At 70.7% G+C, this 55950-nt stretch carries 54 protein-coding genes and 1 pseudogene (2 of these 55 only partly in view); 30 read left to right on the forward strand and 25 right to left on the reverse strand.

All coding sequences use genetic code 11. The features are described 5' to 3' along the window. Window positions 1–751, reverse strand: the 5' portion of a protein-coding gene (locus tag QRX60_RS43190) for a glycoside hydrolase family 6 protein (RefSeq protein WP_285997254.1). The gene continues 191 nt to the left of window position 1, outside the view; only the first 751 of its 942 coding nucleotides appear in the window; its start codon is at window positions 749–751; the stop codon falls past the left edge of the window. 26 nt (window positions 752–777) lie between these two features. Continuing rightward, window positions 778–2952, reverse strand: coding sequence for a glycoside hydrolase family 9 protein (locus QRX60_RS43195; RefSeq protein ID WP_285997255.1), 2175 nt, complete (start codon window positions 2950–2952; stop codon window positions 778–780). Window positions 2953–3287: 335 nt separating this feature from the next. Between QRX60_RS43195 and QRX60_RS43200 the strand changes: the two genes are divergently transcribed. The 5 genes from QRX60_RS43200 to QRX60_RS43220 all read left to right on the forward strand — a co-directional run bounded on the left by QRX60_RS43200 (window position 3288) and on the right by QRX60_RS43220 (window position 8812). Further along, the gene (locus QRX60_RS43200) at window positions 3288–4577 is read left to right on the forward strand and encodes an extracellular solute-binding protein (protein WP_285997256.1); all 1290 of its coding nucleotides are present in this window, start codon (window positions 3288–3290) and stop codon (window positions 4575–4577) included. 84 nt (window positions 4578–4661) lie between these two features. After that, window positions 4662–5621, forward strand: coding sequence for a carbohydrate ABC transporter permease (locus QRX60_RS43205; RefSeq protein WP_285997257.1), 960 nt, complete (start codon window positions 4662–4664; stop codon window positions 5619–5621). After that, on the forward strand, window positions 5621–6442 hold the full coding sequence (locus QRX60_RS43210; protein WP_285997258.1) for a carbohydrate ABC transporter permease: 822 nt from the start codon (window positions 5621–5623) through the stop codon (window positions 6440–6442). The genes QRX60_RS43205 and QRX60_RS43210 overlap by 1 nt, the downstream gene beginning before the upstream one ends. Then, window positions 6439–7761: a GH1 family beta-glucosidase gene (locus QRX60_RS43215; RefSeq protein ID WP_285997259.1), complete on the forward strand. Its 1323-nt coding sequence runs from the start codon at window positions 6439–6441 to the stop codon at window positions 7759–7761. The genes QRX60_RS43210 and QRX60_RS43215 overlap by 4 nt, the downstream gene beginning before the upstream one ends. Window positions 7762–7810: 49 nt before the next feature. Beyond that, on the forward strand, window positions 7811–8812 hold the full coding sequence (locus QRX60_RS43220; protein WP_285997260.1) for a LacI family DNA-binding transcriptional regulator: 1002 nt from the start codon (window positions 7811–7813) through the stop codon (window positions 8810–8812). Between the two features lie 5 nt (window positions 8813–8817). On the opposite strand, the gene QRX60_RS43225 is transcribed toward QRX60_RS43220, so the two are convergent. From QRX60_RS43225 to QRX60_RS43255, 7 genes are all read right to left on the reverse strand, one after another. Then, the gene (locus QRX60_RS43225) at window positions 8818–10602 is read right to left on the reverse strand and encodes a DUF2264 domain-containing protein (RefSeq protein WP_285997261.1); all 1785 of its coding nucleotides are present in this window, start codon (window positions 10600–10602) and stop codon (window positions 8818–8820) included. Further along, complete coding sequence (locus QRX60_RS43230; protein WP_285997262.1) at window positions 10599–11573, reverse strand: hydroxyacid dehydrogenase; 975 nt, start codon at window positions 11571–11573, stop codon at window positions 10599–10601. The genes QRX60_RS43225 and QRX60_RS43230 overlap by 4 nt, the downstream gene beginning before the upstream one ends. Then, complete coding sequence (locus tag QRX60_RS43235) at window positions 11570–12403, reverse strand: carbohydrate ABC transporter permease (RefSeq protein ID WP_285997263.1); 834 nt, start codon at window positions 12401–12403, stop codon at window positions 11570–11572. Before QRX60_RS43235 ends, QRX60_RS43230 begins: the two co-directional genes overlap by 4 nt. Beyond that, window positions 12400–13227, reverse strand: coding sequence for a carbohydrate ABC transporter permease (locus QRX60_RS43240; RefSeq protein ID WP_285997264.1), 828 nt, complete (start codon window positions 13225–13227; stop codon window positions 12400–12402). Before QRX60_RS43240 ends, QRX60_RS43235 begins: the two co-directional genes overlap by 4 nt. 307 nt (window positions 13228–13534) lie before the next feature. Then, window positions 13535–14836 (reverse strand): ABC transporter substrate-binding protein, encoded by a 1302-nt coding sequence (locus tag QRX60_RS43245; protein WP_285997265.1) that lies wholly within the window; start codon window positions 14834–14836, stop codon window positions 13535–13537. A gap of 61 nt (window positions 14837–14897) precedes the next feature. Next, window positions 14898–15992: a substrate-binding domain-containing protein gene (locus QRX60_RS43250; protein WP_285997266.1), complete on the reverse strand. Its 1095-nt coding sequence runs from the start codon at window positions 15990–15992 to the stop codon at window positions 14898–14900. An 89-nt stretch (window positions 15993–16081) separates the two neighbouring features. Continuing rightward, window positions 16082–17857 carry a caspase family protein gene (locus QRX60_RS43255; protein WP_285997267.1) on the reverse strand — a complete coding sequence of 592 codons (1776 nt, stop codon included), beginning with the start codon at window positions 17855–17857 and terminating at the stop codon, window positions 16082–16084. A 45-nt stretch (window positions 17858–17902) separates the two neighbouring features. On the opposite strand from QRX60_RS43255, the gene QRX60_RS43260 reads away from it, so the two are divergent. Then, window positions 17903–18259, forward strand: a complete 357-nt coding sequence (locus tag QRX60_RS43260) for a hypothetical protein (RefSeq protein WP_285997268.1) — start codon at window positions 17903–17905, stop codon at window positions 18257–18259. 51 nt (window positions 18260–18310) lie between these two features. Here QRX60_RS43260 and QRX60_RS43265 read toward each other — a convergent pair whose 3' ends face one another. Next, complete coding sequence (locus tag QRX60_RS43265; RefSeq protein ID WP_285997269.1) at window positions 18311–18865, reverse strand: TetR/AcrR family transcriptional regulator; 555 nt, start codon at window positions 18863–18865, stop codon at window positions 18311–18313. A gap of 62 nt (window positions 18866–18927) precedes the next feature. Between QRX60_RS43265 and QRX60_RS43270 the strand changes: the two genes are divergently transcribed. After that, on the forward strand, window positions 18928–19899 hold the full coding sequence (locus tag QRX60_RS43270) for an SDR family NAD(P)-dependent oxidoreductase (protein ID WP_285997270.1): 972 nt from the start codon (window positions 18928–18930) through the stop codon (window positions 19897–19899). Window positions 19900–19914: 15 nt separating this feature from the next. On the opposite strand, the gene QRX60_RS43275 is transcribed toward QRX60_RS43270, so the two are convergent. From QRX60_RS43275 to QRX60_RS43285, 3 genes are read right to left on the reverse strand one after another with little or no spacing between them, the layout of a single operon-like run. Next, window positions 19915–20184: a hypothetical protein gene (locus QRX60_RS43275; RefSeq protein ID WP_285997271.1), complete on the reverse strand. Its 270-nt coding sequence runs from the start codon at window positions 20182–20184 to the stop codon at window positions 19915–19917. Beyond that, entirely contained in the window at window positions 20181–20744 is a 564-nt protein-coding gene (locus tag QRX60_RS43280; RefSeq protein ID WP_285997272.1) for a Clp protease N-terminal domain-containing protein, read from the reverse strand. The genes QRX60_RS43275 and QRX60_RS43280 overlap by 4 nt, the downstream gene beginning before the upstream one ends. Further along, the gene (locus QRX60_RS43285) at window positions 20741–20965 is read right to left on the reverse strand and encodes a helix-turn-helix domain-containing protein (protein ID WP_285997273.1); all 225 of its coding nucleotides are present in this window, start codon (window positions 20963–20965) and stop codon (window positions 20741–20743) included. The genes QRX60_RS43280 and QRX60_RS43285 overlap by 4 nt, the downstream gene beginning before the upstream one ends. Window positions 20966–21203: 238 nt before the next feature. On the opposite strand from QRX60_RS43285, the gene QRX60_RS43290 reads away from it, so the two are divergent. From QRX60_RS43290 to QRX60_RS43340, 11 genes are all read left to right on the forward strand, one after another. Then, complete coding sequence (locus tag QRX60_RS43290; protein ID WP_285997274.1) at window positions 21204–22391, forward strand: cytochrome P450; 1188 nt, start codon at window positions 21204–21206, stop codon at window positions 22389–22391. 314 nt (window positions 22392–22705) lie between these two features. After that, on the forward strand, window positions 22706–23173 hold the full coding sequence (locus QRX60_RS43295) for a hypothetical protein (protein ID WP_285997275.1): 468 nt from the start codon (window positions 22706–22708) through the stop codon (window positions 23171–23173). Window positions 23174–23296: 123 nt separating this feature from the next. After that, entirely contained in the window at window positions 23297–23557 is a 261-nt protein-coding gene (locus tag QRX60_RS43300) for a hypothetical protein (RefSeq protein WP_285997276.1), read from the forward strand. Between the two features lie 54 nt (window positions 23558–23611). Beyond that, a complete protein-coding gene (locus QRX60_RS43305; protein WP_285997277.1) occupies window positions 23612–24076 on the forward strand; it encodes a MarR family winged helix-turn-helix transcriptional regulator in 465 nt (154 codons plus the stop codon). 141 nt (window positions 24077–24217) lie between these two features. Continuing rightward, window positions 24218–24883, forward strand: coding sequence for a nitroreductase (locus QRX60_RS43310; RefSeq protein ID WP_285997278.1), 666 nt, complete (start codon window positions 24218–24220; stop codon window positions 24881–24883). Between the two features lie 38 nt (window positions 24884–24921). After that, the gene (locus QRX60_RS43315) at window positions 24922–25572 is read left to right on the forward strand and encodes an FMN-dependent NADH-azoreductase (RefSeq protein ID WP_285997279.1); all 651 of its coding nucleotides are present in this window, start codon (window positions 24922–24924) and stop codon (window positions 25570–25572) included. A gap of 266 nt (window positions 25573–25838) precedes the next feature. Beyond that, window positions 25839–25976, forward strand: coding sequence for a hypothetical protein (locus tag QRX60_RS43320; RefSeq protein WP_285997280.1), 138 nt, complete (start codon window positions 25839–25841; stop codon window positions 25974–25976). A 73-nt stretch (window positions 25977–26049) separates the two neighbouring features. After that, complete coding sequence (locus QRX60_RS43325; protein ID WP_285997281.1) at window positions 26050–26583, forward strand: MauE/DoxX family redox-associated membrane protein; 534 nt, start codon at window positions 26050–26052, stop codon at window positions 26581–26583. 23 nt (window positions 26584–26606) lie between these two features. After that, window positions 26607–27095, forward strand: a complete 489-nt coding sequence (locus QRX60_RS43330; protein ID WP_285997282.1) for a TlpA family protein disulfide reductase — start codon at window positions 26607–26609, stop codon at window positions 27093–27095. Next, window positions 27095–28885 (forward strand): ABC transporter ATP-binding protein, encoded by a 1791-nt coding sequence (locus QRX60_RS43335; RefSeq protein ID WP_285997283.1) that lies wholly within the window; start codon window positions 27095–27097, stop codon window positions 28883–28885. Before QRX60_RS43330 ends, QRX60_RS43335 begins: the two co-directional genes overlap by 1 nt. Further along, complete coding sequence (locus QRX60_RS43340) at window positions 28885–29292, forward strand: S26 family signal peptidase (RefSeq protein ID WP_285997284.1); 408 nt, start codon at window positions 28885–28887, stop codon at window positions 29290–29292. The genes QRX60_RS43335 and QRX60_RS43340 overlap by 1 nt, the downstream gene beginning before the upstream one ends. Here QRX60_RS43340 and QRX60_RS43345 read toward each other — a convergent pair. From QRX60_RS43345 to QRX60_RS43355, 3 genes are all read right to left on the reverse strand, one after another. After that, window positions 29265–32186, reverse strand: a complete 2922-nt coding sequence (locus QRX60_RS43345) for an AfsR/SARP family transcriptional regulator (RefSeq protein ID WP_285997285.1) — start codon at window positions 32184–32186, stop codon at window positions 29265–29267. The genes QRX60_RS43340 and QRX60_RS43345 overlap by 28 nt on opposite strands. A 296-nt stretch (window positions 32187–32482) precedes the next feature. Beyond that, on the reverse strand, window positions 32483–33172 hold the full coding sequence (locus tag QRX60_RS43350; RefSeq protein WP_285997286.1) for a M15 family metallopeptidase: 690 nt from the start codon (window positions 33170–33172) through the stop codon (window positions 32483–32485). 805 nt (window positions 33173–33977) lie between these two features. After that, window positions 33978–34610: a GntR family transcriptional regulator gene (locus QRX60_RS43355; RefSeq protein ID WP_286003819.1), complete on the reverse strand. Its 633-nt coding sequence runs from the start codon at window positions 34608–34610 to the stop codon at window positions 33978–33980. Between the two features lie 86 nt (window positions 34611–34696). Between QRX60_RS43355 and QRX60_RS43360 the strand changes: the two genes are divergently transcribed. Next, window positions 34697–35230 carry a YbhB/YbcL family Raf kinase inhibitor-like protein gene (locus QRX60_RS43360; protein ID WP_285997287.1) on the forward strand — a complete coding sequence of 178 codons (534 nt, stop codon included), beginning with the start codon at window positions 34697–34699 and terminating at the stop codon, window positions 35228–35230. A gap of 398 nt (window positions 35231–35628) precedes the next feature. Here the strand turns inward: QRX60_RS43360 and QRX60_RS43365 are convergent, their stop codons facing one another. Continuing rightward, window positions 35629–36627, reverse strand: a complete 999-nt coding sequence (locus QRX60_RS43365) for an ABC transporter substrate-binding protein (protein WP_285997288.1) — start codon at window positions 36625–36627, stop codon at window positions 35629–35631. Between the two features lie 968 nt (window positions 36628–37595). Here QRX60_RS43365 and QRX60_RS43370 point away from each other — a divergent pair. Next, window positions 37596–38342, forward strand: coding sequence for a GAF and ANTAR domain-containing protein (locus tag QRX60_RS43370; protein WP_285997289.1), 747 nt, complete (start codon window positions 37596–37598; stop codon window positions 38340–38342). Window positions 38343–38623: 281 nt separating this feature from the next. Here QRX60_RS43370 and QRX60_RS43375 read toward each other — a convergent pair whose 3' ends face one another. Then, entirely contained in the window at window positions 38624–39601 is a 978-nt protein-coding gene (locus QRX60_RS43375) for a trypsin-like serine peptidase (RefSeq protein WP_285997290.1), read from the reverse strand. A gap of 590 nt (window positions 39602–40191) precedes the next feature. Between QRX60_RS43375 and QRX60_RS43380 the strand changes: the two genes are divergently transcribed. Then, window positions 40192–41067 (forward strand): fumarylacetoacetate hydrolase family protein, encoded by an 876-nt coding sequence (locus QRX60_RS43380; RefSeq protein WP_285997291.1) that lies wholly within the window; start codon window positions 40192–40194, stop codon window positions 41065–41067. 337 nt (window positions 41068–41404) lie between these two features. Continuing rightward, window positions 41405–44539 carry a LamG-like jellyroll fold domain-containing protein gene (locus QRX60_RS43385; protein ID WP_285997292.1) on the forward strand — a complete coding sequence of 1045 codons (3135 nt, stop codon included), beginning with the start codon at window positions 41405–41407 and terminating at the stop codon, window positions 44537–44539. Window positions 44540–44638: 99 nt separating this feature from the next. On the opposite strand, the gene QRX60_RS43390 is transcribed toward QRX60_RS43385, so the two are convergent. Further along, the gene (locus QRX60_RS43390) at window positions 44639–45601 is read right to left on the reverse strand and encodes an SMP-30/gluconolactonase/LRE family protein (protein ID WP_285997293.1); all 963 of its coding nucleotides are present in this window, start codon (window positions 45599–45601) and stop codon (window positions 44639–44641) included. 96 nt (window positions 45602–45697) lie between these two features. Then, entirely contained in the window at window positions 45698–46582 is an 885-nt protein-coding gene (locus tag QRX60_RS43395; protein ID WP_285997294.1) for a helix-turn-helix domain-containing protein, read from the reverse strand. Between the two features lie 100 nt (window positions 46583–46682). Between QRX60_RS43395 and QRX60_RS43400 the strand changes: the two genes are divergently transcribed. Continuing rightward, the gene (locus QRX60_RS43400; protein WP_285997295.1) at window positions 46683–47255 is read left to right on the forward strand and encodes an SRPBCC family protein; all 573 of its coding nucleotides are present in this window, start codon (window positions 46683–46685) and stop codon (window positions 47253–47255) included. A 529-nt stretch (window positions 47256–47784) separates the two neighbouring features. Beyond that, window positions 47785–48264, forward strand: a complete 480-nt coding sequence (locus QRX60_RS43405) for a hypothetical protein (protein ID WP_286003886.1) — start codon at window positions 47785–47787, stop codon at window positions 48262–48264. A gap of 126 nt (window positions 48265–48390) precedes the next feature. Here QRX60_RS43405 and QRX60_RS43410 read toward each other — a convergent pair. Both QRX60_RS43410 and QRX60_RS43415 read right to left on the reverse strand, forming a co-directional pair. Beyond that, window positions 48391–48684, reverse strand: a pseudogene (locus QRX60_RS43410) (MFS transporter); the annotation flags it as partial. A 46-nt stretch (window positions 48685–48730) separates the two neighbouring features. After that, on the reverse strand, window positions 48731–48928 hold the full coding sequence (locus QRX60_RS43415; protein ID WP_285997296.1) for a hypothetical protein: 198 nt from the start codon (window positions 48926–48928) through the stop codon (window positions 48731–48733). Between the two features lie 651 nt (window positions 48929–49579). On the opposite strand from QRX60_RS43415, the gene QRX60_RS43420 reads away from it, so the two are divergent. Both QRX60_RS43420 and QRX60_RS43425 read left to right on the forward strand, forming a co-directional pair. Then, the gene (locus QRX60_RS43420; RefSeq protein ID WP_285997297.1) at window positions 49580–49969 is read left to right on the forward strand and encodes a hypothetical protein; all 390 of its coding nucleotides are present in this window, start codon (window positions 49580–49582) and stop codon (window positions 49967–49969) included. A 152-nt stretch (window positions 49970–50121) separates the two neighbouring features. Then, window positions 50122–50877, forward strand: coding sequence for a hypothetical protein (locus tag QRX60_RS43425; RefSeq protein ID WP_285997298.1), 756 nt, complete (start codon window positions 50122–50124; stop codon window positions 50875–50877). 202 nt (window positions 50878–51079) lie between these two features. Here QRX60_RS43425 and QRX60_RS43430 read toward each other — a convergent pair whose 3' ends face one another. Next, window positions 51080–51697: a TetR/AcrR family transcriptional regulator gene (locus QRX60_RS43430; RefSeq protein WP_285997299.1), complete on the reverse strand. Its 618-nt coding sequence runs from the start codon at window positions 51695–51697 to the stop codon at window positions 51080–51082. Between the two features lie 128 nt (window positions 51698–51825). On the opposite strand from QRX60_RS43430, the gene QRX60_RS43435 reads away from it, so the two are divergent. Continuing rightward, window positions 51826–52299 (forward strand): hypothetical protein, encoded by a 474-nt coding sequence (locus QRX60_RS43435; protein WP_285997300.1) that lies wholly within the window; start codon window positions 51826–51828, stop codon window positions 52297–52299. A 364-nt stretch (window positions 52300–52663) separates the two neighbouring features. Beyond that, window positions 52664–52933, forward strand: a complete 270-nt coding sequence (locus QRX60_RS43440; RefSeq protein WP_285997301.1) for a hypothetical protein — start codon at window positions 52664–52666, stop codon at window positions 52931–52933. Between the two features lie 3 nt (window positions 52934–52936). On the opposite strand, the gene QRX60_RS43445 is transcribed toward QRX60_RS43440, so the two are convergent. Then, window positions 52937–54247 carry a DUF4474 domain-containing protein gene (locus QRX60_RS43445; protein ID WP_285997302.1) on the reverse strand — a complete coding sequence of 437 codons (1311 nt, stop codon included), beginning with the start codon at window positions 54245–54247 and terminating at the stop codon, window positions 52937–52939. After that, window positions 54244–54552, reverse strand: a complete 309-nt coding sequence (locus QRX60_RS43450) for a hypothetical protein (RefSeq protein WP_285997303.1) — start codon at window positions 54550–54552, stop codon at window positions 54244–54246. Before QRX60_RS43450 ends, QRX60_RS43445 begins: the two co-directional genes overlap by 4 nt. Window positions 54553–54999: 447 nt before the next feature. On the opposite strand from QRX60_RS43450, the gene QRX60_RS43455 reads away from it, so the two are divergent. Both QRX60_RS43455 and QRX60_RS43460 read left to right on the forward strand, forming a co-directional pair. Further along, the gene (locus QRX60_RS43455; protein WP_285997304.1) at window positions 55000–55503 is read left to right on the forward strand and encodes a hypothetical protein; all 504 of its coding nucleotides are present in this window, start codon (window positions 55000–55002) and stop codon (window positions 55501–55503) included. A gap of 339 nt (window positions 55504–55842) precedes the next feature. Next, a protein-coding gene (locus QRX60_RS43460; RefSeq protein ID WP_285997305.1) for a hypothetical protein crosses the window boundary here: on the forward strand, window positions 55843–55950 show its 5' portion. It continues 321 nt past the right edge of the window; only the first 108 of its 429 coding nucleotides appear in the window; it begins with the start codon at window positions 55843–55845; the stop codon falls past the right edge of the window.

The following is a 55950-nucleotide window of genomic DNA, read 5'->3' on the forward strand; positions in this document are numbered from 1 at the left end:
CGTTGGCGTTGCGGCTGGTGTCGATGACGTACTTCGCCCCGCCGCCGAGCCCCGAGTTCACGGAGTCGGCGTAGCTGATCGACTGGCCGGTGGTGTAGAAGTTCGACACGTTCACCGAGAAGCCGCGGGCGTCGGCCACCCCGGCGGCCTTCAGGCGGCTCGCCATGGTCGACGCCGCCACCCAGCCGGCGTTGCCGCCGTCGAGGTAGGCGTAGGTGTTCGGCGCCTTCTGCTGGAACATCTGGACCGCGTACGTGAGCATCGTGTTCCGATCGGCGATCTGCGAACTGCTCATGCAGTCGAAGTCGCCGAGCGCGTCCGGCTCGATGACCACGACGGCCGGGTGCGTCCCGACGCCGGCCGCGAAGCTCGAGATCCACGTCTTGTACGCGCCGAGGCTCCCGGCTCCCCCACCGGACTCGCCGCCGCAGGCGTCGCGGCCGGGGAGGTTGTACGCCACGAGCACGGGGAGCATGTCGTGGCTGTCGGCGGCGCTGACGTAGCTCGCCACCGAGGTGCCGATGTTCGCGTCGTTGCCGAACCACTTCGCGATCGGCTTCGACGCGATGGACGCGGTGATCTTCGAAGCTCGCGAGTCACTCGAGTGCGACGCCACCCAGGACGCGGGCGCCGAACTCGGGTTGACGTAGAACCCACTGGTCAGGTCGATCGGACTGGCCGCGCTCGCGGGCACCGCGGTGCCGGCGAGCAAGAGTGCCGACACCGCGAGGATGCGGGCTGTCCACGGCATTGTGGACCTCCTTCTTTCCGAGGGGACTACTTACCGGCGGCGAACGCCGCGATCCAGGCGAGCGACGAGTTCCAGTTGACCGCCGTCTCGTTCGTCGAATACGAGAAGATGTCGTCGATGTAGCACTTCGCGGGCGCGCAGCCCGGCAGGTTCTGCTGGGCCACCGGGTCCTGCAGCGCGCTGTTCGGACCGCCGGCCAGCGAGCCCGGCGGCGGGGTGGGCAGCTTCGGGTCGAGCTGGTGGGCCCAGATCCGGCCGTGCTCGTTGGTGCTGGCCCGCTCGCCGTAGCCGGTGACGAACGACTGGTTGAGCCCGTTGCGGCCGAGCAGGTAGTCCATCGACTCGAGGACGGCGTCCCGGTACCCCGGCCGGTGCGTCAGGTCGTACGCCGTCGCGATCACCAGGGCGTTGTTGGTCGTGGAGCTGCTCGAACCCCACGGGTAGGCCGCGGCCTTGAACGGGTTCGGGTAGCCCTGCGAGTCGATGTTGCGGACGTACTGATCGGCGACGCCCAGCACCCGCTGCCGGGCGCCCAGGACGCGGTCGAGGGGGAAGCGCCACGGGAGCCGGGCGATCGTGAGGTCGGTCAACGCGCCGGTGTCGCGCCACGAGAACCCGTCGGCCGTGATCCGGCCGGTCATGGACTTCAGGTAGGTCCGGTCGCCCGTCGTCGCATACAGCTCGGTCGCCGCCCAGGAGAACTCGTCGGCGACGTCGGTGTCGGCGTACGCGCCGCCGCCGACGCTGTCCTCGGCCGGCGCGTAGACCGCGGGGTGCGCCAGGGCGGCCTGCCACGCCGTCTTGGCCGCGGCCAGGCACTTCGCCGCGAACGCGCGGTCGTAGGGCTGCCAGACGCGGGCGCACTGGGCGGCCGCGGCGGCCAGGTTGAGCGTCGCCGCGGTGGACGGCGCGTGCAGGTAACGCGGTTGGGCGTCGGCCTGGGGCTGGGTCGGCAGCGCGGTCCAGGCGAGGTCGTGGATCTTGTGGTGGGCCATGCCGGTCAGCGGCTGCCCGGCCGGGACCTGCATCTTGAGCAGGAACTCGACCTCCCAGCGCGACTCGTCGAGCACGTCCGGGACGCGGTTGCCCGCTTCGGGCACCTTGAGCAGGCCGTCCTTCAGGTTCGCCCAGTCCCCGGTGGACAGCGAGCGCTCGTAGCTGTCCATGAGCTGCCACGCGGCCAGGGCGCCGTTGACGACGTATTTGCCCTGGTCGCCGGCGTCGTACCAGCCACCGCTGACGTCGAGCGAGTAGTCGCAGGTGCCGGGCAGGCAGGGCACGGACGTGTCGCCCTTGTTGGGGGCGACGCCGAGGTGCCCGGCGGGGCGGGCGTAGGCGTCCCCGACGTAGGCGGCGTCGATCGGGGTGCCGCTGCGGACGAGGTAGAAGTACTCCAGCGAATCCCTGCGGAGGCCGTCGTACGGGTCGCGGGAGATGCCGAACGGCTCGCTGACCGCGGTTCCGACGGCGAGGGTGTAGCCGGTCCCTTCCTTGCGGTAGTCGCCGAAGTCGGCGATGTGCACGTGGTCGCCCGAGGCGGCGTCGTCACCCCGCACCTGGGTCCGGCCCTTCTTCACGACTTTGCCCGCGCTGTCCCGAAGCTCCCACGGCACCGGCGTCGTCGAATCATCCACAATGGACGCCTCCTTCGGCCCGGTCGTCGCGTACCCGACCTGGTTCACCCGCACGGGTGAGCCGTAGTCCTTGCCGCCGCCCGGCGGGATGGCGCCGCCGGTGAGCGAGACGTCGTCGACGCAGAACGTGTACGCCTTGGCGGCGCCGCCGAACTGGAAGTTCACCTGGCCGCGCAGGGTGGACAGGCTCGAGGTGCCGGTGAAGGTGAACGTCTTCGGGGTGCTCGTGACCGCGGCACTCTTCGAGAACATCGTGGTGCTCGGGGCGACGGCGAGGCCGAGGCCGGCGCGGATCGTGACGTCGGCGGTGGCCGTCGCGGTGAACCGCAGCGTATACGGCCGGCCGGCCTCCAGGGGGATGTCGTTTTCGCCGAGCATCGAGTCCCACGGGTTGACCGTGCCCGCCGGGACGTCGGCGCACAGGCGGCCGGCGTCCACCCGGGACGGGGTGTTCCCGCTGCTCCACCAGGGAGCCTTGGTGGTGTCGAAGGTGCCGTTGAGCACGCGTTCGTACGGCGCGTCGGCCTGTGCGGCCGGGGCCAGCGACACGACGAGCAGTACGGGCAAACAGGCTGCGAGCAGCCTGGGTCTTACGGACATACCGGCGCTCCAGGGATCGAAGTCGGGGATCGAGGAGGCCGGCACGCCACAGCGTCAATGCGGGATGGTGCGCCGGGGACGGCCGGTGTGTCAACCGTCCCGGGCTCTGGACAGCTGCCTCTTCACAACCGCGCCAACTCCGGGTTACAGTCCTGTAAGCGCTTCCAATTCTGGTGCAAGCCAGCCAGCGCCTCACCGGCACAGCCGCAGCGTCGCAGCAGGTGAAGGTGTTTTCACAAAGTCGTGATGACGGCCGTACGGACTGTTAGCGGTTCCGGATTCGGCCCGTAAGTGGAGGTTTCATGCCTGCCAGACTCAGGCGAACACTGCTGGCCACCGCCATGGCCGCCACCCTCGTCGCCGCCGCGGCCTGCGGCGGGGCGGACGACGATCAGCAGAGCGCGTCCGGCCCGGTCACCCTCGTGGTGAAGACGTTCAGCCAGTTCGGGTACGACGCCCTGTACAAGCAGTACGAGGCGAGCCACCCGGGTGTCACCATCAAGGAGGACAACATCGGGAAGCTGGGCGACTACTCGCCCAAGCTCCAGCAGTGGATGACCGCGGGCTCCGGCGCCGGCGACGTCGTGGCGCTCGAAGAGGGCATCATCAGCCAGTACGTCGCGAAGCCGGACAAGTTCGTCAACCTCCTCGACAAGGGCGCGGACGCGCTCAAGCCGGACTACCTGGACTGGAAGTGGAACCAGGCACTGACCGCCGACGGCAAGACGCTGATCGGGCTCGGCACCGACATCGGCGCCCAGGGCATGTGCTACCGCAAGGACCTGTTCGCCCAAGCCGGACTGCCCACCGACCGCGAGCAGGTCGGTGCCCTGTGGCCGACCTGGGACGCCTACCTGGCCACAGGAAAGCGCTTTCTCATCGCGAACACCGGGGCGAAGTTCTACGACTCCTCCAGTGGCATGTACCAGAACATCCTGATGCAGCAGGGTGACCACACGTACTACGACAAGGCGAACACCTTCGTCGCCGACAGCAACCCGGCCGTGCGCAGCGCCTACGACCAGACCGTCGGGATGATCCAGGCCGGCCTGTCGGCCGACCTCGACCAGTACAGCCCGCAGTGGAACGCCGGGTTCAAGAAGGGCACGTTCGCCACCATCGCGTGCCCGTCGTGGATGCTCGCGACCATCCAGAAGCAGGCCGGCCCGGAGAACGCCGGCAAGTGGGACGTCGCCAAGGTGCCGGGCAACGGCGCGGTGCGCGGCGGCTCGTTCCTGGCGGTGCCCAAGCAGAGCAAGCACCAGGACCAGGCCGTCGAGCTGGTGAAGTTCCTGACCAGCGCGAAGGGCCAGATCGGCGCGTTCCAGGCGAAGGGCAACTTCCCGTCGTCGCCACAGGCCATCGACGACCCGGTCGTCCAGGGGCTGACCAACGCCTACTTCGGCAACGCGCCGGTCGGGAAGATCTTCGGCGCCAGCGCTAAGGCCGTGAAGCCGGTGTACCTCGGCCCGGCGAACGTCGCCATCGGCGACCGGTTCACCAACGCGCTGCTCGCCGTCGAACAGGGCAAGCTCCCGCCCGCCGAGGCGTGGTCGAAGGCCATCGACGAAGCCAAGCGCCTGGTCAAGTAGCCCGCCACCCCGTCGTGAGTGGTTAGGAGGGTTCTAACCCTCCTAACCACTCACGACGGGGTGGCCTCCACAAAGGACTCTCAGTTGGTCACCCAGCAACGGCCCCGCGCCGCCGTGAAGCCTCCGGCGCCGCCACGCCCCCGGGAACGCGGCAGCCTGCTGTCCCGGTGGGACCTCAAGGCCTCGCCGTACCTGTACATCTCCCCCTTCTTCCTCCTCTTCGCGGTCTTCGGGCTGTTCCCCTTGCTGTACACCGCCTGGGTCTCGCTGCACAACTGGGACCTCGGCGGCGACGGCGGGTTCATCGGCCTCGACAACTACGCCACCCTCTTCGGCGACCCGGACTTCTGGAACGCCGTGGTCAACACCCTCGGCATGCTGGTGCTGGCCACCGTGCCGCAGCTGCTGCTCGCGATGGTGGTGGCCGCGCTGCTGAACCAGCAGCTGCGGGCCCGGCTCCTGCTGCGGATGGGCGTGCTGCTGCCGATCGTGACGTCGGTGGCCGCGGTCGGCATCGTGTTCAGCCAGATCTTCGACCGCGACGCGGGCATGGTCAACGGCCTGCTCCACCTGGTCGGCGTCTCCCCCATCGACTGGCGCGCCGACAAGTGGTCGTCCTGGATCGCGATCTCGACCATGGTCGACTGGCGCTGGACCGGCTACAACTCGCTGATCTACCTGGCCGCCATGCAGTCCATCCCGCGGGAGCTCTACGAAGCGGCCACCGTGGACGGCGCGTCCAAGATCCGGCAGTTCCGCAGCATCACGGTGCCGATGATCCGCCCGGCGATAGTGTTCACAGTGATCATGTCGACCATCGCCGGCATGCAGCTGTTCACCGAGCCGCTGATCTTCGGGCAAGGCACCTACGCCATCTCCGGCGGCTCCCTGCGCCAGTTCCAGACCGTGTCGATGTACATGTTCGAGAAGGCCTTCCGCGACGCCGACCTCGGCTACGGCTCGGCCATCGCGTGGATGATCTTCCTGCTCATCACCATCCTCGCGGTGATCAACTTCCTCGTCACCCGGAGGTCGGCCAAGTGATGCGGAAGACGTCTCCCCTGGTCTACGTCACGCTCCTCGCCGGGATCGCGCTGTCGGCGTTCCCGCTCTACTGGCTGTTCGTGGTCGCCACCCGGACCAACGACATCGTCGGCGACTGGCCGCCGCCACTGCTTCCCGGGGGCAACCTGTTCGGCAACATCGGGCGGCTGTTCTCCGCCGAAGACGCGAACTTCCTGCTGGGCATGGTGAACTCGGCGATCGCGTCGGTGGTCGTCACCGTCTCCGTCGTCTTCTTCAGCACGCTGGCCGGGTTCGCCTTCGCCAAGCTGCGCTTCCGCGGCCGCAACGGGCTGCTGGTGGTCATCCTCGGCACGATGATGATCCCGGTGCAGATGGGCATCATCCCGCTCTACATGATCATGGTGCAGCTGGGCTGGCAGAACCGGCTGCAGGCGGTCATCGTGCCGTTCCTCGTGTCGGCGTTCGGCGTGTTCATGATGCGCCAGTACGCCGAGCGCTCGGTGCCGGACGAGCTGATCGAGGCCGCGCGCATCGACGGCTGCTCCACGTTCCGGATCTACCTCACGGTCGTGCTGCCCGCGCTGCGGCCGGGCGCGTCGGTGCTCGCGCTGTTCACGTTCATGAGCACCTGGAACGAGTTCCTCTGGCCGATCGCGGTGCTGGAGAACGACAACCCGACCGTGCAGTTCTCCCTGAACCAGCTGTCCACGAGCTACTACACCGACTACACGCTGATGTTCGCGGGCGCGCTCGTCGCCTGCGTCCCGCTGCTGCTGGTCTTCCTGGCCTTCGGCAAGCAGATCATCGGCGGCATCATGGAAGGAGCGGTCAAGGCGTGAGCACCTTCGAACCCGGGTTCCTCTGGGGCGCGGCGACGTCGAGCTACCAGATCGAGGGCGCGACGGCCGAGGACGGACGCGGGCCGTCCATCTGGGACACCTTCGCCGCGACGCCGGGCAAGGTCGACCACGGCGACACCGGCGACGTCGCCGCCGACCACTACCACCGCTACCGCGACGACGTCACGCTGATGAAGGACCTCGGGCTCGGCGCCTACCGGTTCTCGATCGCCTGGCCGCGGATCCAGCCCACCGGGTCCGGCGCCGTCGAACAGCGCGGGCTCGACTTCTACCGGCGGCTCGTCGACACGCTGCTGGAGCACGGCATCCAGCCGTGGCCGACGCTCTACCACTGGGACCTGCCCCAGCCCCTGGAAGACGCCGGAGGCTGGCCGGACCGCGACACCGCGCAGCGCTTCGCCGACTACGCGGCCATCGTGCACGACGCACTCGCTGACCGCGTCACGCACTGGACGACGCTGAACGAGCCGTGGTGCTCGGCGTTCCTGGGGTACGCCACCGGGCGGCACGCGCCGGGCCGGCAGGAGCCCGGCAACGCCGTGCGCGCCGCCCACCACCTGCTGCTGGGGCACGGCCTCGCCGCGGAAGCCATGCCGGACAGCACGGTCGGCCTCACGCTGAACCTGACGCACGTCTCCCCCGCGACCCGCGCCGAACCCGATCTCGACGCGGCCCGCCGGATCGACGGCATGCAGAACCGGCTGTTCCTCGACCCGGTGCTGCTCGGCGAGTACCCCGCCGACGTCCAGGCCGACCTGGCCGGGGTGACGGCGTTCGATCACGTGCTCCCGGGGGACCTGAAGACCATCTCGGCACCCCTGGACTTCCTCGGGATCAACTACTACTCCCCCATGCTCGTCGCCGGCGGCGGCACGCCCCGGCCGTCGGCCTACGTCGGGTCGGACCGGGTCACCCAGATCGACGGCGGCCGCCCCCGAACGTCGATCGGCTGGGAGATCGATGCGCGCGGCCTGCTGTCCCTGCTGATCCGGCTGAACCGGGACTATCCGGCCATCCCGCTGTACGTCACGGAAAACGGCGCGGCCTTCGACGAACCCGTGCACGACACGGCGAGGATCGCCTACCTGGAAGGTCATCTGCGCGCCTGCGCCACCGCCGTCGCGCGGGGCGTGCCGCTCAAGGGGTACTTCGCGTGGTCCCTGCTCGACAACTTCGAATGGTCCTACGGGTACGCGCAGCGCTTCGGGCTGGTGCACGTCGACTACGAGACGCAGCAGCGCACCCTCAAGGACAGTGCCCGCTGGTACGCCGGCGTCATCACCCGGCAGGGGCTGTGAGCGCTTACAGACTTGTTAAGCTGGCCGTCGACCAGGGGAGGTCACCACGATGAGCAACCGGCCGTCGACGCTCGAGGAAGTGGCCCGCCTGGCCGGGGTGTCCACCGGCACCGTGTCCCGGGTGATCAACAACGCCCCGCACGTCAGCAAGAAGTCGCGCGAAGCCGTGCAGCGGGCCATCGAAGAGCTCGGGTACGTGCCGAACACCGCGGCCCGGTCGCTCGCCACGGCGCGGCGCGGCGCGGTGGTGCTGGCCATCTCCAGCGACGACCCGGCGTTGTTCGCCAACCAGTTCTTCGCCGAGGTGATCGCCGGGGTCAACGCCGTCATCGAGGAAACCGACCTCCAGCTGATGCTGGTGCTCGCGGCGTCCGAACGCGGCCGCTCGCGGCTGACGCGGATCCTGCAGTCGCGCGCCGCCGACGGCGTCCTGCTGCTGGCCCTGCGGGAGAACGACCCGCTGTCGAAGATCGCCGACGAGGGCCAGGTGCCGGTCGTCCACGGCGGACGCTCGCTCGACCGCACTCCCCAGCACTACGTCGACGCCGACAACCGCGGCGGCGCCCGGCAGGCCGTGGAGTACCTGGTCTCGCTCGGGCGGCAGCGGATCGCGACGATCACCGGGCAGACCGACCAGCACGCCGGCGTCAACCGGTACCTCGGCTACCGGGAAGCCCTCGCGCTGGCCGGGCTGCCCGACCACCGCGTCGTGCACGGCGACTTCAGCGAGGCCAGCGGCGTCGAAGGGATGGCGCGGCTGCTCGACGAGCACCCGGATCTCGACGCCGTGTTCGTCGCTTCGGACGCGATGGCGGCCGGGGCGCTGAAGGTCCTGCGCTCGCGGGGGCTCTCGGTACCCGAGGACGTCGCGGTGGTCGGGTTCAACGACATCGTCACCGCGCAGCACACACACCCCGCGCTGACCACCGTCCGCCAGCCGATCGAGGCGCTCGGCCGGGAGATGACGCGGATGCTGGTGCGGCTGATCGACGGCGAGCAGCCGACGTCGCTGATCCTGCCGACCGAGCTGGTGGTCCGCGAGTCCGCCTGAGCGCGTCATCCGGCGGTCACTTCCAGGGGGTCGAAGGCGATCCGGACGGTGAAGCCGTCCGGCCAGCGGATCTCCGTGCCGTCGGCGGTGACGTCCGCTCCCCCGGCGCCGAGCACCGCGTGGGCGGCGAAGACCGTCGTGCCCTCGGCGGGACCGGTGAGCCGGGCCAAGGTCACCCAGGGGGTGTACGCGGTGCCGTGTGGCGCGCGAACCTCGTCCTGCCCGGCCCAGCCGGTGAGGGGTTCCAGCACCGAGTCCGCGGCCCAGCCGGTCTGCTCCGCGGTCGCTCCCGGCGGGCCGCCGACCACCCGGTGCACGCGCACCTCGTCTCGCCCGCGCGCCACGGTGACGCTCTCGACCCGCAAGCCGGGGACCGCCGCCGTTCCGAAGATCGGGCGGTGCCAGGACGCGGCCCAGCCCCAGCCGTCACCGCTGCCGGCGCCGAGGGGGTGGATCCGGCGACGGACGCTGCGCACTCCCTCGACGACGACGGCGAAGTGGTTGTCGGCGGGGTTGTCCTTGGCCGTGGGGCCGGTGTGGGTGGAGTAGGCGAAGCGGCCGTAGTGCGGATCGTCGCCGGCAGCCGACTCGGCTTCGTGGGGCCTCAGGTGGTCGCTGCCGTGGTTGTGCAGCCGGACGACGCCGTCCGCCTTCTGCAGCAGGAATCCCGGCGCCGGCTCCGCGCGGATGGTGTCCGCGTCCTCCGATTCCTCCGTGGACGTCCACAGTGGATGATCCTCCGGGGCGAGCAGGCAGACGAACGCCTTCGACGCCCAGTACGGCGAGCCCGGGCCGGAGTAGAACTGCGTGGTCGGCGCGTGCGGGCCGTGCCAGCCTAGGCTCAGGAGGCCGTGGTCGTCGACGGCGCCGCGGTCGAGGAAGTACTTGAGAGCGCCGCTGAGCAGCCGCCGGGACAGGCCCGGGCGCAGCGGGGTGCCGCCGGTGACCGCACCGAGGCCGACCGCCGACACGGCGGCGAAGCGGTAGGTCAGCGAACGTCCGAAGTGGAGGGGCGCGCCGTCGGCACCGAACCACAGTTTCAGGCTCGCCAGGTGCTCGCGCAGCCGGTCGCCATGGTGCGTCGGCTTCCCGGCGAGGTGGGCGTCCAGGACCGGGTAGAGGTGCATGGCCCAGCCGTTGTAGTAGTCGAACGCACGACCGTCGCCGTCGGCGTACCAGCCGTCGCCGCGGTACCAGCCCTCGAGGAGTTCGAGCGCGCGGTCGCGGGCCCGCGCGGTCGCGGCGTCACCGCGGCCGACGTCGACGAGGAACCCGGCGACGGTGAACGGGAACAGGTACCAGTTGTTCGGCGCCGGGACGTGCCTCAGCGCGCCGCGCAGCCACTCTTCGACGCGGTCTTGGACTGGCGTTTCAAGCTGGTCCCAGAGCCAGGGCCGCGTCAGCCGGAGTCCGAGCGCGACGGACGCGGACTCGACCATCGGCTGCCCGGCCACGTCGTGGCCGAGGATCACCGGCCACGACTCGGGGTCGTCGCGGCCCGGGGTGCGGGTGCCCGCGTCGAGGCCTTCGGCGTAGCGCTCCAGCCAGTTGCGGGGGTCTCCGCCCCCGGCCACGCGGAAGGCGGCGGCGAGGAACGTGCGGGCGAAGCCTTCGAGCCCGTCCGAGCGGACGCCGTTGGCCGACGCCGGTCCGGGCAGGTCGAGCCGCGCTTTCCCGGGGCTCGCCCAGCGCCACGCGGCGTCGAGGAGCCCGTCCGCGGCGGCGACCCAGTGCTCGCGCGTGTAGCCGGTGTGCGGGCTCAGCTCGTGGTCGTCGGGGGGCAGCTTCACGCGATCAGTCCCATCCGGTCGCGGTGCAGCGGGTGGGCGAAGCCGTCGCCGGCCACCCAGCGCGCGACCTCGGCGACGGCCAGCGCCGCCAGCCGGCCCATTTCGTTGCCCTGCGAACCCGCCAGGTGCGGGGTGATGAGCACGTTCTCGTCCGTCCACAGCGGGTGTCCCGGCGGCAGGACCTCGGGTTCGGTGACGTCGAGGATCGCCCGGATCCGCCCGGATCCGGTGGCCTCGGCGAGAGCGTCCTGGTCGAGGACGGCGCCGCGGGCGGTGTTGATCAGCACGGCGTCCGGGCGCATCGACCCGATCAGCTCCCGGCTGACCAGGCCGCGCGTCTCGGGCAGCAGCGGCGTGTGGACGCTGACGACGTCACTGCGTTCGAACAGCTCGGCCAGTCCCACCGGCTCGGCTCCCTCCACGTCGGTCACATACGGATCATGCACCAGTATCCGCAGGTCGTGAGGTTGCAGCAGCTCGATCACCCGGCGGCCGATCATCGACGCGGACAGGATGCCGACCGTCCTCCGGTAGTTGCCGACGTCCCGGGGCACGGCGAGCCAGTCGTCGCGGACGCGGTCCACGCGGTAGCCGCGAGCGCGTTCGAGCACGCGTTTGCCCGACAGCAGGATCATGGCGAGGGTGTACTCGGCGACGGGCACGGCGTTGGCCTCGGCCGCGGAAGTCACCTCGATGCCCCGGTCCCAGCACGCCTCGGTGACGTGCGCGCGGACCGACCCGGCGGTGTGCACGACCGCGCGCAGGTTCGGGGCGGCGGCGAGCGCGACGGCGTCCAGTGGCGGGCAGCCCCAGCCGGTGACCAGCAGCTCGACGTCCCGAAGCGGGGCACCGGCGAAGTCGTCGATCACGCCTTCGGCCAGGTCGACGAGCCCGCGTAGCTTGGCCAGTGTCCCGTCGTCGAGGACGGCGTCGGCCGCGTCCCGGCTCATCGCGAGGGCGGCGCGGATCACTTGACCGCTCCCGCGGTGAGCCCGGAGCGCCAGAAGCGTTGCAGCAGAACGAAAGCGAGCAGCAGCGGGAGGACGGCCAGGAGTGAGCCCATGATGACGACCGGGTAGTACTCGGGCGACACGGTGGCCGAGCTGTTCCAGGCGTAGAGGCCGAGGCTGACGGGGTAGAGCTTCTGGTCGGACAGCATCACCATGGGCAGGAAGAAGTTGTTCCAGATCGCGGTGAGCTGGAACAGGAACACGGTGACCACGCCGGGCCCGAGCATCCTCAGCGCGACCCGGAAGTACGTCGCCAGCTCGCCGGCGCCGTCGATGCGGGCGGCTTCCAGGACTTCGTCCGGGACGTACCCCTGGCTGAACACGCGGCCGAGGTAGACGCCGAACGGGTTGAACAGCACCGGCACGAACACCGCCCACGGCGTGTCGACGAGCCCGGTGCCCGACGCCATCAGGTACAGCGGCAGCGCGAGCACGGTCTGCGGCACCATGACCGCGGCGAGCACCAGGCCGAAGAGCTTTTCCTTGTGCTTGAATCGGTACTTGTCGAAGGCGTACCCGCACGCGATGCTGATCAGCGAGCTGAGCGCGCCGCCGGCGACGGCGTAGAAGAGGCTGTTGGCGTACCAGCGGCCGTAGCTCCCCTTGTCCATCGCGAAGAGGTCTCTGAGGTTCTCCAGCGGCGAGAACCCTTTAAGCGACAAGAGATCGCTGCCGAAGAGCGCGTCGCCGCTCTTGGCCGCGGCGAGGACGAGCCACAGCACGGGCAGGAGCGTGTAGAGCACGGAGATCCCGACGACGGTGTTGACGGCCGTGCGGCTGAGCAGCTTCACGAGGTCACCTCCCGGGTGCGGTTGGTCCAGCGCGTCACGCCGTAGGACAGCGCGATCGTGCAGGCGAGGAGGATGACGGACGCGGCCGCGGCGAGGCCGTAGTTGTTGCGGGTGAAGGCGGCGTCGTAGATGTACATGCTGGGCGAGAAGCGCGCGGTGATCACCGGCGTGGACTGCGAGAGCAGCATCGGCTCGGTGAACAGCTGCAGCGACCAGATGAGCGTGAACAGCACGACCATCACTACGCTCGACCGGATCAGCGGGGTCTTGATGCGCAGGGCCGTGCGGACCGGGCCGGCGCCGTCGACGACCGCGGCTTCGAGCACTTCGCGCGGCACGGCTTGCAGGGCGGCGCAGAAGATGACGACGTTGTAACCGAGGTTGCTCCACAGGGCGATGTTCACGATCGCCGGGAGGGCGATGATCCCGCCGTCGCCGAACAGCGCGACCGGGCTGAGGCCGGGGGTGTAGAGGTAGAGCCAGATGATCGCGGCGATGATCCCGGGCACGGCGTGCGGCAGGAAGAGCCCGAGCCGTGCCAGCGACTTCAGCCGCGCGGCGGCGGAGTCGAGCAGCAGGGCGAGCCCGAGCGACGCGACGACCAGGAGCGGCAGGTAGATCAGGCAGTAGAGGGCGATGACGCCGAGTCCGTTGAGGAAGGTGGGATCGCCGAAGACGGCGAGGTAGCTGCGCAGGCCGACGAAAACGGTGTGCTCGGGCCCGAAGCCGAGCCCGGGCTCGTCGGCACCGAAGAAGCTCAGCCAGACGGCGGTCCCGACGGGCACGAGGAAGACGGCGACGAGAAGGACGAAGAAGGGCGCCATGAGGACGACGGCAGCGGAACGTTCCCGATCGCTGCGGCGAGGAGTCGCGGCCTTCGCGGGAGGGGGTGCGGGCCGGGTCAGCGTGGCGGTCATCGACGACCTCCGGTCAGCCGGGCCGGGTCGCCGACCGTCGTGGCCGGGAGGAACACGGGCGACGCCAGCGGCGACCGCCGGCCGGCCGGGCTCGGCCGGCGCCACCGATCACCCCGGCTGAAGTCCGTGAATGGCTCATTGAGGGACATAGAGTCCCGCGATGGGACATTCACGGACTTCGTCGAGGCGGCCGAGAGGCGGGTCGGGGTGACGGTCATCGGACGGTCCCTCGGCTTTCGTGCTCGGTCGTCGCCAGGCCGAGGGCGACCAGGTCCGGCATGGTCGCCTTCTGGGCGTCGCGGACCGCGTCCAGCAGCGTGCCGTTGCCCGCACCCGCTCGCGCGAAGCCGTCCTGCAGGACCCGCTGCGTCGCGCTCATCCGGGGGCCCCACGTCCAGCCGTCGCGGATGAGGTGGGCCTGCTCGTCGAACAGCCGGTAGATGTCCTGGCCGCCGTAGTACGCGCGGTCGAACGCCTTGCCGCCCACCTCGACCAGCGCGGGCGCCGCCGGGTACTGGCTGCTCGTGCCGCTCGAGAGCCGGGCGCGCAACGCGTCCGGGTGGGAGACCTGCCACTCGATGAACTCCATCGCCGCCTCCGGATTCGCACTGTCCTTGGTGATCGCGAACGTCGAGCCGCCGTGCGTGCCGACCGCCGGGTGGGCCGGATCCCACTGCGGCAGCGGCGCGATCGCCCACTTGCCCTTCTGGCCGGGTCGCGCCTTCATCTGCGCGCCCGCGTCCCACGCGCCGCTCAGCCGCGCGACGACCAGGTCCTGGCCGATCTGCGCGTCGCTCTGGCGGCTCAGCGACGCGTTGGCGAAGACCAGGCCGTCCTCGATCAAGCCCTGCCAGTACCCGGAAACGCGCTGGGTGGCGGCGTCGGCGAGCGAGACGTTCCACGCGCCCGCCGACGTGTCGAACCAGCGCGCCCCGGCCTGCCAGGCGAACGCGGCGAACTGCATGCCGCCGTCGGTCGGGAACAGCGCGATCCGGCGGCGGCCGTCACGGATCCGGCGGGCCGCCGCGGCGAACTCGTCCCACGTCCGCGGAATCGGCTCGGGGAACAGGTCCGTGCGGTAGTGCAGCACCATCGGCTCGACGTCGAGCGGGACCGTGAACACCCGGCCGGCGAACGTCGTCAGCCGCAACGCCTGCGGCAGCAGTTTCGCCCGGAGCCGGTCGCTCACGAGGTCCGTGATGTCCCGCGCGACGCCGTCGATCGCGAAGCCGGGCACCTGCGGGTATTCGATCGTGGCGACGTCGGGGGCGTTGCCCGCGCGGGCCGCGTTGCTCAGTTTCGCGTAACCGCCCTGGTCGCCGGACGGGATCTGCTGGAAGTCGACGCGGATGCGGTTCTGCGTGCGGTTGAACGCGTCGACGACCTGCTGGCTGCCGCGCAGCGCCGACCAGAACCTGATCCGGGCCGGGCCGCCGGAGCCCGCGGGCGCCGAGCACGCGGCCGCCAGCGGCAGGGCCAGGCTCGCGGCCAGCACGGCACGGCGGCTTGCGGGCATCGTCGCCTCCTGTGGCGCGGTACGGGGACGCCCACAGTCTGATCACCTGAACGTTTTTCGGTCAATATTTCCGTTCAACTCGGTCAAACGATCGGGTTGAACCGCGGACCTTCAGCTCGGGCAGCACTGCGATCTGACGTGCCGGCCCGGCTTCGGCGCCGAGACGTTCGAGCAGCAGCCCGGCGGCGAGCCGGCCCACCTCGGCCTTGGCCGGCGCGACCGCGGTCAGCGGCGGGCTCCCCAGCGCGGCGACGACGTCGTCGTAGGCCACGACCGAACAGTCCCGCGGCACCGCGATCCCGGCCTCGGCCAGCTGCCGCACCAGCATCAGGGCGTCGACGTCACCGTGCATGACCACGCCGGAAGCCCCGCGCTCGCGCACGACGCCGGCGAGCGACGGCCCTTCGGCGGCGGCTGGGTCGGCGCCCGCGTCCGGCGCGCTGAGGACCGTGGTCGCGTCCTCGACCTCCGGCCGCGCGGCGCAGATCTCGGCGAACGCGGCGCGCAACGCCCGCGCCGTCGGGCTGTCGTCGCGCGCGGCCAGCACCAGCCGCCGGTGCCCGAGCGCCACCAGGTGCGTCACCGCGAGGTGCATGCCGAACCAGTGATCGGTACACACGGAATCCCGCGCGTGCAGGGCACTTCCCCGGCGGGGACGGCGTTCCAGCAGGACCACGGGCACGTCGACGCCGGCCAGCCAGCCGTCGTCCGCGGCTTCGGCATCGACGGTGCGCCAGCGCGGCGCGATCAGCAGCCCCCGGACGTCGTCCCCGGCGAGCGCGCGCTCCACGATCGGCCGGTCCGCCCCCGCGACCTGCGGCGCCGGGTGCAGCACGATCCGCGTGCCGGCCTCCTCCAGCGCGGCGCGGGCGCCGTGCACGACCTCGTTGAGGTAGGCGTGCCGCTCGGGCACGACGAGCGCGACGACCCCGGTGTCCCGCTCCCCCGGCACCGGCGCCTGCCGCACCGGAACCAGCGACCGCGCGACGCCGTGACCCCGCCGAAGCCGCCCGGCCCGGGCAAGGTCCTCGACGTCCCGGCGCGCGGTGATCACCGAGACCTCCAGCTCGGCGGCGAGATCGGTGACCCGTACCTCACCCCGTGCCTCGACCACGGCCAGGACCCGCTGCCGCCGGTCCGCACCCGTCTCCCGCATCACGTCACCCTGACTGTTCGTTTGACCGTTTGACCGAGCATAGCGATCACACGTGAGCCGACGGCGCCGAGCATCCGAGCCGGCCGCCGTCAGCCGGTCACGACCAGATTGTCGAAGTTCAGGGTTACGGCGCCGCACGGCTCAGCAGTCGCCACCGAAGGATCGATCGTGAAGGTGACTCGGTCACTTGCGGTAAGGGAACCGATAGACGTCGGCACGGTGACGCTCGTACCGGCACCCATGCCGACGTGCAGCGTGACGAAAGCCTTGCCGGCCCCGACGAGCACGGTCAGCGGTCCGCACATCTTCGCTTTCTCGTCCACGCTCAACGTGCCCCGCAGGTACGCGGCGGACGGCGGAGTCCCGTGCGCTCGCAAACTCATGGTCAGCTCCGGACGAACGGCCGGGGAGGCGAGCGTGACCGGCACGTGCCGGTCCACGGTCGCGTCGGCGGTCTGCCCGTCCGGGGTGCCGCCGGCCACCCACGTCAGCTCGTAACCGTTCTCGGGCACGACAGGGCCGTCCTCGGCCGACAAGTACAAGCTCACGACGATGGTCGCGACGAGGCCGATGACGGACGCGATCAGGGAAGCGATCCGCACCCTCCGCTTGGCCCTGCTGTGCGTGCCGGGAGCGGGAAACGACAGCGAGGCCGCTGTCCTCCGGTCAAGGTCTCGCTGCAGATCGCGTAACGGATCTGATCGGCGCCGGCCGAACCGCCATCGAGCGCGTTTCGCTGAAGGTGAAGGCAGACCGGACAACGCCGCCGGCTTCTTGCTGGTGTCAGCCTTCGGCAGGACTTGCACTTCACCACCGGCCGAACGAGGCGATTCGGCCGGGCGTCGGCCGCCCAGCGCGCCGGACAAGGCCTCTTCCCGGCCAGGCCGGGCCGGCTCCGATGGGACCGGCCCCGGTGCGGACGGCTCGAGATCCCGTTCGCCCTCGTCGTTTCCCAGCCTCCGCAGGGTTTCGATGGCAGTCACGTCACCGGCCGCCGCGGACTTGCGCAAGACCTTCAGAGCCTCGGAGCGGATGGTGTCGTGCTTGCTGAACAGCGCGGCGCGCAGGTCTGGATCCAGCCCGTGGGGCAGCGACAGCCCCTTCCGGCTGTGCGCCAGGTAGACGGGGCCGCTGCCCCGGTCGTTCCGGGTCGGCGTCTGGTGGGGAGTCCGGGAGCGGACGCGGTCGTAGACGTAGCTGTAGAGTTCGGCCGCTTCGATCCGGCCGTCCGAGTCCAGGTCCGCGTCGCCGCTGCGCAACCCGGCAACGATCGCTTCGGTGAAGATCGAGGGGACCGACGGTCCGATCGGAGAATGCTCGCTTCCGGTCTCGAAGGCATGCTCGAGGTGGGTCGACGCGGTCATCACCAGGCAACCACGGCCGGGTTTGGCCGCCAGCTGGTCCACCACGTCGACGCGGCCACCCGATTTGGGCACGTGTCCGGCGGGGAAAGCGCCGCTGAAACAGCAGTCCAGCCACAACACCACCTGCCGCGCGGCGCTCCGCTCCACCTCGTCGCGGACGAATTCCGCCGGAAGGCCGGTGGCGCTCAACAGATCGAGCCTGGTGTCGGTCGCGGCGAAGTGGAGCCGGCCGCGAGTGTCTTTGACGCCGTGCCCCGAAATGTGCAGCAACAGCAGATCGTGCCTGGTGGCCTCGGTGAACAACCGGCCGATGGCCACCCGGAGGTCCTGGGTGGACCGGTTCCCGGCCACCGTCACCTCGAAGCCACCGATGTCGGGATCCGCCAGCAATTCGCGCAGCTCGTCGACTTCCTGCAGCGGCCCCCGCAGCGGCTTCAGGCCCGGGTCGGCATAGTCGCTGGTGGCGATGAGCAGGGCCAGGCGCCGTCCATCGGGCGTCACCCGAGCACCTGCCCGGCCCGGTGCACGTAGGATATCGTTCGAAGCGTGACGGACATTTCGGTGACAGTTGTCGAGGATGATCCCGCAATCGCCGACGAACAAATCCGGCAACTGCGCGAGGAACTGCTCGGACTCGAGGTGGATTCGGTCGAGTTCGGCCCCGGCCAGGTTCCGCCAGAAGGCGCGAAAGGGGTCGACGGCGCGACGTTGTCCCTCGTCGTCACCCTCAGCTCCTCCCCAGTGCTGATCATTGTGGGCCGCACCCTGCGCGATTGGGTCAACCGGGCGAAGGACCGTTCCTTGATCATCCGCAAGGACGGCCGATCGCTGGAAATCACCGGCGCCCGCACCGGCCAAGATCGAAAACTCATCGAGGCGTTCCTGCGGGACGGACAACTCTAGCGCCCGGTATCGGCCAAGCGTTGCCAGGGCACCGGCTGCGCCGCCCGGATGTCAGGCCACCAGGAGGCCGACCGCGGTGGCGAAGCGCGCGAGATACGCCTCGCGAGTCTCCACCTGATGCTTCAGCCCCACTGACGCGCTGATCAGGGTCTGTGCGACGTCGTGCGCGGACGCACGCTCCGACGCCGCGGCGATCGCGGTCGTGACCAGCTCCTCGAAGCGCTTCGGCGCGGTCCGGACGATCTCGCCGAGCAGGTCCGGGTTCTGCTCGATGACGCTCGGGATGTCCCGGCCCAGCGGGCCGATGTAGCGGCCCGCCCACTGGTCGAACGCGTCGACGAGCCGTTCGCGCAACGGCCGGCCGGTGTCGGCGAGGAGCCGTTCGGCGGCGGCGAGGTCCTGATCCAGTGCCCGGGTGACCGCGGCCCGGAACAGCACTTCCTTGGAGGCGAAGAGGAAGTACAGGCCCGGCCGGGAAATGCGGGCGGTGCGCGCGACCTCCTCCATGGACGTCTTCCGGTAGCCATGGCGAGCGAACGTGAGCAGCGCCGACTCGAGCACCGCGTCCCGGCGGCCCGGCTCCGCGACCTTCGACGTTTCGGCCATTCCGCTACCGTACGCATCACCGACTTACTAAACAACTTCTGTTCAGTCTGTATAGTCGAGCCGTGACCGGACGTCAGCTCATCACCACGCCGTTCTCCGCCTCCTCGACCGCGGACGAGGTCCTGGCCGGCGTCGACCTCGCCGGCGTGCGGGCGATCGTGACCGGGGCGTCCTCCGGCATCGGCGCCGAGACGGCCCGCGCCCTGGCCGCGGCCGGCGCCGAGGTGACCCTCGCGGTCCGGAACACCGCCGCCGGCGAGGCCGTCGCCACCGCCATCGCGGACGCGGGCGCCGCACACCGCCCCCGCGTCGCCCCGCTCGACCTCGCCGACCCGGCGGCCGTCCGGCGTTTCACCGACGGCTGGGACGGCGCGCTGCACCTGCTCGTCGCCAACGCCGGTCTCGTCACCGGCGGGCCGGCCCACACCGCGCGGGGGTGGGAACTGCAGTTCGCGACGAACCACCTCGGCCACTTCGCCCTCGCCACCGGGCTGCACGCCGCGCTCGCCCGCGGTGCCGCCGACCGGGGCGAGGCGCGGATCGTCTCGGTCAGCTCCACCGCGCACATGCGCGCCGGCGTCGATTTCGACGACCTGCACTTCCGGCACCGCGGCTACGACCCCCAAATCGCGTACGCCCAGTCGAAGACGGCGAACTCGCTGTTCGCGGTCGAAGCGACCCGCCGCTGGGCGCCCGACGGCATCTTCGCCAACGCCGTGAACCCCGGCGGCGTCGCGACCGGGCTGCAGCGGAACTTCACCCAGGCGCAGAAGGATTCCCTGGCCGCGGCCGAAGCGGCCGGCGTCTTCGCCTACAAGACCGTCGAGCAGGGCGCCGCGACGAGCGTCGTCGCCGCCGTGGCACCGCAGTTCGCCCGGACCGGCGGCCACTACCTGGACGACGGGCAGGAGGCGTACACCGTGCCCGACGACGCCCAGCTCGCCGACCACCCTCACGGTGTCAAGCGGTGGGCGCTCGACCCCGCCGCGGCCGAGCGCCTCTGGGCCGTCTCGGCCGCGTTGACCCGCAGCTGACCGCGAGTTTGCAGCTCATCGACCACGCGGACGCGAGCTCCGCGCCAGCAGCACCGCCGTAGCCAAGACGGCCAGCGGCGCCGCGGCCGCGGCGACCACCGCCATGATCACCGGCAGCCCCGGGGACGGCGCCGGGCGACCGGGAACCACCGGCGGGCCGGTGAACCGCAGGTGCGCATCCATGTGGTGCCACCGCGTCACTTCCAGGTAGATGATCCGCCAGCTTCCGGCCCACAGCACCAGGGCCACCCCCAGCGCGGCCCGCGGCAGACGGCGCTTGGTCATCGACCTGCGCGGGCGAGGATCGCGCGCCGCAGCTGCGGCGCCGAAACACCGAGAGCGGCCAGGATCGGCGGCACCAGTCCACCGTCCGCGGTGACCACCGCGGCACCGATGTGGTGCTCCGCAACGCGCGTCCCACCCTGCTCCGCGTCCTTCACGGCGGTGTCCAGGCACGACCTCGCCCGGCCGGTGACCGGCAGGTGTCCCGGCAACCGCACCCGATGCCGGCGCCGGTGCCGCGGCCGCGGCACCGGCGCGGGACCGAAGGTGGCCTCGACGGCCTCCCGTACCGCCTGCAGGTCGATCCCGATCGTGGCGAGCGCGTCGGCGTCCAGGCCGTCGAACACACTGCGCGGCCCGTTCAGCAACCGGTCGGTCTGCGCGGCGACGCGTTCGGGCGTCACGCCGTGCTCCCGGGCCACCTCGCCCAGCGGCGTGGGCGAGTGCGCGATCGCGTAGAGCAGGTGCTCGCACCCGATCCCCGGATGCCCCAGCGCCCGCGCGCGCTCCTGGGCGGTCCGCACCAACGCCCGGACATCGTCGTCGAACTGCGGATTCCTCATGCCCGGCCCCCGGTTCTGCGCCCGTGCTTGCGGTGCACGGTCTGCTTGGTGACCCCCAGCCGGGCGGCGATGTCCTGCCACGACCACCCCGCCCGCCGGGCCCGGTCCACCTGCAACGCCTCCAGTTCCTCGGTCAGCACCCGCAGCGCCGCCACCGCCCGCAATCCCACTTCCGGGTCGGTACTCGCCGCACTCTCGGCGATCTGCATTCGCGTATCCATGTCGTCAGCATAAGCTGACGCCACCAGGTCGTCAACATAAGCTGACGAGCGCCTGCATCTGCCAGGCCGCCGAACGTCGTCGTCCGTCTCGCGTCTTGGCGAGCGTCCGAAAACCGGACCCGGCGTTGGGACCGCTTGCTTGGAGTTCGCCACGACGTCGGCTCGGTCACCGTGGACGTCCACGCCTGACGACCGTTGAGCGGTACGCCACGGCGCACGCGTGTCGCACGATGAGGCGATGGAGGTCCAGCCTGTTCCCTACCCCTTCGCAGACGCCGTGGCGCTGCAGCTCCACCCGCGGTTCGCCGAGCTGCGGAAGTCCGAAGGGCCGGTACGCGTCACGATGCCCTACGGCGGCGACGCCTGGCTGGTGACGCGCTACGAGCAGACGCGGTTCGTGCTGTCGGACCCACGGTTCTCCCGCGCCGCCGCGGCCGGGAAAGACGTCCCGCGCGGGCGTCCCGGCTTCGAACCGGCGGGCAACCTGCTGGCCATGGACCCGCCGGAGCACAACCGGATCCGGGCGCTGGTGGCCAAGGCGTTCACCGTCCGCCGGGTGGAGTTGCTCCAGCCCCGGATCCGGGAAATCGTCGACACGCTCCTCGACGGCATCAGCCCGCCCGCCGACTTCGCCTCAGCGGTGGCGTGGGAGCTGCCCGTGCAGGTGATCAGCGAGCTGCTCGGCGTGCCGCCAGGCGAGCGCCGGATGGTGCGCGAGTGCACCGAAACGCTGGTCGCCTCGGGCGGAACCGCGACACCCGCGGACGTCACAGAGGCACGCGGAAGGCTGGCGGGTGCACTGAACACGCTGATCGCGCAGCGCCGGGCGGCGCCCACCGACGACCTGCTGACCGCGCTCGTCGCGGCCCGCGACGAGGGAGACCGCCTGACGGACAACGAACTGCTCATGCTCGGCGTGGCACTGCTGGCCGGCGGCCACGAGACCACGGCGAACCTGACCGGCAGCTTCCTGGTGGAGCTGCTGTCCGACCGCGAACGGTGGACGACGCTCGTCGCCCGTCCCGAGCTGATCCCGTCGGCGGTGGAGGAGCTGCTGCGGTTCGTGCCGCTGGCGACGGTCGCGGATCTCGCGCGGATCGCCAAGGAGGACCTCGAGATCGGCGGCCAGGCCATCCGGGCCGGCGACGCGGTCCTGGTCCAGCTGGACTCGGCCAACCGCGACGAATCGGTGTTCGCGTCGGCCGGGGACCTGGACTTCGGCCGCAAGGTCAACCACCACGTCGCGTTCGGCTTCGGTGTGCACCACTGTGTCGGTGCGCCGCTGGCGCGGCTGGAACTGCGCGTCCTGCTCTCGAGGCTGGTCCACCGTCTGCCTGGCCTGCGCCTCGCGATCTCGGCGGAGGACATCGAGTGGCGCCGCGATGGATTGATGCGTGGGGTCGCGAGCCTGCCCGTCACTTGGTGAAGTCCGTCAAGGGCACGGAGAAGCGACCCGTTCTGCACAGCCGAAACCTCCTCTCGACAGCGACCATCGCGAACCGATCTGATCACTCCGGCCTGCCGAGTTTCGTGCGCAGGGTCGCAACGTGGACGTCGAGCAAGCGTTTTTCTCGCGGTCGCCGGCCGGCCCCCTGGCACGGTGAAGGCCCCTCTCGCCCTCGAAGTGCGCACCGCCACCCCGCGATACGGCGAGCGCTGACGTCGTACCGCTCGGCGTCAAATGCAACCGGACGGGCGGGCACTTCCGTCCGGAGAGCACCGGATCCAGAAGGGGTGCCCATGCGAAGACTGCCCGCCGTGTCAGGCATCCTGCTCCTCCTCGTCGCCGCCACGGCGTGCGGCCGCGCCGAACCGGGGTCCGGAGACGCATCGGCGCTGTGCTCCCCCGGCTACGAACCCCGGGAGCTCGTCGACCGCCCCCTCCAGCCGGCTCTTCCCAGCATCCCCGGCCGCATCCCGACCGGGGACCAGCCGGCCGAAACCCGCACCACGGACGCGGCCGCGATCAAGAAGATCGCCGCCGCCGCGTGCTCCCTGCCGACCCCGCCGCCGGACATCGCCTGCACACTCGAACTCGGACCGAGCTACGAACTCCGCTTCCTCGACACCCAAGGCCGGACCACGACCCTCACCGCCGCCAGTTTCGGCTGCCAGTTCGTCGAAGGACTGGGCTCCCGCCGGTACGACGCGAAGCCCCTCTGGGAGGCCCTGGCCGCAGCCGGTCTCCCCGCGCCGCGACCGCGCTAGTGCACGTGTGGCTGCCAGTCGGCTTACCGAGCCACGAGCGTCGACCGAGCGGGCCGCCGCGCAGCTCATGCTCGCCCTGTACCGCGGTGGTCGCCGGCCCCCACGGCGCTCCCGGCCGCCCGCGTGCGCCCGTTGCTGCAGGCGCCGGAAACCGCGTGCCTCGCACAGGAGCACCACCCCCGTCGCTACCGGATGCACGACCTCGTCCGCCTCCACGCCGCCGAACTGGCCCACCGCGATCTGTCCGAAGAGGACCGCGAAGCGGCGGCGCTGCGCCGGCTGATCGACTTCCACCTCCACACCGACGCCGAGCACGCCGACCTCCTGGCGCTGTGGCAGCGGGCCGGACCTCGTTCAAGCGCGACGACGATCCTCCGGAGCTGATGGTGGTATCGATCGATACCGTAGCGTGTGATTCGTTGTTGGTAGCGTGCTCCCATGACCGCTGACTCTCCTCGTCGGGCGACCGACCGCCCTGGGGACGGTTCGCCGTTCGCGCTTGGACTGTTGCTGCGGCGGGCGCACTGGCGTGCCGCCGCCGTGATGACGGAGGCGCTGCGGCCGCTCGGCATCGAACTGCGGCACTTCGCGGTGCTGATCGTGCTGGCCGACCGCGGGGCCACCCTGCAGCGAGACCTCGGGGCCGCGACCGGGTCCGACAAGGCGGGGATCATGCGCGTCGTCGACGACCTGGAGCGCAAGGGGCTGGCGGTACGCAAGGCCGTCCCGGGGGACCGGCGGGCGCGAGCCGTGGAGATCACGCCCGAGGGCCTGGAGCTGTTCGATGCCGCGCACGTGGCGGCGGAGCCACTGGCCGAGCGCCTGGTCGCCGAGCTGGAGCCGGGCGAGCCCGAGCGGCTGGCGGATCTGCTGACCCGGTTCGCCCATCCTGAAGGCGCTTGACTCCGCTCTTCCGGCCGGTCAGCTGCGAGAGAAGTCGCGTCCATCACCATCCGCGGCATTCGTATCGACCAAGAAAGTATCGAATGATACCGTCACGGTCGTAACTAACCGGCTGCGTCACGAACAGGTGGGTGACGGACGATGGACGTCTACGAGGCGGTCGAGAGCCGACGGGCGGTGCGCGGATTCACCGACCGGCCCGTGCCGGAGGAGACGCTGCGGCGGGTCCTGTCCGCCGCGGCTTGGGCGCCGTCCGGCTCGAACCTTCAGCCTTGGCGGATCTATGTCCTGACCGGCGCGCCGCTGGCCGAACTCAAGAAGCGTGCCGGGGAGCGCCTGGCCGCCGGCGACCCCTGGGACGCGCCGGAATACGAGATGTATCCGGCCACCCTGAAATCCCCGTATCGCGAGCGCCGGTCGGCTTTCGGCGAGCAACGATACGGCTCTCTCGGCATCCCGCGGGAGGACCTGGAAGCCCGCCAACGCGCCGCTTCCGCGAACTGGGACTGTTTCGGCGCCCCGGCGGCGCTGTTCTGCTACCTCGACCGCGACCTGTGCCGGCCCCAGTGGTCCGACGCCGGGATGTACCTGCAGAACGTCATGCTGCTGCTGCGTGCCGAAGGACTGCACAGCTGCCCGCAGATGGCGTGGGCGAAATTCCACGAGACCGTCGCGGAGATCGTGGCCCCACCGGAGGAACTCCTCCTCTTCTGCGGCATGTCGATCGGGTTCGAGGAACCGTCGGCGGCCCACGGCCGCACGGGCCGCGCGCCGCTCGGCGACACGGTCACCTTCGTCGCGGGCTGACCGCATCCCTTTTCCCTTCGAGAAATCCGGAGCAAATCATGGCCACGCTGCTGCACCTGGACACGTCCGTCCGGCCGAAGTCCGTCTCTGCCTCACGTCCGGTCACCGCCGCCTTCCGCAAGGCGTGGGAAGAACAACACCCGGACGGCACCGTCATCTACCGCGACCTCGCCGCCGAGCCGGTCCCCCACCTCGGCACCGCCGGCGCCGAGGCCGGGTTCGCCGATCCGGCCACCCACACCCCCGAGCAGGCCGCCGCCTTCTCCCGGCGCGTCGAGCTGCTGGAAGAGCTGGAAAACGCGGACGTCGTCCTCATCGCCGCCCCGATGTACAACCTCACCATCCCGTCCACCCTGAAGGCGTGGCTGGACCACGTGGTCATCGCGGGACGGAGCGCGGGCCCCGGGTCCTCGGTCGCCGGCACCCCGGTCCACGTCGTCGCCAGCCGCGGCGGCTCCTACGAACCCGGCACACCACGCGAGGGCACCGACTACGTCCGGAACTACCTGACGGCCGTCCTCGGCGGCACGATGGGGATGGAGGTCGACTTCATCGTCCCCGAACTCACCCGGGCCCACCTCCACCCGGCCATGGCCGGGCTGGTCCCGAAGGCTGAAGCGTCCCGGGCGAAGGCCCTCGAAGAGGCCGCGGTCAAGGGGAAAGCCGCGGCTCGCCGAGCCGCTGCCTGACGGGCTGTGGAGGGGCTCTCCACGCGCGCCGGGCGGGTCACGCCTGGCGTGGCACGGCCTCGATCTCGAGGGTGATCTGCACCTTCTCGCCGACCACGACGCGCAGGCGGGAACTTCGCCGCCATCTCCCCCAACGCGCCTCCGGGTGACCTGCCGTCGATTCCCGGCGCCAGACCGCATCGCGGCCGCGTTCTCCTCGATAGCGAACGGATAGCGAGGCTGAGTCACGATCTCCCCGTCGAATCCCGCTAGTGAGAGGAGTGATCATGGCTCGCCTGATCAACACGCTGGGTGACCGGTTGCTGGGGCTGTTCCTGGGCGAGGTGAAGGCCGGCGCCTGCATCCCCGAGCACGGCCAGGTCTGCAAGACGCTGCACTACGACTGCTACGGCAACTGCAAGTAACCGCGGCGCCCACGCCTTTCCCGCCGCGGTCCTCGTGGCGGGAAAGGCGGTGCCGTACAAAGGGGGTTCACCGATGATCGGCGCCCAGTTCGTGCTCGCCACCCGGGTCCTGATCGGCCTGGTGTTCGCGGTCGCGGCCGTCGGCAAGCTCGCCGGGCGGGTGCGGCTGGCGGAGTTCGCCGCGTCGCTGGCGCCGCTCGGCCGGTCGCCGGTGGGCTGGCTGCCGATCGCCGCCGCGACCGCCGTCGTCGAGCTGGCCGCTGCCGCGCTCGTCGCGTTCCCCGCCACCTATCGGCTCGGGCTCGGGCTGGCGACGGCGGTGCTGGTCGTGTTCTGCGCCGCGATCGCCCGTTCGATGCGGCTGGGCCGCCGCGTCACCTGCCGCTGCTTCGGCCGCTCCGGGGCGGTGCTCGGCCCTGCCCACCTCGTCCGCAACGCGCTGCTCGCCGCCTGGGCCGCCACCGCACTCGCCGTCCCGCCGGGACCTGCGCTCGGCCTCGACACCGTCGCGGCCGCCGGGCTCGTCGGCACGTTCGCCGCGGTCGTCGCGATCACCTGGGACAGCCTGGCCGGCCTGGTCCGCGGGCCGGACGCCGCCGGCCGCTGAGCGAAACACAGAAAGAGGTTCTCATGTCGTTCCTGGTAGCCGTGGTCGTGGTGCTGGCCGTGCTGACGGTGCTCAACCTCCTGTTGTCCTCGGCGATCATCAGGCTGCTGAACGAGCAGCGGCGGTCGGTGACGCCCGCGCTGCCGGCGGTGGGCACCGAAATCGGGTCGTTCGAGGTGACCGACGCCGACGGCACGACCGTCACCGATCGAGAGCTGGACGATGCGCTCGTCGCGTTCCTGTCGCCGACGTGCGGGCCGTGCCAGCGCCTCGCCGGCCAGCTCACCGAGCCGACCGTCGCGTTCGTGCTCGACGGCGGCGACCGGGACAAGGCCGTCGAGTACGCGGCCGGTCTGGGCCCCGCGGTGCGCGTCGCCTTCGTCGGCGACCGCAGCCCGGTGTCGGCCGCGTTCAACGCGGGCGATGTGACCCCGACCCTGATCCGCGTGCGGGACCGGCGGATCGCCGCCGCCGGCCACGACCTCGACGCCGTGCGTCGGCAGCACGTCTGATGGACCTGTTCCGTGCGGCGGGCCCCGCGTTCGGCGTCGCCTGGCGCGCGTCGCGGGTGGCCACCGGCGGCGCGATCGCGCTGGCGGTGCTCGCCTCGGCCGTGCCGGCGGCGTCGGCCTGGCTGGGGAAGCTGCTGTTCGACGAGCTGGCCGGCGGCCGGGACACTGGCGTGATCGTGCTGCTGGCCATCGGCTCGGCGACCGGCCTCGCCGTAGCGACCGCGATCACCGCGGTCGCCTCGTACTGCACCGCGATCGTGCGGGCCAAGTCCGCGATCGAGGCGGAGGACCGCCTGGTCGGCGCGGTCGGCGCGCTGCCGGGGCTGCGCCGGCTCGAGGACCCGGCGTTCCTGGACCAGGTGCGGCTGGCCGAGCAGGGCGCGCAGGAGGCGGCGCCCGCGGTGCTGGCGCTGACCGTCGAGTCGGTGCGCACCCTGGTCGCCGTGCTCGGGTTCGGCGGCGCGGTCCTGCTCGTGTGGCCGCCGATGGCCGGCCTGCTCGCCGCGTCACTGGCGGCGGCGGCGATCTCCCAGCTGACCCTGTCCCGCCTGCGCGCGCGGGAGGCCGAAGCGATGATGGCCACCCACCGCGAGCGGTTCCTGTTCCGCTCGCTGTGCTCGGACGTCCGGGCGGCCAAGGAGATCCGGCTCTTCGGCCTCGCGGATCTGTTCCGGTCACGCATGGTCGCCGCGGTCCGCACGGCCACGGCCGGCGAGTGCGCGATGCAGCGCCGGATCGCGCTCGCCGGGATCACCGCCGCGATCGTGTCGGCGGTGGTGGCCGGCGTCGCCCTCGTGGTCGCCGCGACCGGCGCCGCCCGGGGGTCGTTGTCCATCGGCGACGTCACCCTCTTCACCGCCGCGGTGGCCGGCATCCAGTCTCCGGTGGGCGCGCTGCTGGGCCAGCTCGGCCGAGCCGGCGGGTCGCTCGGGTTGTTCAGGCACTACCTCGACGTGGTGACGACCGCGCCCGACCTGCCCTCCGGGACGAACGCCGTGCCCGCACTGAAGACCGGCATCGAACTGCGTGACGTCTGGTTCCGCTACGACCCCACCGGCCCGTGGGTGCTGCGCGGGGTCGACCTGGTGATCCCCTGTGGCGCGGCGGTCGGGCTGGTGGGCGTGAACGGCGCGGGCAAGTCGACGCTCGTGAAGCTGCTGTGCCGCTTCTACGACCCGGACCGCGGCCGGATCCTGTGGGACGGCGTGGACATCCGCTCCTGTGACACAGCGGAGCTGCGGGCCCGCGTCGGCGCCACGTTCCAGGACTTCACCAGCTACGACCTGACCGCGGCGGACAACATCGGCATCGGCGACGTTTCCCGCCTCGGCGATCTCGACCGCGTTCGCGCGGCGGCCCGCCTGGCCGAGATCGACCCGGCGCTGTCCGCTTTGCCCCGCGGCTACGAAACCCTGCTGTCCCGGGCGTTCCTGGACGTCGACGACAAGGCCGGGGCCGCCCTGTCCGGCGGCCAGTGGCAGCGGGTGGCGCTCGCCCGGTCACTCATGCGCGCCGAAGCCGACCTGCTCATCCTCGACGAACCCAGCTCCGGCATGGACGCCGACGCCGAAACCCGGACCCACGAGGCACTGCGCGCCCACCGGGCCGGCCGGACGAGCGTGCTGATCTCCCACCGCCTGTCCGCCCTGCGCGGCGCGGACCGGATAGTCGTGCTCGGCGGCGGCCGGGTGATCGAACAGGGCACCCACGACGAGCTGCTCACCGCGGGCGGCGAGTACGCCCGGCTGTTCTCGTTGCAGGCCAAGGGATACGCGATGGCGGAGGCGTGATGGCCTGGCTCGTTGCTGTTGTGGTGGTGGCGCTGGTGCTGCTGGTCGTGCTGCGCCGCCGTTACGTGGTGGCCCGCGTCTGGGGCCACAGCATGTCCCCGACCTTCCACGACGGCGAGCGGGTCGTCGCGACCCGGCGACGGCACTACCGCGTCGGCGACGTGATCGTCTTCCGCCCCCGATCCGAGACCGCCGATGTCGCGTGGCGCATCAAACGGATCGCCGCGGTCGCCGGCGACCCGGTCCCCGCCTGGCTGGCGGCGGACCACCCGGTCGTCCCGGCCGGCCGGGTGGTGGTGGCCGGCGACAACACCGGCCACAGCGAGGATTCCCGCCAGCTCGGCTACATCGACATCGCCCGCGTGGCCGGCGCGGTCCCTCACCGCCCCGCGCCCGAAGGCAGCTGATCCTCGATCTCCGCCAGTACCTTCTCCACCCCGGCTCGTTCGACCGGGCTGTCGAACCGGTCCTGCAGGAGCAGGGACGCCTGGGCGGCGCGGCGGGCGGCGGCCGGCTCGCCGGCGGCCAGCTCGATCGAGGCCAGGGCGAGCAGCGCGGCGGACTCGGCGTCCGGGCGCCGGGACCGGCGGGCCAGGCCCAGCGCGCGGTCCGCGGATCTCCGGGCGGCGGACAGGTCGCCCTTCGCGCGGCGGGCGTCGGCTTCGGCGGTGAGGCACCAGGTCTGGCCGATCAGGTCGCCGTTCTGCTCCGCCAGGCAGCGGGCCTGTTCGGCGAGGCCGACCGCGGCCGCCGGATCGCCGCAGGCCAGGGCGGTGCGCAGGACCACCAGCCGCACCTGCGCGCGTCCCTTCCAGTCGCCGGCGGCATCGGCCAGCCGCAGGGCCTTCATGCCGTGTGCCCGCGCCGCGCCGAGGTCGCCGAGGTGGTCCCGGTACAGGGCGGCCAGCGTGGCGTGACAGCCCGACATTCCCGCCAGGTTGCCCGACTTCCGGAAGCACACGACCGCCTCGCGCATCGCGGTGATCGCGCGGTGCCAATCGCGACACCGCTCGTACGCGTCGCCCAGCTTGGTCAGCACCTCCGCCCGCAGCGCGTGGTCGACCTCCCGCACCGGCACCTCGGTCAAGAGGGCGACCACGTCGGCGTAGCGGCTGCGGTGCATCCGCGCCGTCGCCTTGACCAGCGCCGCGGTCACCCGCACCACCGGGTCCGCGCCGGCGATGTTCGCCAGCCGCGCGGCCGCCCGGGCGCCGTGGTCGAACAGGTCGAGCCGCACGAGCGGCGCACGCAGCACCAGCAGCAGCGCCGCCGCGGGACGGGGCCGGCCGCCGCGCACGGCCAGGCCGAACACGGCGAGCAGGACGTCGACGTCCGCGCCCAGCCACGGCAGCGGCTCCTGCACCACGCGCCCGGCCACGTCCCGGTCGAGCGGCGCGGCGGTCTCGGCGAGCACCGTGTACCCGGCCGGCGCGCCCAGGATGGCCTCGTGGGCATGCCTGGTCAGCGCGACCGCCCACCCGGTCAGCCGGTCCAGAACGCCCGCGTCGAGCGACGGGCCGACCGTGCGGCAGTAGGCCCGCACGAGGTCGTGCATGCGGTAGCGAGGCACCCCGTCGCGCCCCGGCCCGGCCTGGTCGAGCAGGTTCATCGCGCACAGGTGGGCCAGCACCTCGCCGGTGCGGGACAGCGGCACGTCGAGCACGGGCGCGAGCGGCCAGCCGGTGAACGTCGGCGCCCCGATCGCCGCCAGCGCCAGCATCGCGGCCCGTGCGTCCCGGTCCAGCAACCGGAAGCTGGTGTCGAGACTGTCCCGGACGCTGCGCTGCCCGACCACCAGCTCCCGCATCCGCCTCGACTCGTCGGACAGCCGCGCGGCCAGCTCCGCCACGCTGAGCTTCGGGTACGCGGCGAGCTGCGCCCCGGCGATCCGCAACGCGAGCGGCACACCCCCGCACGCCTCGAGCACCGTCGCGACCGTTCCGTCGCCCTCGTCCAGCCGGGCCGCGCCCGCCACGTTCGCCAGCACGGTCTCGGCCACCTGGTCGGGCAGCGGCGCGAGCGGCACCCGGACCGCCGACTCGACCTCGGGCAGCACGGACCGGCTGGTCACGATCGTGGCGCAGCCCGGATCGGCGGCCAGGAGCGGCTCGATCTGGCGGGCGCTGGCGGCGTTGTCGAGCACCACGAGCACCCGCTTGCCCGCCGTGCGACTGCGGAACTCGGCCGTGCGCTCCTCGGCGGTGGCCGGCATCGACCGCGCCGGCACCCCCAGCGCACGCAGGAAACCGGCGAGGACCTCGTGCGGTGCGGCCGGCCGGGCGTCGGCGCCCCGCAGGTCGGCGTAGAGCTGTCCGTCGGGGTGGGCGTGCACCGACGCCGCGCCCGCGTGCACGGCCAGCGCCGTCTTGCCGATCCCGGGCATCCCGGTGACCAGCACCAGCGGGGGCGCGTCGGTCCGGCGGGTCACCGCGGCCCTGACGGCGGCCGACTCCGCGTCGCGCCCGGCGAACCCGGAGGTCCGCGGCGGCAGCTGGGCGGGCACCACGGTCGCGGCCGGAAGCGTCTCGACGGAGAGGATCTCCGCCTCCAGTGCGAGCAGTTCCCGGGGCGGATCCATCCCCAGCTCGTCGCGCAGCACGCGCCGGGCCTCCTGGAACGCCGCCAGCGCGTCGGCCCGCCGCCCGGCGCGGTGCAGCGCCAGCATCCGCCGGCGGTGCAGGCCCTCGCGCAGGGGGTGGGCCTGCACCAGCGCGGCCAGCTCGGGCAGCAGCCGCGCGGCCCGCCCGCACGCGATCTCCGCGTCGATCCACTCCTCGACCAGGCACATCCGCAGCTCGTCCAGCCGGGGCAGCTCCACACGGGCCAGGTGCGCGCTCACCCCGCCCAGCGGCGTCCCGGTCCACCGGTCGAGCGCGGACCGCAGCACGCCGGCCGCGTCCGCGGGGTCCCCGGCTGTCCCCGCCGTGACCAGCAGCCGCCGCACCTCGTCGACGTCGACGACGCAGTCCAGCAGGTACCCGTCCGACACGGTCACCACGGCCCCGGCCGCGCCCGCCCGGTCGAGCGAGGCGCGGAGCTTGGACACCTGGATGTGCACCTGGGTCCGTGCGGTGGCGGGCGGCTGCTCACCCCACAGGGCGTCGATCAGCCGTTCCACCGACACCGGCCGGCGGCAGGCGAGTGCCAGCGCGGCGAGCACCGTTCGCCCGAGCCGCCCCTTGACCGGTATCGACGTCCCCCGGACCCGCGCGCCGACGGGACCGAGAACAGTGGCTTCCAGCAATCCGCTGTCCGCGGCCGTCAAGGCCGTGGGGCGCCCACCCAGTGTGTCGGTCCGCAAGGGCCGCTCCTTCGTGCGTCGTGCGGTGCTCGCCACCGAGCACGGAAGCCCGCGGCGTCCCGGCCAAGCCCTCGCGAATTCCCGTGGTGCGGGAGAGGCTAGAAAGGACGGCTTCTGCTTCGCTTCCATCGGCTTCCGCGTGCTCGTGTCCACAGTGCACAAGCCTGGCGATCACGGTCCACCTCGACGACGGCAGCGCCCGAGATCGCCGCCACATCCGGCGACGATCTCGGGCGCGTTCCCGTCATGGACGGATCACACCGTTCCGGTCCGCGTCGGCGCTTCTCGGTCCGGGGTCAGGGCTTCTCGAAGTGCTGGTAGTCGATCGGGGTGTCCCAGGAGCCGCCCCAGGTCCAGCCGCGGGTGGTGAACGCCCGCTCGGTGGCGTCGCCCGCGTGGATCATGCCGGGCACGGTCTGCGTGCGGTCGACGTAAGGCGCGCCGTTGGGCGGGTAAACCGTGCCACTGCCGGAGATGTAGGGGTTCTGCACGGTGTTGATGTCGATGGCGCGTCCGTAGGAGTGGTTGGACCAGGCGGTGCCGCCGGTGATGGCCCGGCAGTTGAACGCGGAAGTGTTGTTGGCCGCCATCGACGCGTCGTCGTCGGAGTTGTACTTCTCCACGGTCTCCATCCGCTCGATGGGGAACCGGCCGAAGTACAGGTCGGCGAAGGTGCGGGCGACCTCGGTGGCGCGGTCGGCGTTGACGACCAGTTCGCCCCGGTGCACCGCACCGTCGAAGCCGACGAAGTTCAGGCTCACCAGCCGCAGCTGGTCGGGACCGACCGGGCAGCCCTCGTGCCAGCTGTTCCCGAGCCGTTCCGCGGTGACCGGGTTGATGACGGCGACGTAGGGCGGCAGACCGCTGCTCGTCGGCGCGGCGATTTCCACGGTCTGGGCCGTGGCGGCCGGCGCCGGCGTGGTGCCGAGCAGGACCGCGGACAGGGTGAACGTGAGGAGAGCAAGAACTCTCGTTCTCAGATGCATGACGACAACACGCTTTCTCTCGGTTTTCCAGTGAAAAAGAGCAGGGTTCGCCGCAGCCGTGCTCGGGCGCGGCCCGACCGACAGCGATCCCCAGTGGACTGTTCCGGGCGCGTGAACCCCAGCGGAGTCAACGGATGTGGCGCGACTGCGCCAGCCGGATCACCTCGTCGTCGACTAGGAGATCCGTTTCTGCCAGACCAGCGCAGCTACCCGCACCTGCAGCCGGCCGCGCGCGTTCGTCGGCGGCCGGTCTCCCACCGCGGGTCGATCAGCTGGCCCTCGGCCACCACCCGGTTCGGGCTGAGCAGCAAGGCCGGCAGAACCCGCCACCTGCTCCCCCGGCGCGGCCTCGACGTGATCGCGCACTTCGGCCGTCGCTCTTCGCCATGCGATCTTCCGCCTTCCCCAGTAAGCCGCGCCCCGTTACCGAGAGAGCCAGAACGTCACCCCTGCATCCCCCAGCCGGGTGAAGGCCCTCTCGCAAGATCGAAAGTGCCAGCGGCGCGTGAACAGCGTCAACTGCCCCGAAAACGTTTCGCCCCTCCCCGAAACCTCTTCTCGTGGGTCAGAAATGACAACCTCGGCGACATTCCGCTGGTCGGAGCCCGGCGGCGGGCCGCGGTTCGCCTTCTGCGGCCGCACTTCGACCACCCGGTATCAAAGATCGAGTGCCGTCACAGCCGGCAACGCGACATGGCCGACGCCTTTCCTGCCGGACAGGCCCCGCCGGAGATGCATCCCGACGACCGCGGGCATGCGGGGCATTCCCGCCAGGAATACCCGATCCCGACCGTCCGAACGGGAATCAGCCGTCGAGGGCGGCCGCGGTCAGGGTGAGGTGCCGGGCGAGCAGTTCGGCCGCGGCGTCGGCGTCGCGGCTCAGTGCTGCCTCTTCCAGGCGGCGGTGCTCGCCGACGGCGTCCCGGCCGGGTGCGCGGCGTGCCGACCAGCGGCGAGCCAGCTCGCTCGCGGCCCACATCCGGTCGAAGGTCTCGAGCAGGGCGGTGTTGCCGCACCCTTCCAGCAGGGTGCGGTGGAAGGCGCGGTGGGCTTCGGACCAGGCGCTGCTGTAGTGCTCGCCTTCTCCCGGCGCATACGGCTCGGTGCGGGCCAGGCGATGGTGCGCGGCGCGCACGCGAGCCTCCCAGTCCACGTCGCCGCGCTCGATGGACAGGCGCAGCACGACCGGCTCGACGGTCCGGCGCGCCTCGGTGATCTCCTGCCAGCGCCGGTCGGAGAACTCCGGGACGGCGAAGCCGCGGTTCGGCAGCCGGTCGGCCAGGCCCTCCCCGACCACGCGCACGAGCGCCTCGCGCACCACGGCGAGGCTCACGCCCTGGTCCCGGGCGAGATCCTGGGGTTTGAGCGCGGCGCCGGGGGCGTAGTCCCCGCGCATGATCGCGTCCCGCAGGTGTGCGTAGACCTGCTCCGACAGCATCTGACCCATGGCCGACAGCATAGATGTTGCGCTAGATAATCGATTATCTATATGATCGTCGATGATACGACCTGGAAGGACCTCAGATGACCGTCAACGACCCGTTCGCCCGCCTCCCCGAAGCGGCCGCCTTCTCCGTCACCAGCACCACGGTCGCCGACGGCGCCACCTGGCCCCCCGAGCAGTTCTCGTCAGGGGTCCCGGGCGGCAAGGACATCTCCCCGCAGCTGTCCTGGAGCGGCGCGCCGGAAGGAACCAGGAGCTACGCCGTCACCGTCTACGACCCCGACGCCCCCACCGGCTCCGGGTTCTGGCACTGGGCGGTCGCCGACATCCCGGCCACCGTCACGCAGTTGCCCGAAGGCGCGGGCGACGACACCGGCTCCGGCCTCCCGGAGGGCGCTTTCCAGCTGCCCAACGACGCCCGCGCGAGCCGGTTCCTGGGCGCAGCCCCACCCGCCGGGCACGGACCGCACCGCTACTTCGTCGTGGTGCACGCCCTCGACGTCGACTCCATCGGCGTCGCCGCCGACGCGACCCCGGCCGTCCTCGGCTTCACCATGGCGGGCCACATCCTCGGCCGCGCGGTCCTGACCGCCACCGCCGAAACGGCAGCCTGAGCCGCAGGCGAACCGATCACTCCATTGTGGACAAGGCCGCGGTCCGGGAAGTCAGCCTCGCCGTCTCCGCGGCCCACTTCGCCGTCCGGTCGGCCGCGGTCCCGTGACAGGTCGCGCCCGGGCGGTGCGGACTGTCGACGGGTATGGGACGCCCCGTCGCCCGGACGATGGCGGGCGGCCGCTTCCTCGGGCTCGGTCACCGGCCGGCGCGTCGGCGTTCAGCCCGATCATGTGCGCGAGCAGGTCGCGGACCGTCCGATCCGGACCGGCCGGAACCACCTCGGCCGCAGCCCCGCGACCGGCAGCATCTCGACGAGCGCGCAGGGCGGCACCGGCGGCCTGGACGACGACCTCTCAAGCGGAGGAAGCCGGCCAGGCCGCCGATCGGTTTCGTCAGATCAGCTGGTCGCCTGCGGGGCGATCATCGACGCGGCGTCGACCTTGCTCGTGATCGCGCCCATCTGGAGCATCAGGTCGGGCACCCGCTGCAGACGCCGGGCGTCCAGCTTGGCGCTGAAGCTGGGCAGGCTGAGCAGCTTGGTCGTGTCTTCGTCCATCTTCGCGTACTTCACCAGCAGCGGCTCGATCTTGGACCGGTCCCTGTTCGTTTCGCTGGTGGCCTTCTGCAGCGCGCGCTGGAAGGCCGCGAGGGTCTTCGGGTTCGCCTGCACCCACTTCGAAATCGCACCGTAGCCCGAAAGCGGGAAGTCCTGGGTGGCACCGGAGTTGACGTCGATCACCGGGATCGCGCCCGCGGTCTTGGCGGCCTGCGAGAGGAACGGCTCCGGCAGCAGGGCTGCGTCGACCTGCCCCTGCGCCAGCGCCGCCGCGGTGTTCGGGAACGGGCTCGGGACCCAGTTCACCTTGTCGATGGGGACACCGTGGTCCTTCATCAGGGACTTGGCCAGCAGGTCGCTCGCCGTGTTCTTGGCGGTCATCGCGATCCGCCTGCCCGCGAGGTCGTTGACCGTCTTCACCGGCGAGTTCGGCACCGTGACGATCGCGACGGACTTCGGGCTGACCGAGGTCGCGTCCGCGACCAGCTGGAAGTCGGCCGTACCCGTGCTCTTCGCGACGAAGAACGGCATGTAGCTGGAGATGGAGATGTCGGTTTCACCGGAGACCGCTTTCGTCAGCGCCGCCTGGCCGCTCGCGGCCATGACGGCCTCCACCTCGAGACCTTCGGCCTTGAAGTAGCCGGCGTCCTGGGCCAGCCACAGCGGAGCGGTGTCGACGGTGGGCAAGATCGCCACCTTGATCTTCGACTTCTCCAGGCTGCCCCCGCTCGCCGAGGCGTTCGAGTCGAGCGCGCTGCAGCCGGTCAGGGCTGTGGCGGCCACGACGGTCAAAGCGAGCCCGAGCGCGGCGCGGCGAGTACCAACCCGGCCACTGCTCATGGCGTTTCCAAGCAAGGCTTGCTCCTTGAAAGAGGTGAGGGTTCATGAACCGAATCCGATGGAAGTGTGACTCGATCTCCAGAGACACGCGGGCCACTGTAGAGAAGGTGACCACTCGCTCACAACGGGTGCAATCAACACCAGAGCAGGTGATCCACATCACTCTTTGGGCTTCTGGTCTAGACCCACTGCCCCACTCGTCGTAAGCGGATACCCAGCGTAGGGCCGACATCCGGAATAGGAGACGACGAAGACTTCAGAACCGAGTTCACCGGCACGAACCGGCCGTCGAGCACTCGGGACAGTTGTGACACCCGTGAGCTACCTGCACCATCGACCGACGTCATCCGCGTCGGCCCGACGCCGTTGACTGTCCGGAATGGTCGCACCCGGCTTCGCGCAGCCGGGCGACTGTCGCATTCCGCGCCAAGAGCAAACGAACCTGAGCCGGGGCAATGACGTGGGCCAGACCGAAGCCCACTGCCATCCGGCCCGTGGCAGGAGATCATCGCCTGCGGTGTGTCGTGCAACTGCAGCCGGATTCCCACTGTTCTTCTTCGGCTTTTCGGGGTCGGTCTTGTCGAAGTCCGGGCCGTGGTGCACGGCCAGGCCGACTGTGCGCCACGCCGGGGATGAGCCGGTACTCCCCCCATGTAGTAGCAGTTATCGGAGGTGAACACGTGGTCTTCTTTTCCTTGTCCGTCAACGGTGTCCGGGAAGCCGGCAACGACGGCGCCGAAGACGGCAGGGTGTCGAACGCCGGCCCGCGCGGTGCGGTGAGACCGGTGAAGGCGTCCGCATCGCGGGGCGCCCAGGGCGTATGGGCCGTGCGGGGGTGGCCCCGAAGCGGTGCGCCGGCCGAGGTGTCATCCGCGCCGGACGTGGGAACTCCGCTCGGACGACCAAGGGCCCTGCCGGACCACTCCCGGCGACGTGCCTTGTCCGGAAACCTGGCCAAGGAGCACCGCATGAACGAAAACCTCCTGGACGAGCGGGACGCCGCGCGGCGAGTGGACGACGTCACCACCGCACTGGAGCGGCTGGCCGGCACTTTCGCGGACGAAGAGGACCTGTCCGTGGTCCTGCAGAGAGTGTGCCAACAGGTCATCCACGCGGTGCCGGACGCGGAAATCGCCAGCATCACGCTGCTGCGCGAGGGCACCCCCTACACGGCGACGGCCACCGGTGACACCGCGCACCGCATCGACCAGGCCCAGTACGACGCTGGGCAGGGCCCCTGCCTCGAGGCAGCCCGGACCGGCGAGCTCCAGCGGGTCAAGGTGGCCGACACCGGGCAGCGGTGGCCCGAGTTCGCCGCGGCCGCCGGCGAGTCCGCGGTGCTCGGCTACCTGGCCGCACCGTTGTTCGTCGACCGCGAGTACCACGGCTCGCTCAACCTGTACGACACGGGCGGCCACAGCTTCGGTGCCCTCGACGCGGCGCTGCTGGAGCTGTACACCACCGCCGCCGAAGCCGCTCTGCGCAGCGCCCGCCGGCACCAGGAAGCCCGCGAGACCATGGGACAACTGTCCGCGGCGCTGACTTCTCGCGCCGTGATCGACCAGGCGAAGGGCATCCTGATGGCCCTGCACCGCATCCCGGCCGACGACGCGTTCAAGCTGCTCGTGAAGGCGTCGCAGGAGCAGAACGTGAAGCTCCGCGAGGTCGCCCACGACTTCGTCGCAGCCGCCTTGGCCGCTCAAGACCGACCATGAGCCTCCCCCTGGACCGGGCCACAGACCCGCGGTAGCCCACGACGACAGCGCCGGCTCGCTGCTGAACCGACGCCGTGGCCGAATCCTCGCCAAGCACGGACGGGGACTCAGGTCCGCGAATACCCAGCCTCGCCGTCTTTGAACACGGATCAACTCCGGATGAGCGGCACCTCGCCGGCGCGAACCGGGGAGAATCGCCGATGGCCGGCGCGCCCGCCGGAAGGTGCTTCCGGCGGGCGCTGTGGTGACGATTTCGTCGAGGGTGACCCGATGAACCGGGTCTAGAAGCCGGCCGCCTGGGCCGCGTTGAGCACCGGGACCCAGGTGTTCGACGCGGCACGCGCGTAGAACGAGTTGGTGGACCGGTCACTGCCGGAGGTGACCGCGAGCAGCTGGTTGCTGCCGTTGATCACCGGGCCGCCGCTCCACCCGCCGAAGGCGACGCAGTTGTTGGTGAACAGGTAGGTGTCGCCGTTGAAGCCGCCGGCGTCCCGGCCGTTGCCGATGCAGCGCAGCTGGTTCTGGCCGCCGTACAGCTCCTGCGGGTACCCGTGGGTGTCCCAGCCGTTGATCACGCCGGAGTTGTTCGACACCCAGCCGAGGCCGCCGACCACGTTGGTGATCTTCGACGTGCCCTGGGCGGCGATCGCCACGGTCGCCACGTCGTCTTCGTGGGTGAAGCCGTCGTTGCCGTGGTTGAAGTACGTCGTCGGGATCCAGAACGTCGCCGCGGACCACGTGCCCAGGGGGCGGCTGTTGTTGTCGTACGACGGGATGAAGATGAGGTTCTGGCTCCACACCGACTGACCGGCCCCACCCTGGAACACGCAGTGCGCCGCGGTGGCGACCACGCTCTTGCCGGTGGAGTTGATCACCGAGCCGGAGCAGACGTAGGTCAGGCCGTCGCGGGGGTTGAGGAAGAAGATCTTGCCGGTCACCCGCGTGTTGAAGTCCGACGTGTACGGCCGCGCCGCCTGCGCGTTGCCGAACTGGTCCCCGCCGGGCGTCAGCACCGGCGAAGCGTTCTCGGGTCTCGCCGCGGCCTTCGGGGCGTCCTGGGTGACCGGTCTGGCACCGCGCAGCCGCTCCGGGGTCCAGAACTTCTCGACCTGCGCCTGAGTGAACTGGCCGAGTTGCGGAGACTGCACGGCACCGTCCGGCGCCGCCGCGGACGCGAGTGGCGCGGAGACCAGCGCGGCGCCGGCCACCAGGGCCGCCGACGCCAGGACGGTCTTCAGCCGCAAAGCACGAATCCTCATGTGTCCTCCTCGAAATTCATTCTCGACACAACCGCACGGTGCTGCCGCAAAACAGCAGGACGACACCGGATGACACCGTGCACAATCAACGTCCGATCTCCCCGTGATCGGCATTTTGACAACCCCTCGGCGCAACGGAACACCGGCGCCGCGACACAGTGTTCCGATTCCCGGAAGTGGTGTCAATAGAGTTCCCCGCCCTGGAGGAACGCACCCTTCACTGGTCTTTTCGGCCTACCACCGAGCAGATCGACGTCGACGGCCGACGATTCCGCGACCGTGAGCGAGTTCGATCACCCGATTCCGGCACCAAGGCGACCGGATACCTGATATCGGTTAAAACCTTGCGCCGAATCACGAGGTCGTGATTCGCCAAATGCGCGCTCCGACCGTGCCCGGCCGTGCAATATCTCGCGCCGGGCACCTTCGCCATTAGCCGCCGCTTTGATCGAGTGCACCCGTGCTCCCCGCCGGTCCTGTCGCCCTTCCCGCGACGACTGCCTCGTCCGCGGCCGCTCCCGGCTGTTCGACACTCGTTGACCGCCACGCTCCGCACTCCGTAGGTTCGACACCGAACGAGGAGGTCCGGAATGAGCCACCTGGTGCGATTCGCCGACGGAACCGGCACCAGCCGCGTCGGCCTGCTCACCGATGAGCAGCTGCGGCCGCTCGCGGTGGCGTCGATGAGCGAGCTGCTGCGCCGACCCGTGGCGGAGATCCGCGAGCTCGCCGACGCCGCCGGGGAGCCCGTGTCCACGGCCGGAACACGCCTGCTGCCGCCGCTGGACGGCCGGATGGAGGTGTGGGCCGCCGGAGTGACCTACCTGCGGTCCGAGGAGGCCCGCCGCGAGGAGAGCGCCGACGAGGACATCTACGCGCGGGTGTACCGCGCGGAGCGGCCCGAGCTGTTCTTCAAGTCGCCCGCGTGGCGCGTGGTCACCGACGGCGAGCCGATCGCCATCCGCGCCGATTCCGCCAACAACGTGCCGGAGCCGGAACTCGGCCTGCTGCTGACCGGCACCGGGGAGATCGCCGGGTACGTGGTGGTCGACGACGTCAGCTCCCGCAGCATCGAAGGCGAGAACCCGTTGTACCTCCCGCAGGCCAAGATCTACACCGGTTCGTGCGCGGTGTCGGCGCGGGTGCGACCGGCGTGGGAGGTGCCGGACCCGCTGTCGCTCGACCTCCGCATGCGCATCCTGCGCGACGGTCACGAAGTGTTCGCCGGCGAGGCCAGCACTGCCCAGCTCAACCGCAAACCGGCCACACTGGTCGAATACCTGTGGCGGGACAACGACTTCCCCGACGGCGCCGTGCTCTCGACGGGCACGTCCGTCGTGCCGGGGCTCGATCAAGGGCTGCGGCCGGGAGACGTGGTCGAGATCGAGATCGGCGAGGTCGGATCGCTGCGCTCCCCCGTGGTGGTGGGCGCCGGCGAGGTGCGCCGGGCGCTCGCCGCGCGCTGAGGGCTCAGGGGGGACTGGCGGAAACGCGCATCGGCGTCTCCGCCGGCTGCGGCCTGGTGAGCCGTGTTCCTCCACGGTGCCGAACACCGGGCGGCGCCGCGGCGGCGCTCGTACAGACGTTGATCAGCACGTCGACTGTGGTGAAGACCAGGTCGAGACCCGCGAGGCGCACCTCACCCGCCTGACCACCGCGGTGGGGCAGCTACCCATGGTTCACCGAGGAGCCTCGGCAGTTGGCCCTCAAGATACCGCCATTCGGCGGTAGATAGTCGTCCGACTTGTCTGCTTCGATTCCCCAGAGCGTTTTACAACGTTGTAAAAGTGAAAGGTCTCGCCGATGAGAAGAGCCGCTTCCGTCCTCGTCGCCCTGCTGGTGGCGCTGGGCGTGGCGTCCGGCACGCCGCCCGCAGGCGCCGCCGAGCCCGTGCACGGCTTGAAGGCCGAGTACTTCACGCCGTCGGCGCCGGACGCGCACGACTTCGCCAACCTGGCCGGCACCGCCCTCGACTCGGAGGTCAACCATCCGGACCTGACCTCGGTCTTCGGACTGATCGCCGGGCGCACGGAGCACACGACCGCGCGGTGGACCGGGCAGATCGCCGTGCCGCAGACCGGCGACTACACGTTCTACGCCATCGGCGACAACGGGTTCCGGCTGTTCATCGACGGCGCACCGGTGATCGACCACTGGGTCGGGGACTGGGACACCGAGCAGACCAGCGCCCCGATCACGCTGAACGCCGGCAAGCAGTACGACTTCAAGCTGGAAATGTTCCAGGACACCGGCGGCGCCAACATGTTCCTGCGCTGGTCGAGTGCGGCCATCGCGAAGCAGATCGTGCCGCTGTCGGCGTTCACGCCGCCGGCCGGCTACAACGTCGTGCCGCGCTCGGCGGAGGTGTCCCAGGACGGTCGCACGCTCACGACCGGCTTCGACGGCCGCGTCTCGGGTACGAGCGACTTGAAGGACCACCTGCGGATCGAGGTCGACGCGACGCCGATGCCGGTCTCGTCCATCACGACGAGCCGCGACCGGGCGACGATCCGGCTGGCCGAGCGGGTCCTGAAGGGCCAGCGGGTCACCCTCTACTACGACGGCGCGGGCGCGCTCGCGGTGAACGGCACGAAGGTCGGCAAGACCGGACGCACGGTCGCGAACGTTTCGACGGAACGGCTCCGGACGCCGTGGGGCGAGAACGTCGACACGCGCCACCCGCTGCCGGAGTACCCGCGGCCGCAGCTCGAGCGCGACAAGTGGGTCAACCTCAACGGCCCGTGGGAGTTCTCGGCCGCCAAGGAAGGCCAGCAGCCCACGTTCGGCAAGAGGCTGCCCGAGAAGGTGATCGTGCCCTACCCGATCGAGTCGCAGCTCTCCGGGCTCGAACGGCACGAGGACCACATGTTCTACCGCCGCACGGTCACCGTCCCGCGCGACTGGAAGATCGGCAGCGGGCAGCGCCTCAAGCTCAACTTCGGCGCGGTCGACTACCAGGCCAAGGTCTGGGTGAACGGCAAGCCCGTCGCCGAGCACACCGGCGGTTACACGGCGTTCAGCGCCGACATCACCGACGCTCTCAAGCGCGGCGACGAGCAGGAGATCGTCGTCGCCGTCACCGACACGACCGGCCCGTACCAGCCCAAGGGCAAGCAGTCCCCCAACCCCGGCGGCATCTTCTACACCCCGTCGTCGGGCATCTGGCAGACCGTGTGGCTGGAGCCGGTGGCGGACCGGGGCATCGACGAGATCAAGACGACTCCCGACCTCACCACCAGCTCGCTGGCGCTGAACGTCAAGTCCGCGGGCAACGCCACCGTCACGGCGGTTGCCAAGGACACGCGTGGCCGGCAGGTCGGCACGGTCACCGGACCGGCGAACGCGAACCTGAAGCTGCCGGTGCCGAACCCGCACCTGTGGACGCCGGACGACCCGTACCTGTACCAGCTGGAGATCAAGCTGGGCGGCGACAAGGTCAAGAGCTACTTCGGCATGCGGTCCACCGGCATCACCACCGTCAACGGCACGCCCAAGCTGACCCTCAACGGCAAGCCGTTCTTCTCCCTGATGCAACTGGACCAGGGCTTCTACCCGGACGGCCTGAACACCGCGCCGAGCGACGACGCCCTCGTCTTCGACCTGAAGGCCCAGAAGGATCTCGGGTTCAACGCCGTCCGCAAGCACATCAAGGTCGAGCCGGCCCGCTGGTACTACCACGCGGACCAGCTGGGACTGCTGGTCTGGCAGGACTTCGTGTCCCTCGACGACGGCAACAACCCCGCGGCGCAGCAGGCGTGGCTCAGCCAGGGCCTGGAAGAGATGCACCAGCTGCAGAACTACCCGTCCGTCTACGCCTGGATCGTGTTCAACGAGGGCTGGGGCGAGTGGGACAAGACGGCCACCGGCCGGATCACCGACCAGGTCAAGGCCGCCGACCCGAGCCGGATCGTCAACGCCCACAGCGGGGTGAACTGCTGCGCCTCCAAGGGCGACTCGGGCCGCGGCGACGTCATCGACCACCACGACTACAACAACACCGACCCGGCCAGCTCGGACGGCAGGCGCGTCGCGATGGACGGTGAGCACGGCGGCTTCACGCTGCGCACGCCGGGTCACCAGTGGCCGGGTGCGCCGATCGCGATCTACAGCGGCGTGGCGGACAAGGCGGCGCTGACGGCGAAGTACGTCGACAACACGCGCACGTTCTACCTCGGGCAGGCCAGGGCCGAGCTGTCCGCCTCGGTCTACACGCAGGTCACCGACCTGGAAGGCGAGCTCAACGGGCTCTGGACCTACGACCGCAAGCGCATCAAGGTCGACGCGGGTCCCGTCCGCGAGATCAACCGGCGCGTGATCGAGGCTGGTGCCAACGCGGGCAAGCCCTACCCCTACGCGGGCAAGGGCGAGTGGAACCTCGACGAGCGCGGGGGAACGACCGCGAAGGACTCGAGCGGCGGCAACAACCCGCTGACGCTCACCCCGACCGGGGTGACGTTCAAGGACGGCGCGTTGCAGTTCACCGGTGGCTCCGCCGACACCTACGGCCCGGTCGTCGACACGACCGGTGACTACACCGTGTCCGCGAAGGTGCGGCTCGACCAGCTGCCCGGCAACTACGCGACCGCGGTGAGCCAGGACGGCAGAGAGCGGGAAAGCCCCTTCTATCTGCAGTACGGGCAGGGCGCGTTCGCGTTCAGCACGCCCGGCGGCAACCGGGCCCGGTACGAGGTCGTGCCGGAGATCGGCCGCTGGTACGAGCTGACGGGTGTGCGGGCCGGCAACGAGATCCGGCTCTACGTGGACGGCGTGAAGGTCGCGACGGCCCCGGCCGGACCGGCGCTCACCGGCACCGGCGCGTTCACGGTCGGACGGGCCAAGTACGACGGCCGCAACGTCGACTTCTGGAGCGGCGCGGTCGACGACGTCCACGTGGTCGGCAAGGCGTTGACGGACACGGAGGTCACCCAGCTGTCCTGATGCCCGCCCGTGCCAGGACCGGCACATCGGCGGCGCGGGTGCCGCGCTGCACATCGCGCGGCACCCGCGTCTGCACGGCGACGAGGCTGGGTGACGTCGTCAGCAGCCGAGGTGAGCGACGACGAGGTTCGGGTCCCGCGCGGTCACGTACGCGGCGCTGAACACGTAGACGGTGCTGCCGCGCACAGCCACCGAGGTGGGGTTCTGCAGACCGTCGGCCGGGGTGAGCACGATCGTGTGGCTCCCGTCAGGCCGCACGAGGGCCACCTCGCTGGGCCCGTTGAGCGCGGCGAGCAGTTCGTCCCCGCGGCCGGTGAACGCGAAGTCGTCGACGCCCGTCAGCCCGGTGGCGACCGTCCGCACCGCACCGGCGCTGCCGTCCCGCCGGATCGGGATGCGCAGCACGGTGCCACGGTCGAGGTTCGTGACCCACACCGCACCACCGCGGAGCTTCAGGCCGTTGGCGCCGAGGAAGCCCGCGGCCGCCAGTTCGGGAGCGGTCGACCAGGCGGCCGGGGTGCCGCCGGCCGAAGACACCCGCCAGACGGTGCCGAGCACGGAGTCCGTGACGTACAGGGTGCCGGTGTCCTGGTCGAGGGCCAGGCCGTTGGGCAGGCCCCCGGCCGGGAGCGCGGCGATCCGCTGGGGCCGGCCGCCGGGCCGCAGCCGCCACACGCCGGTGAGATCGGCCGTGCCGGTGGCGTAGAGGAAGTACAGGGTGCCGTCCCCTGCCCGGGTGATCCCGACGGTGAGCGGGAAACCGAGCACCGGCGTGTGGACTCCCCCGTCGGCGGGCTCGGGCAGGGTGGCCAGGACGCGGACGGCGCCGCTCGGGGAGACTTCGGCGATCTGGCGCCCCGCCGCGAACGTGACGTCTGCGGCGTCTCCGGGCGTCAAGGCGACGTTCTCCGGCGTTTGCCCCGCGACCAGGTCGAAGTGGGCGGCGATCCGGGCGTCGTGCAGCGGGGCGGAGACCGCGGAAGCGGGCGTGGCGGCCAGCGCGACGCTCGCGGCGGTGAGAACGGACGCCGAAGCGGCGTACCAGGGAAGCTTCTTGGACATGGTTCCTTCACTTGTTTTCGAGCGCGCGTCAGCGACACACCGGCGCGCGCGGGGTGTGGTGGGTTCAGCCGGGCCGGAAGGCCCGGGAGCGTGGGATCAGACCGGCCGGTTCGACGGGGACGCCGGGACGGTGTCGTGATCGACCGCCTGGCCGAGCAGCGTCAGTGCGGCCCGGGCGGGCGAGTCCGGCTCCGTCGTCGCGACGACGACGGCGGGACCCGGTCCGCTGCTCAGCGTCTGTTGCAGGACCGTGAGGGACCCGACGAGCGGGTGCCGCATCTCGTACGGGGCGACCGCGCAGGCCTTGACCCGGTGATCTGCCCACATCCCGGCGAACTCGGCGCTCTTGGCGCTGAGCTCCCCCACCAGAGCGTGCAGCCCCGCGTCGTCCGGGTACTCCCCCGCCACCAGCCGCAGGTTCCCGACCACCGCCCGGGCTTTGCTCGCCCAGTCGGCGTAGAGCTCCCGGGTGTGGCAGTCGAGGAACACGAGCCGGGCCATGTTCGGGCGTTCGGCGGGCCGCGCCGGGGCAGTGAAGTCCAGGTGCCCGGCGAACAGCGCGTGTCCCATCCGGTTCCAGGCCAGCACGTCACTGCGCCGGCCGAGCACGATCGCGGGTACCCCCGTCAGGGCGTCCAGCAGCTGGCCGGCCGCCTCGGTCACCCGCTCCGGCGCCGGACGCCGGCTCCGGGGACGGCGCCGATCGGCCCGGGCCAGATCGTGCAGGTGCCGCCGCTCCGACTCGTCCAGCCGCAACGCCCCGGCGATCGCCTCGAGGACCTCGGCCGAGGCGCTGAGGGATTGTCCCTGCTCCAACCGGGTGTAGTACGAGGCACTCACCCCGGCGAGCAAGGCCAGCTCTTCACGGCGGAGGCCCGGCACGCGCCGGCGCTCGCCGTAGGTCGGCATCCCGACGTCTTCAGGACGCACCTGTGCTCGCCGCGCCTGGAGGAAGGCCCCGAGCTGCGTCTTTCCGGTCATGGCTCCAGTATCGATCGCATCGCCGCCGTCAGCCTGCCCCAGCTGGGGATAGGCAACGGCGGGGCTGGATACCGAGCGCCCGCGAAGGTGGGCTGACACCGTGAACATCACCGATGACCCCGGCACCTCGGCGACGATCGACGTGACCGGATTCGCCTTCACCAGGAGCGCGTGGGTCGACGCCGCACCCGCGCACGTCTACGAGCTGATCAGCGACGTCTCCGCGATCGGCCGCTGGAGCCCGACGGCGAGCAGCGTCTCCTACGACGACGGCGCCGGCCCTCGGGCGGGCGCGTGGTTCAGCGGCGCCAACCGCAGGGACGGCCGGGAATGGACGACGCGATCCCAAGTGGAGCGGGCCGACCCGGGCACCGCGTTCACCTTCGTCGTCGGCGGCACCGAAACCGGCATCGTCCGCTGGAGCTGGGAGTTCCGTCCCCAAGGACGAGGAAGCCTGGTCCGGCAGTCCTGGCAGCTGCTGCGCTTCGACCCGGTGCTGGGACGGACCCGGGCCGACGTGGACGCTCTGCGCCAGTACATGGCCGGCAGCGTCGAAACCACGCTCGCCGCGCTCGCTCAGTGGATCGCCGAGCACCACCGCGAGCCCGGCTGCTTTCCGCGCGGCTCTCGAGCCGAGGGGAAGAACGCCGCCGACCTTGATCCCGAAAGCTGACGACACCACGGGTTCCTGTGCACCGGTCCGCCGGCAAGGTGGCGGACCGGTGCGGGCGGACGGCGGGCGAGTCGCCGCTGACTGTCCACTTGCGACACCAAGGCGTCGGGCGATCCCCTGCGGGTTGGCGATGAGCATGCGCCGGCCTTGCTCCGGCGTGTTCGTGGCGGCGCCCCGCGTGTCGGCCCGCTGCCCGTCGGGAGCTACTCCCCCGCCACAGCTTCAACTGCTGCGCGTGCGAGGACACCGCCGCGGGCGAGCGGTTGGTGGAACGGCCAGGCGCCAGCCCGGGCACGAAAGCGCCCTGACCGAGGTCGCCGCGGCATGCCGGGACCTCGCAGCTGCCTGGTCGCCGACGTCGTTCCGGGCCTGAATATGTTGTTATACACAACCCCTTGCAGCCGGCCGAAAAAGTCGCCCCCGACTTGCTGCGGTGAGCAACCCCCGGGTGCGGCCGTACGTCTTACCAGGAAAGAAAATGATCGATCTGGACAGGGGGAAGGACATGGCATTCACCAAGGTTTCTCGCATGCTCGTCGTCGGCGGAACCCTAGTAGCCGGACTGTCCGTCGCGGGCACGGCCGACGCGGCGACGAGCAGGGTGTTCGGGCCGGACGGTTACGGCCCCATCCACCTGGGGATGAGCCTGGACGATGCGTTGGCCACGGGGAAGATCCTCGACGGCGTGAACACCGAGGGATGCGGCTCGTACCACTGGATCTACGGCGGCGACAGTGACTACGTGACCATCTCGCACGACTACGGCGTCAAGCAGGTTCCCGCGCCCGCGGGCACCCACACCAGGGAAGGCGCCGCCCGGGGGACGTCGACGGGCAAGCTGTTCCGGCTCTACCCCACCGGTGACCTGGAGGAGCGCAACGGCGTTGTCGTGTTCGAGACGTCGGTTCCGCAGGATGACACGAACAACTACACGTTCCTGATCCAGGACGGCAAGGTCGCCTACTTCGGCGTCAGCTCGGTCGACCAGACCGGCTGCGAGGCGGGCTGACAAGCACGCCGGCGCGACGGTCACCATCGCCCGTCGCGCCGGCCATGCTGGTCGACTCGTCATCTTCGCCCCGTACCGGCCCAGCACCCCGGCTCGCCGGTCCGCCGGTACCGCGGTCTGGATCAGCGACAGGATCTGCGGCGCGACCAAGCCACTGCCGGCGCCTTGCACCAGCCGGGTGACCACGAGCGTTCCGACGTCCGGCGCGGTCGCCGCGCCCGGCGACGCCGGCGTGAACACGACCGTCCCGGCGACGAACACCCGCCGGTAGCCGAACCGGTCGCCGAGCCGGGCCGCGGTGATCAGCGCGCAAGCGCAGGTCAGCGTGTAGCCGACCAGCGCGAGCTGCTCCGCGCCCGAACCGGTGGCCGGGTCGTGGCGGATGCGCGGGACCGCCAGCTGCATCACGGTGACGCTCATCAGCTGGACGAACGTCCCCGACAGCAGCACAGCCTGCCGGCGGGCCTCATGCCTGCTTCGCGATCCGGCCGAGTAGTTCGGCGAGCTCGGCGGGGCGGGTCGGGAACGGCGAGTGGCCGCCCGGCAGGGAATGCACCGCGAACGAGCTGTCCGGGGTCAGGCGGTCCGCTTCGGCGATCATCAGGTCCTGCGTGGCCGGCGGCAGCGCCCGGTCGTCGGTCAGCCGGACGTAGCTGTGTGGCACCCTTCCCCACCGCGCGGCGGACGCCGGCGGCGGCCAGGATCGCGGCGAACTGAGCGGGGATGCCCGCGGCGAGCAAATCGGCTGCCTGCTCGTCCGCACTGGCGTGCATCACCCGGACCGGCCGTCCGGGTCACGGCGGTGATGATCACCGCTGCCTCCAGCGCCTGCGGGCCGGTGAGCAGGAAGTCACGCTGATCACCGAGGCGAAGTCCACATCGGACAGTGCACGGCGGCGGTCGCCGCGATGTCCCGCGCGTCGATCCGCCCGATCCGGCCGTGCCCGAACACCTCGTCACCTGGGCGGACCTTCGGTCGACGCGCTCACCTGGGCGAACTGGTGGCGGACCTGGTTCTGGAACACGGTGCGGGTTGCGCCGATCGGGTGATTGCCGCGAGTTCCATCAACCCGCGATCGCGGTCGGCCGTGTCGGCTTCGCAATGCAGCAGGCGAGGACCAAGGAGCGGCGAGTGAAGAAGCAGCTGTGGCCGTGATGATGGCCGGCTTTGGTGTCCTCGGTCCGAGCCAGTCGTAGGTACCGCAGCACGGCCGAGGTCGTGGCCGCTTTGAACACTCGATGCACCAAGTTACCCACCGAAGTTCACCACTGCGGCAGAGGAGAGGTCATGACAATACGGTCTGGTAAACGCACTGTGGCGCTGGCCGGGATAATCGTCGCAGCCACCTCGGCACTCGCCGGCCCGGCTGCTGCCGGCACCACTGACACCGAGGTCGTCTGCTACGCGAACGCATTGTGCAACCGCACCACGGGCGGTGGCACCAAGGTCGCCACGGTCTACGCGTGGCGGCAGCTCAGCGAGACCGGGGCGACCGGATTCTTCGAGATCTTCGGCCCCAACGGGTACAAACAGACCGGCCCCACCGATCAGGAGGTCGACCGCACCTTCACCGTGAACCGCACTTTCCCGAACGGCTCACTGATCTGCGTGTCGTTCTGGAAGAAGAACGCCAACGGCTCCTTCACCAAGTTCAAGGGCGTGAACGGCAACGCCTGCACCTCGATCCCCATCTTCGGCGCTTGAGGCCGCGACCAGGTCGCTGTGCCGGTTGAGGGGACATTCGAGGCACACCCCCTTGCCGGGGTCCTGACTTTTCGGTGAGCACCGAACTCGGCATCCCGGAGGCCGACGACGTGAAGTAGGCTCCCATCGGCAACGTCGAGGGGGGGACTTCGATGTCGAGATTCGTCAGACCCGTGCTGTGGACTTTCGGGGCGCTCGCCGCCGGTGGGCTCGCGTTCTGCCTGCTCTTGGCGCTGAACATCCCCTATCGGAGCACCGCTGCGCCGGAAACCCCATCGGCCACCACGTCGGCGACGGACCAGCCACCCGTGCCGGCTCCTCCCCCGGCGGACACGGCCGCGTGGGTCACCGACATCCGGCCGGGTCCGGACGACCACAGTGCGGTGCTGCACGTCGACCTGTCCGCTTGTGCAGTCGAACCGCACACACAGGTGACCGAGGACGCCGACCGGATCGACGCCAGCGTCCTGTTCCAAGCCGAGGAGGGGCCGGGCTGCGACCAGGTCCCGACCGACTTCCCGATGAAGACTGCGGCGCCGATCGGGAAGCGGCCGGTGATCGTCAACGCCGGGGACGCCTGGCGGCTGCTGGCCGGCGGCTGGAAGCACTGCGACAAGATCCTCGGTTGCGAGCCGCCCGCCGACCACTGCGACCGAGCGTGGGTCGCGCAGGCGGAGTTCAGCGCGGAGGCCGAGCACCCGGGCACGACCCGGGCGTGCGACCAGAACTGGCTGATCCACGACCTGCAGCGGCACAGCGGCCAGGCCGCGTACCGCGTCGCTTACCGCTGGGCGGGCAACGGCTGGACGAGCTTCGCGTCGGCGAAGGGCGGCGGCTGCGGCGAAATCCTGGCCGTCGAACCGGCCTTCCCCACCTCCCTCTGCCAGAACCTCCCCCCTTCGTCGTAGGGACCCTGGCCCGTTTCGTGGCCGGATCCCCTCGTCGTCGCCTCATCGGCATGACCGGACGTGAGCGAGCGATCAGCGGCCTGACAGGACGTTCGGAGGGCGTCGCGGTAGGTCAGCGTGCGCGTCGCGGCGACGAGCGCGATCCGGCCGGGGTGGCGCCGCGCGGTGGTCCGGAGGATGCCGACGGGCCGGCACCGCGGAACTACGACGTCGGCGCCTGTGCCGGCCCGAGTGTCCGGCGCCAGTAGCCGGTGACGCTGCGGCGCACCTGCTCGACATCGACACCGCGAGGGTCCAGCAGCCGTTGCAAGGCGATCCCGCGCAGCTGCCCGACGACGGCGATGGCGACATCGTCCGGCTCGAGGCCGGGATCGATCACGCCGGCCGCGATACCGGCCTCGACATCGGCGCGCAGGTCGGCACGGAAAGCGGCGTCCCGCTCGCGGAAGATCGGGGCCAGGTCGGGTTGCGTGGCGGCCTCGGCCCACAACAGCAGGAATGCCTGGTTGAAGACACCGAGCCGGCCGAGTTCGCCGAGGTAGCCGTCGATCAGCCGCAGCAGGCGGTCGAGCCCGGGAGGCAGTTCGTCCAGGCCCGGCACGAACCCGGCCTGCGTGGTCCGGGCGAGCCGCTCGATCAGCGCCTGCTTGGCGCCGAAGTGGTGCGTGACGATGCCGCGGCTGTACCCGGCGCGTTCCCCGACGCGCGCCAGGGTCAGCGAGCGCACGCCCTGTTCGACGACGAGTTCGGCGGCCGCGGCGAGCAATGCGGCCTCGGCTTGGTCCCGGCGTTCCTGCTGGGTGCGACGGATGGTGGCCATGGGCTGAAGCCTACCAAACTAACTTGCGTGTTACTCAGCAAGTATGTGTACGATCGGCCCAGGGGCGGACCAGCACCCGGCTGATCCACGGTCAGCACCCCCTACCCGCCCCGTTGTCAGGAGGAGTCGTGCAGTCCGAGTCGCGCATCGCGGACCTCTTTGCGTGCCACCGGCCGGAGTCGTCGATCCACGCGACCTCCGACAGTGCCGGCCTGCCCGCGCCCTACTTGCGGTCATGGCTCACGCCGGAGGAGACCGGCCGTCCCGTCGCACCTCCGTCGAAGGCCACTTTGCAGCAACTGGCGGCGGCGTCGGGGGCGGACTTCACGGCGGTCCAGCAGGCATTCACGGCCGCCTGGAGCACCCTCCAGGGCGGTCACTGGAACCATTTCGCCGAGGGCGACCGGGTGCTGGTGTTCGGCAAGCCCGACCCGGCGAGCGGCAGCCGCCGAGTCCGGCGTGGAACCGTGCTCGCCCCGCCTTCAGCCGAGATCATCAAGATAGGGTTCGGAAACGAGGAGTACGAGGAGCTTTCGCCGGCCGATCCGGTCCACGTCAGCCACGCGGCCGGTGCCTGCCGGTGCGTGGTGGCGATCTCGTGAACGCGCCAACACCCAGCATTCCTTGTCTCAAGTCGCGCCGGACGCCCGCTCCGTCCGAGTCCGGCAGGCCTTGTAAGCCAAGAACCCTGCGACGTCGCGTCGCCCGGGCCGGCGCAGATCGACCGGCAACTGATACCGCAACAGCTCGGACTTCCACGGCGACGCGACCCGGCGCCCCGTGGATGATCCATGAAATCGATCAACCGCAAGTCCAGCATCTCCCCCACGCCCGACAGCAACCCCAGACGGGGCGCGCAGGTCTTCCCTTCGATCAAGTAGTTCGCCTCTCGCGGCCGGTACTCCGCGCACCGAGACCCCTTGCCGGGGTTGGCAAAACCCGGCCCGTTCCACCTAGGCTGAGGGCATGACCGACTCGAGGCGGGGTTCCGGCGAAACGCCGGAGGAGCTGGCAAGCGCGTTGCGGGACCAGGCCAGGAGCGCCGCCACCACGGCGTTGCGCGCGGGCCTGGAGGACATCGAAGACCGGCACGGCCAGCACGTCGCCGACGAGGTCGCGGCCTTGGTCGACGTCGACCGGGTGTTCGCCGGCCTGACCGAGAAGGCCGCCCCCGCCCGCCGCCGCGACGAGGACGACGACGGGCCGTACGAGTTCAGGCCGGTCACCTCGATGTAGGGGTCACTTCCGCCAGTCGTAGCTGAGCGTGGGCGGGTGGTCGGAACCCTTCGTGACGGTCAGGTGCTGTTCGGGGTGCGCGGCGGCGTACCGGGTCATCTCGTTGTACATCCGGTCGCGCATGTCGGTATCCCGCACCTCGATCGTGGCGCGCTGGCCGAGGTCGCCGCGTTCGATGCCGGGTTCGGTGCGGATCGCCAGGTTCCAGAAGTGCTTCTTGTCGGTGCCGTCCGCGCCCTGGCCGTCGTTGGTGAAGTAGACCTCGCCGGTTCCCTTGTTGTAGATCGTCTGGGTCACCTTGATCTGGTCGTCATCCTGGGCGGCGTTGAAGTGCCCGTCGTTGTTCGGCGAGTCGCTGCTGTAGAACCCGACCTCGCCGCCGAACGCGCCGTGGTTCCCGTAGCTGCCCTTCCACAGCTCCAACCGGTAGGTCTTCCCGGTCTTGGGGTCGGTGAACTCCATGTTGTCGCCGTCGGTGCCGGTTTCGTCGAGGTGCATCCCGAGGTACGGCCCGAACTTGTCGTAGAGGTCGCGCCACCCGAAGTAGCTCTGCGCCGAATGCTCGCCGGTGGTGTAGAAGTCGCCTTCCTTGTTGTACTTGAAGCCGAGGTAGTCGTAGATCTTCTGCGCGACCTCGGGGTTCTGCATGAGCTTGTCCCAGTCCTTGTGCACCAGGGCGTCCCTCAGCTCCGGGTTCTTCGCCACCAGCGCGGCGAGGCCGGGCAGCTCGCGGAGCATGATCGCGACGATCTCGGCGTCGTTCCGCTTCTCGGAGCCCGCGAGCTCCCACACCTGGCCCGTCTTGAACCGGAGCTTCTGGCCCTCGATGAGCAGGATCGCGTCGTAGGTGGTGGTCACCCGCTCCAGGTCGGCCAGCAGGACCAGGGCTTCGGCCTTGAGGACCTTGTCCTTCGCCCAGGTGGCGGCGAGGTCGACCTGGCGGATCCCGAAGCCGTGCCACCCGTGGTCGAGCTTCTTCTGGAGGGCCTGGGCGTCCGCGCGCTTGCTCCGGGCATCCTGCTGGGCCTTCGCCAGCGCGTCGCGGATCGTCTCGAACGACTTGGCCGACTCCTCAAGGTCCCGGGCCTGGTCGTCGCGGTTCTTCTTGAACGCATCCAGCGAGTTCAGCGCCGCTTCGCCGGCGCCGCCGTGCCAGCCCTCGCTCAGCTGGACGCGCACGCTCTCCAGCAGGGCCTTGGCGTCCTGGACCATTTCCTTCGTGGCCCGGCAGGCCCGGGCGCGGTCGTCCAGCTCGGTGGTGCTGCCCTTCTCCACCTGGTCGGCGAGGGCGTAGATCTTGTCGAAAACGCTCACCGGTCGATCCGTTCGAAGCTGCTGTCCAGGGCTTTCAGGAAGGCGTCACGGGCTTCGGAATCGGTGCCGTGGTAGCTCTTCGCGGCGATTTGGATGCTTTCCACCAAGCTCTCGACCTGTTGCTGGGCGGCGTACAGGTCGTCCTTCCGGGTCGCCAGCCAGACGTCGTAGTCACCGGCGAAGCCGCCGGCCCGAGCCGTGCTCCCGACGTTCGGCGAACCTCCCGCGGAAAGCGTCGGCGGCTTCCCCTCGCCGAGCTTGGCTGCCGCGTTGCTGATGTCCGCGACGTCGACTTCGAAACCCACCGGATTTCCTCCCCGCCGGCCACCCTCTACTAGTGACACGTCATGCAGGCAATGTAACAGCCTGCCACGTGTGGGACGCCGTAGTTCCGCTTTCGGTTCCCCCTGGTCAGTGGCCGGAACCGGACAGGTCGTCAGGAGGGCCTCCGCCTCCGCGATCAGCAGCCGGGCCGCGCCTGAGCCGTCAGCCATTACCGCCCAGACGTGCGCGCGGGCACGCCGTGGCCGATCGTGTGGTCGTCGAGCCAGCCGACTGGTCATCGACGCTGCGGGGCTCCGCCGGCGACGTCACCTTCGACGTCGCCAGTCCAGCACGGACAGTCGCCGGCCCCTTCGCCGGATCACCGTCCACTGCGGACTTGAACGCCACCCGCGGCCAAGCCGGGCCACGCCTCTGTCACAGAGGATCCCGCAGCGTGAAAGTCCCCGGCTCGCTGGCGCACTCCGCGGGTGCGCGTGGGCACCCGCCTCCGGACCGCGGCGGGCGTACTGCTCATCGAGTCGGTCGACGGGCTCGAACCGGGCGACATCACGGTGGCGGATGCCCGCCGAGCCGGAATGGGCACGCTGGACGAGCTGCTTGATTCGCTGGCGGGACACGACGGCGACATCTTCCGGATCGGGGTGCGGTTCGACGGGGCTGATCCGCGCGTGACGCTGAGGGCGTCGCCGACTCTGTCCAAGGAGGATCTCGACGCCGTGCTCACCCGGCTTGACCGGGCGAGCCGGCACGGCCGCTGGACGCATCGGACCCTGCGGCTCATCGCCGACCACCCGGGCCTGCGGGCAGCGGCACTGGCCGAGATGGCCGGCGGACCCACCGCCGCGTTCAAGATCGACGTCCGCAAGCTCAAGGAGATGGGGCTGACCGAGAGCCTGGACGTCGGCTATCGAATCTCACCGCGGGGAACCGTAGTCCTGACCGAACTGGACTCCAGCACGAACGAGGAATGAGCTTCAGGCGCTTGACGATGCCAGCGCCGAAGGACAACAGTGAACCGCGGGCCGTTCACAGCCCAGTCGGCCACCAGCTGCGCCACCGAAAGCGCGTTGTCCGGGTCGGCGTCGCGCGCGGTGCGACGACCGCGTGGAGGCCGACGTGGTCGCGGCGCCGACGGTCACGAACCGGTCAAGGGGCGGAATTCCCTTACCCGTGTCAGCACGCGCATCTGGGACGGAGCCTTTCTCCCGGGGGATTTCGAGCCGCACCGAAACGGCGCGAGAATCTCCTCGCTGCCAGAACGGCGCAGTGCTGGACAAGAGGTCCCAAGAACGGAACAAGGAGTGATCCCCATGAACTCTGCACGCCCCTGGACCAGGATCGTCGCTACCGCCGCGGCCGGGACTGCGACCTTCGCCGTGCTGACCGCCACCCCTGCCGCCGCGTCTCCGCGGGCCGCG

The sequence above is a fragment of the Amycolatopsis mongoliensis genome, assembly GCF_030285665.1.
In the GTDB taxonomy this organism is placed as follows: Bacteria; Actinomycetota; Actinomycetes; order Mycobacteriales; family Pseudonocardiaceae; genus Amycolatopsis; species Amycolatopsis mongoliensis.

Excerpts from the sequence above, each read along its gene's own strand:
- QRX60_RS43280 (WP_285997272.1), bottom strand. The coding sequence starts at position 20,744 with ATGAGGAATCCGCAGTTCGACGACGATGTCCGGGCGTTGGTGCGGACC.
- QRX60_RS43275 (WP_285997271.1), bottom strand. The coding sequence starts at position 20,184 with ATGACCAAGCGCCGTCTGCCGCGGGCCGCGCTGGGGGTGGCCCTGGTG.
- QRX60_RS43290 (WP_285997274.1), top strand. The coding sequence starts at position 21,204 with ATGGAGGTCCAGCCTGTTCCCTACCCCTTCGCAGACGCCGTGGCGCTG.
- QRX60_RS43265 (WP_285997269.1), bottom strand. The coding sequence starts at position 18,865 with ATGGCCGAAACGTCGAAGGTCGCGGAGCCGGGCCGCCGGGACGCGGTG.
- QRX60_RS43430 (WP_285997299.1), bottom strand. The coding sequence starts at position 51,697 with ATGGCCACCATCCGTCGCACCCAGCAGGAACGCCGGGACCAAGCCGAG.
- QRX60_RS43310 (WP_285997278.1), top strand. The coding sequence starts at position 24,218 with ATGGACGTCTACGAGGCGGTCGAGAGCCGACGGGCGGTGCGCGGATTC.
- QRX60_RS43325 (WP_285997281.1), top strand. The coding sequence starts at position 26,050 with ATGATCGGCGCCCAGTTCGTGCTCGCCACCCGGGTCCTGATCGGCCTG.
- QRX60_RS43385 (WP_285997292.1), top strand. The coding sequence starts at position 41,405 with ATGAGAAGAGCCGCTTCCGTCCTCGTCGCCCTGCTGGTGGCGCTGGGC.
- QRX60_RS43380 (WP_285997291.1), top strand. The coding sequence starts at position 40,192 with ATGAGCCACCTGGTGCGATTCGCCGACGGAACCGGCACCAGCCGCGTC.
- QRX60_RS43350 (WP_285997286.1), bottom strand. The coding sequence starts at position 33,172 with ATGCATCTGAGAACGAGAGTTCTTGCTCTCCTCACGTTCACCCTGTCC.
- QRX60_RS43200 (WP_285997256.1), top strand. The coding sequence starts at position 3,288 with ATGCCTGCCAGACTCAGGCGAACACTGCTGGCCACCGCCATGGCCGCC.
- QRX60_RS43425 (WP_285997298.1), top strand. The coding sequence starts at position 50,122 with ATGTCGAGATTCGTCAGACCCGTGCTGTGGACTTTCGGGGCGCTCGCC.
- QRX60_RS43220 (WP_285997260.1), top strand. The coding sequence starts at position 7,811 with ATGAGCAACCGGCCGTCGACGCTCGAGGAAGTGGCCCGCCTGGCCGGG.
- QRX60_RS43315 (WP_285997279.1), top strand. The coding sequence starts at position 24,922 with ATGGCCACGCTGCTGCACCTGGACACGTCCGTCCGGCCGAAGTCCGTC.
- QRX60_RS43370 (WP_285997289.1), top strand. The coding sequence starts at position 37,596 with ATGAACGAAAACCTCCTGGACGAGCGGGACGCCGCGCGGCGAGTGGAC.
- QRX60_RS43360 (WP_285997287.1), top strand. The coding sequence starts at position 34,697 with ATGACCGTCAACGACCCGTTCGCCCGCCTCCCCGAAGCGGCCGCCTTC.
- QRX60_RS43245 (WP_285997265.1), bottom strand. The coding sequence starts at position 14,836 with ATGCCCGCAAGCCGCCGTGCCGTGCTGGCCGCGAGCCTGGCCCTGCCG.
- QRX60_RS43355 (WP_286003819.1), bottom strand. The coding sequence starts at position 34,610 with ATGCTGTCGGAGCAGGTCTACGCACACCTGCGGGACGCGATCATGCGC.
- QRX60_RS43330 (WP_285997282.1), top strand. The coding sequence starts at position 26,607 with ATGTCGTTCCTGGTAGCCGTGGTCGTGGTGCTGGCCGTGCTGACGGTG.
- QRX60_RS43390 (WP_285997293.1), bottom strand. The coding sequence starts at position 45,601 with ATGTCCAAGAAGCTTCCCTGGTACGCCGCTTCGGCGTCCGTTCTCACC.
- QRX60_RS43320 (WP_285997280.1), top strand. The coding sequence starts at position 25,839 with ATGGCTCGCCTGATCAACACGCTGGGTGACCGGTTGCTGGGGCTGTTC.
- QRX60_RS43395 (WP_285997294.1), bottom strand. The coding sequence starts at position 46,582 with ATGACCGGAAAGACGCAGCTCGGGGCCTTCCTCCAGGCGCGGCGAGCA.
- QRX60_RS43250 (WP_285997266.1), bottom strand. The coding sequence starts at position 15,992 with ATGCGGGAGACGGGTGCGGACCGGCGGCAGCGGGTCCTGGCCGTGGTC.
- QRX60_RS43305 (WP_285997277.1), top strand. The coding sequence starts at position 23,612 with ATGACCGCTGACTCTCCTCGTCGGGCGACCGACCGCCCTGGGGACGGT.
- QRX60_RS43335 (WP_285997283.1), top strand. The coding sequence starts at position 27,095 with ATGGACCTGTTCCGTGCGGCGGGCCCCGCGTTCGGCGTCGCCTGGCGC.
- QRX60_RS43440 (WP_285997301.1), top strand. The coding sequence starts at position 52,664 with ATGACCGACTCGAGGCGGGGTTCCGGCGAAACGCCGGAGGAGCTGGCA.
- QRX60_RS43295 (WP_285997275.1), top strand. The coding sequence starts at position 22,706 with ATGCGAAGACTGCCCGCCGTGTCAGGCATCCTGCTCCTCCTCGTCGCC.
- QRX60_RS43365 (WP_285997288.1), bottom strand. The coding sequence starts at position 36,627 with ATGAGCAGTGGCCGGGTTGGTACTCGCCGCGCCGCGCTCGGGCTCGCT.
- QRX60_RS43210 (WP_285997258.1), top strand. The coding sequence starts at position 5,621 with ATGCGGAAGACGTCTCCCCTGGTCTACGTCACGCTCCTCGCCGGGATC.
- QRX60_RS43340 (WP_285997284.1), top strand. The coding sequence starts at position 28,885 with ATGGCCTGGCTCGTTGCTGTTGTGGTGGTGGCGCTGGTGCTGCTGGTC.
- QRX60_RS43375 (WP_285997290.1), bottom strand. The coding sequence starts at position 39,601 with ATGAGGATTCGTGCTTTGCGGCTGAAGACCGTCCTGGCGTCGGCGGCC.
- QRX60_RS43240 (WP_285997264.1), bottom strand. The coding sequence starts at position 13,227 with ATGGCGCCCTTCTTCGTCCTTCTCGTCGCCGTCTTCCTCGTGCCCGTC.
- QRX60_RS43405 (WP_286003886.1), top strand. The coding sequence starts at position 47,785 with ATGCTCGTCGTCGGCGGAACCCTAGTAGCCGGACTGTCCGTCGCGGGC.
- QRX60_RS43285 (WP_285997273.1), bottom strand. The coding sequence starts at position 20,965 with ATGGATACGCGAATGCAGATCGCCGAGAGTGCGGCGAGTACCGACCCG.